The following is a 57,671-nucleotide window of genomic DNA, read 5'->3' on the forward strand; positions in this document are numbered from 1 at the left end:
ATTTCCGACCGTCGAAGATCTGGGAAATCCTGCGCGAGATGCTGACGAGCTGGGACATGATGAAACGGCGCCTGCGCGAAGGCGTCGAATTCTTCCGCTTCCTGCGCGCCCACCAAGCGTGATGGAGAGCGTCTCCGGTGGCCGCGCACAGGCGCATGGGCAACCGCAGCGCCGGCTGATCATCACGGCTGACGACTTCGGTCTGCATCCGCGCGTCAACGAAGCGGTCGAGCTAGCTTGCCGGCACGGCGTGCTGACCGCGGCAAGCCTGATGGTCGGCGCGCCCGCCATCCAGGACGCCGTCCAGCGGGCGCGGAGTCTGCCGGGCCTGCGGGTCGGCCTGCATCTGGTGCTGGCCGACGGCGCGGCAACGCTGCCGCGCGCGATGATCCCGGCACTGGTCGACGCCCAGGGGATGTTCGGCGACAACATGGTGCGCGACGGCTTCCGCTTCTTCTTTCTGCCACACGTGCGCGCGCAACTCGCGATGGAAATTCGAGCCCAATTCGATGCCTTCGCCCGAACGGGTTTGGCGCTCGATCACGTCAATACGCACAAGCACTTTCATATGCACCCGACCGTACTCTCGCTGATCCTCGAGATCGGCAAAGAGTACGGCATGCGCGCGATGCGCCTGCCTTGCGAGTCCGATACGCCGCTGTGGCTCCAACCCTGGGTGTCGCATATGCGCGCACGGCTCGACCAGGCCGGCATTGCGCACAACGACTACGTGGTTGGGATCGCCCGCACGGGACAGATGGATGAGAGCACGCTGCTGGAGGCGATCGCGCGCCTGCCTGCCGGCGTCGGCGAAATCTACTGTCACCCCGCCTCGCCCGGAGACGGTGCGCTCACGGCGGGCATGCGGACCTACCGGCATGCGGACGAACTCGCTGCGCTGCTGTCCACGCGTGTCGCGGCGGCGCTCGATGCGGCGGGCGCCGTGCGCGGCGGTTTCGCCGACCTGTCCGCAGACCGCTTTCAAACCGCATGAAGTGGCTCAAATGGGCGGGGCTTCCGATCGGCATCGGCGTACTGCTCGCCCTCGCCTTGCATCGTGGCGTCGGCGACGTGATGCAGGTGATCGGAGGGGCCGGGTTCACCCTGTTATGGCTCGTGCCGTTGCATGCGATTCCGCTAGCGCTCGACGCCCATGCGTGGCGGCTTCTGCTCGACAAGCGGGCGCCGCTCTGGTTTCTCTGGTGGGTCGCAACCGTACGTGAGGCCGTGAGCCGTTTGATGCCGGTTGCGAGCATCGGCGGCGAGATCGTGGGCATCAGGCTGGCGCGATGGCGCGTGCCCGACACCTGTCGCGTGAGCGCATCGATCATTGTCGAGGTACTCGTGACAATGGCCGTTCAGTACGCGTTTTCCGCGCTGGGTATCGTGCTGATCGTCGTGTCGGCGCAGCAGGCCGATGCGTTGCGCAGCATCGGCGTGGCGTTTCTGCTCTCCATTCCGCTGCCGGTCATCGCAATCGTGGTCGCACGCCGTGGCGGTATTTTTCAGGCGATTGAGCGCTGGGCGGCGGGCTTGCTGGGCGACACGCATCCGCTGCTGCGAAGCATCGACGGCAGGCAGCTCGACGTGGAGATCAATGCGCTGATGTCGCGCGGCGGGTTGTTGCTGCGCAGTTTCCTGTGGCAGTTTGCCGGTTACGCGCTGGGCGCGCTCGAGACTTACTGGGCACTGGCGATGCTTGGGCATCCCGTGTCGCTGAGCGGCGCGCTTGCGATCGAGGCGATCACCCAGGCGGTCCGGCATGCGGCATTTTTCATTCCGGCTGGGCTTGGGGTGCAGGATGCCGCGGTTGTGTTGCTCGCGCAGATGTTCGGTGTCGATCGCGACACGGCGCTTTCGCTAGCGTTGGTCAAGCGGATGCGCGAGGTCGTGTTCGGGTGCATTGCGCTTGCCTCGTGGCAACTGGCCGAGGTTGTCCGTTCGCGAGGCGGTGCGGCGCCGAGCCGGGCACGCGGGGCACGTGGGACGGGTGGATCGACGATTCAGTAATCGTCAGGCCAGCCTTCTTCGCCGATCAGCGGCACAAAAAGCACATCACCCAATATCTCTTCATCGAACTGGGTTTCACCGGTGCGCGTCAGCCTGACGAGCCTCTGGCGGTCCCGTCCGACCGGCATGACGATGCGCCCGCCAGGCGCCAACTGATCGCGCCATGATTGCGGAACTTGCGGACCCCACGCCCCGGCAATGACCGCGTCGAACGGCGCGCGCTCAGGCAAACCCAGCGTGCCGTCGGCATAGTGCACGTCGACGTTGTCATAGCCCAGTTCTGCCAGCACGACGCGTGCGCGCGCGGCGAGCGAGAAATGACGTTCGACGCTATCCACGTGAGCGGCAAGCCGCGCGAGCACGGCGGCGGCATAACCGGAGCCCGTGCCGACGTCGAGCACGCGATCGCCCGCTTCGATCGCCGCCGCCTCGATCATTCTTGCGACCACGGCCGGCTGCGAGATCGTTTGCCCTTCGCCGATCGGCAACGGCGTATCGTTGTACGCGAAGTCAGCAAGCGCTGCCGGGACGAACCGGTGCCTCGGCACTTCCCGCATCGCCGCCAGCACGCGCGTGTCGCGAATGCCGCGGGCTCGCAGTTGACGCTCGACCATCCGGTCACGCGCGTCGTCGAAATTGTCCATGACTTCAGTCAGCAAGGCTCGCCGTTGTCCAGCGGCGGCAAAGGCCGCCGCTCCATCAGATTACCAGCATTGCGTGTACCCGCGCCGGTGCGGCGTCACGTCTAAGCGCCCCGGCGAAGCGCATCGAGTGCGGGTCCCTACCCACGTCTTTCGGCGGACATTCCTACTTCTGGTCGCCGCCTTGCCGGGCAAGAATACAAGTGGGAGGCCCGCGCCCTGCTCCGGTCTCCCCTATTCGGGAGGCCGACATGAGACGCCTGTACTTCTTGCTGCCTCACGCGCAAAGCGCGAAGGCGATCGCCAACGAACTCTTGTTGGAGCGGATCGAATGGCGCCACATTCACGTGATCGCCAGACATGACGTGCCGCTCGAGCATTTGCCGGAAGCCACGCTGACGCAGCGCACCGACCTGCTGCCGGCGCTCGCGCGAGGGACGGCCGCGGGAGGCTGCGTGGGGATGCTGGCGGGCCTGGTCGCAATGGTCTTTCCACCCGCCGGCCTGACGATTGCGGGCGGCGCCCTGGTTGCGATCACGCTCTGCGGCGCGGGATTCGGCGCGTGGGTGGCGCCGATGATCGGCGTCGACGTGCCGAACACGCGGTTGAAGCCTTTCGAAGAAGCCATCGCGCGAGGTGAACTGCTGATGCTGGTCGACGTCCCAACGGATCGCGTCGAGGAAATCGAACAGCTGGTCAAGCTTCACCACGCAGAGGCTGACATCAAGGGAGCCGATCCGACCATCCCCGCGTTTCCCTAACCGTCGCCGCTCGCCTTCCCGGGTGGCCCGGCTTCATTGCCGCCACCCGGAATCCACCTAAGTTCCACGCGTTACCCCCGCGGATACCCCCGATAGTCGACCTACTCGACCATGTGAAGGGCGTGGCCCCAGCTTTCGGGGCACTTGCGCGAGCAGGCCCAGACGCTGCGCACCGCGATGTCGATCCTCCTCGTCGAGCGCAATCAGAATTTTTTTTGCGGTGCGGCATGCATCGTCACACGGCGACCCTGTTTCGAAGCGTTCGCGGTTCAAGGCGACGGCGTCCCGTCAAATGATTGCTTCGATCAGCCTCGGACCGCGCTGCTTCATGGCTGAAGCAAACGCGTCCTCGAAGGTTCTGCGCGACTCGGCGCGCACCGCTTCGACGCCCATCCCCTTAGCCAGAGCGACCCAGTCGAGCGTGGGATTCTGCAGATCGAACATCGACGCCGCGAGTGCGCCTTCGGAGGACGCCCCCACGGCCGCCCAACGGCCACGCGTCGTGTTGACGAATGCGCACGCCCCGCAGCGCAAACCTCCTATTCTTAAGAGGCCCAGTTGGGCGTCAATCAGAAAGGAGGATGACCATGCGCATGCTTCTCAACATACGAATACCCCATGAACCGTTCAACAATTTTGTGCGCGAAGGCACTGTCGGGGAAGTGATGGCGAGGATTCTCGAAGAGACGAAGCCGGAGGCCGTCTACTTTACCGAGCAAAATGGCACGCGCGGCGCCATACTCATTGTCAATCTCAATGATCCGTCGGAGATTCCCTCACTCGCGGAACCCTGGTTTCTGAAATTCAACGCCGACTGCGAGTTCCGCGTCGTGATGGTGCCGGAGGACCTCAAGAAAGCCGGGCTGGAGACTCTCGGATGGAAATGGAAATAGCGCCGGCGATGGGCAGATCCGGCATTCCCGGCTAATTCCGCAAGCGCCTTTGCCCGGCAACGCAAGCAAAGGCGCGCATGCGGCGAACCTCCCCCGCATTCACCCAAGCTCAAACGAAGTGACGCCGAACACGCATTCGATCGCAAGCGTGGGCGGCTCCCGCGTATACATCCGCGCGGTTTCGAAGACGCTAGTCATGCCGCGCCGTTCGGCCAGCGCGATGGCCGCCGGGTTGGTCTCGGGCGCGTCGAAAAAGAAGACCTCGCCCGGCACGCGCGCGGTGAGTCCATCGAACAGCTCGGTCGCAATCCGTTCGTTATCCGCGAAGAGCGGGCCGATCTTCCAGCCCGTCCTGCAACGGCGCAGCACGCCGTATCCCGCGAGGCGGCCATCGCGGACGGCCGCCAGCGCAACGGCGTCGGGTTGTCCAAGCCATGCGGCGAGAAAGTGCGCACGCGCGGCAGGAAAGCACTGGCGGTCGTAGCCGGCAAGCTGCTCGAACGGCAGATCCGATGCGTTCGAAAGGTTCGCGCGAGCCGCGCCTTGCGCGATGCCTTGAAAGCGGATGTTGCGATGCGCAAGCGCAAAACCGGACTTCCTGTAGTTCGCCTGCTGGGCGAGGACGCCGTCGAGACCCACGTTGCGGTTTCGCAGATAGTCCATCCCGTGTTGCCAGACACGCATGCCGAAGCATCTGCCGCGAAAATCCGGTTTCACGATGTACAGACCGATAAAGCCGAAGCGTTCGCCGTAGGCGACCGCGGAGATGCAGGCGACCGGTTCGCCCCGCCACTCGCCGATAAAGAAGCCGTCGGGGTCCGCGGCCCGAAAGCACGACGCATCGTGCAGGCCGGGGTTCCATCCTTCCGCCGCAGCCCACTCGAGCGCCAGGCCGACCTCGCCAGCCGACATCGTCCGCACGATGAAATCGCCAGCATGGGTCATGTTGTTTGCTCACCGCTTCGGGTAGAAGTCGTCAGTGTGACGCTGGCGGGTGGTGTTTTTCAATAGCTGCGGTTGCGCTCGGCTCGCCTGGCTCCTGTTCCGTGTGGCGGCCCAATACAACCAGCCGGCATCGATCCGACATCAATTCGACACCGGCTCCGGATGCGCAGCAGGCGAACCTGCGGTCCTCACCATCCCATCGGTGCCGTGCTGAATCGCATAAATCTCGCGGTTGTGCGCGATCGTGGCGGCCGAAGGCGGATAGTCGCCATCCGACATTGGCAGGTAGCCTTCCGCCTGCGCTTGCGCCAGTTGCGCAACAACCTCCGCGCGGGTCAATGCTGACGAGGTCGATCCTGACGAAGCGGTTTGCGCGAAGGCAGTCGCGCCGAACGAAAGACCAAGGGCGGCAACAGCAACGGCGGTAAGCAGTTTCATGACGTCTCTCCGATTTGACTGGAAATAAAAGTGGCTTGATGCACCCTTCCCATTCTTGTCATTTCAGCTGTCGGAGCACTGACCCTCACATTACCGTTTTGTCATCTACGCATCGAACGCCACATCGACCGCCACATCGCCCCCGTCCTTCGCGGCTCACCGCGCAGATAACGGACTTGTAATGTAGCGGTCCGCGGCCGGTAAGCCCCCTGCATCCACACTCCTGACCTCACGAAGCTCGTGTCATGCGCCGTTCATGACGTCGAAGACGGGCGCCTCCATCTGCCTCTTTTTCAGGAATCCGTCATGTGGATCGTCAGGCTCGCACTACGCCGCCCTTACACGTTCGTGGTTCTCGCGCTGCTGATCTTTATCGTCGGCCCGCTTGCGATACTGCGCACGCCGACCGATATCTTCCCGAACATCGACATTCCGGTGGTCAGCATCGTCTGGTCGTATAACGGCTTTTCCGCGCAGGACATGGCCAATCGCATCACGTCGAATTACGAGCGCGCCCTCACCTCCGACGTCGACGATATCGGACATATCGAGTCGCAATCGCTGAACGGCGTATCGGTCGTGAAAATCTTTTTCCACCCGGGTGCGGACATCAATCGCGCGATCGCGGAGGCGGCCTCCAATTCGGCGTCTATCCTGCGCGTGCTGCCGCCCGGCACGCTGCCGCCGAACATCATCACGTACAACGCGTCGACGGTGCCGATCCTGCAACTGGGACTCTCGAGCAACACCTTGTCGGAACAGCAGCTCTACGACCTCGGCAACAGCCAGATCCGCACGCAGCTGGCGACGGTCCAGGGCGCCTCGGTGCCGCTGCCGTTCGGCGGCAAGGTTCGGCAGATCATGGTCGACATCGATCCGCGCGCGTTGCAGGCAAAGGGCCTCTCCCCGCTCGACGTGGTCAATGCCGTGAACGCACAGAACCTGATTCTGCCGGGCGGCACCGCGAAAATCGGCACGAAGGAATACAACGTGCAGATGAACGGCAGCACGGACACCGTCGCCGCGCTGAACGATCTGCCGATCAAGACCGTGGCGGGCGGCGTGGTGTACGTGCGCGACGTCGCTCACGTGCGCGACGGCTATGCGCCGCAAACCAATATCGTCCGCAGCGACGGCAAGCGCGCGGCGCTCCTGACCGTCGAGAAGTCCGGCAGCACCTCGACGCTGACCATCATCCAGCAGGTCAAGGCGATGCTGCCGCGTATCGCCGCCGGTTTGCCGAGCGCGCTGCACATCACCGCGTTGTCCGATCAGTCGGTGTTCGTGAAGTCGGCGGTGCTGGGCGTGGCGCGCGAGGCGCTGATCGCCGCCGGCCTGACCGCCTTGATGATCCTGCTGTTTCTCGGCAGCTGGCGCGCCACGCTGATCATCGCGGTATCGATTCCGCTCGCGGTGCTGACCTCGTTGATCGCGCTCGCGGCGCTCGGCCAGACCATCAATATCATGACGCTCGGCGGGCTGGCGCTCGCCGTGGGCATTCTCGTCGACGACGCCACCGTCGCGATCGAAAACATCACGCACCATCTGGAAAACGGCGAGCCGCTGCACGATGCGATTCTCAAAGGTTCCGGCGAGATTGCCGTGCCGACGTTCGTGTCGACGCTGTCGATCTGCATCGTGTTCGTGCCGATGTTCCTGCTCTCGGGTGTCGCGCGCTATCTGTTCGTGCCGCTCGCTGAGGCCGTGGTGTTCGCGATGTGCGCGTCGTATTTCTTCTCGCGCACGCTGGTCCCGACACTGGCGATGTACCTGATGCGCGCGCGCAGCAATGCGCCGGTCACGGGCAACGGGCCGATTGCGCGCATGATCCGCTTTCAGGCGGGTTTCGAGCAGCGCTTCGAGCGGCTGCGCGAACGCTATCGCGGCGTGCTGGCCGCGGGCATTGCGAGTCCGCGTCGTTTTATCGCGATCTTCCTGCTGCTGTGTATCGGTTCGCTCGCGCTGGTGCCGTTTGCCGGCCGCGACTTCTTCCCGGCTGTCGATACCGGCGAAATCCGCCTGCATCTGCGCGCGCCGACTGGCACGCGCATCGAAGATACGGCTGCCATCACCGATGAAGTCGAAGCCCGCGTACGCAGCGTGATTCCGAAGCAGGAACTGGCGGCCGTGCTGGACAATATCGGCGTGCCGGTGAGCGGCATCAACCTGACTTACGACTCGTCGGACCCGATCGGCCCCGAAGACGCGGACGTGATGATCACGCTCGCGGCCAACCACAAGCCCACCGCGCAATACGTGGCGACGCTGCGCACGACGCTCGCCAAAGCGTTCCCCGGCGTGACCTTCGCGTTCCTGCCCGCCGATATCGTCAGCCAGATTCTCAACTTCGGCCTGCCCGCGCCGATCGATATCCAGATCGTCGGCAACAAGCTCGACGCCAACCGCGCGGTGGCGAACCGTTTGCTCTCGCAATTGCGCGGCGTGCGCGGCCTCGTGGACGCCCGCATCCAGCAACCGGGCGACGCACCGGCCATCAACGTGAACGTCGACCGCACCCGGGCGATTCAAGCCGGATTGCTGCAACGCGACGTATCGCAAAACCTGCTGATCGCGTTGTCCGGCAGTTCGCAGACCTCGCCGAATTTCTGGCTCGACCCGAAGAACGGCGTCAGCTATCCGCTGATGTCGATGATGCCTCAGTACGATGTGAACTCGCTTCAGGCGCTGGCCAACATTCCGGTCGCGCAGATCGGCGGCACCGGCTCGGGCGCGGCCGGCGGGACGGCAACGGCGACGGCAACGACGGCGGCGGCGGCCAATGCCAACGGCCCTGCTGCGCAAAACCTGCTTGGCGCGCTGAGCTCACTGTCACGCGGCACCCAGCAGGCGGTCGTCTCGCACTACAACGTGCAGCCGGTGCTGGACATCTTCGCGTCGGCTCAGGGGCGCGACCTCGGCGGCGTGGCGGCCGACGTGACCCGGCTCGTCGATCAGATCCGGCCGCAGTTGCCGCCGGGGGCGTCGATCGTCGTGCGCGGCCAGGTGCAGGCGATGCACGACTCGTTCAGCGGCCTCGCCAGCGGCATGGTGTTCGCGATCGCCCTCGTCTACCTGCTGATGGTCGTCAATTTCCAGTCGTGGCTCGATCCGTTCATCATTATCAGCGGCCTGCCGGGCTCGCTCGCGGGCATCGCGTGGATGCTGTTCAGTACCGGCACGCGCCTGAGCGTACCGGCGCTGACCGGCGCCATTCTGTGCATCGGCATCGCCACGGCCAACAGCATTCTCGTGATCAACACCGCGCGCGAACTGCACCACGGCGGCAAGCCGCCGTTGCAGGCGGCGCGCGAAGCCGGCTTCAGCCGCTTCCGCCCCGTGCTGATGACCGCGCTCGCGATGCTGATCGGCATGCTGCCGATGGCGCTCGGCCTCGGCGACGGCGGCGAGCAGAACGCGCCGCTCGGGCGCGCGGTGATCGGCGGCCTCGCGCTCGGCACGGTCGCTACGTTGCTGTTCGTGCCGGTCGTCTACGGGACGGTGCATGCGTGGCTCGACAAACGCCGCGCGGCTCGGCAAGACACCCAGGAATCCGGCGTACCCGCCCGCACACTTTGACTCCGACGAGACCCCGACCATGAACGACTCATCCCTTCCGCCTGTACGGTCCGATCAGTCCGATCAGTCCAGACAACCCCCGAGCGGCGCCTGCGAAACCCCGCACGTCGAACCTGCTGCGCCGGCGCCTGCCGCGGACGCGAGCTCCAAACCGCGCCGTTACCTGTTGCCGCTTGCGTTGAGCGGACTGGCCGCGGTCTTGCTGATCGTCGGCATCGTGCCGCGTCTGCATGCGAGCGCCGCGCTCACGCAACAGACGGCCGCGCAAAGCGTCGTCAACGTGGCGGTGGTCACGCCGCGCGCAGCGCCCACCGCTCAAGAGTTGCTGTTGCCGGGCGCGGTGACGCCGTTCGCCGAAGCATCGATCTACGCGCGCACGAGCGGCTATCTGGCGCACTGGAACACCGATATCGGCGCACAGGTTAAAAGCGGACAAACGCTCGCCACCATCGAAGCCCCCGAGCTCGACGCGCAGCTACGCCAGGCCCGTGCCGACGAAGCGACCGCGCAGGCCAACTTCGACTACGCCAAGGTGACCGCGCAGCGCTGGCAGGAGATGCTGAAAACGCAATCGGTCGCGCAGCAGGACGCGGATACGAAGGTCAGCGACAGGGAAGCCCGGCGCGCGATGCTCGCGTCGGCGCAGGCCAACGTCGCGCATCTGGCCGAACTGGTCTCGTACGAGAAGATCGCCGCGCCGTTCGACGGCGTGATCACCGCCCGCAATGTCGACGTCGGCGCCCTGGTGACGGCGGGCGGCACGCCCGGCACCGCCGGCATGTCGGGCGAGCTGTTTCACATCCAGCAGACCGGCGTGCTGCGGGTGTTCGTCGACGTGCCGCAGAACGACGCCCCCTACGTGACGCCCGCCACCGGCGCGTATCTGACGGCCCAGCAGTATCCGGGCCGGCAGATCGCCGCGAAGGTGGCGCGCAGCACCGGCGCGATCGATCCGGCGAGCCGCACGCTGCGGGTCGAAGTCGACGTCGACAACAAGGACGGCGCGTTGATGCCCGGCGCCTATGCGCAGGTGCATCTGCAGTTGCAGTCGTCGTCGCCCGCGCTCGATCTGCCGGTCAGTGCGCTGCTGTTCCGCCCCGACGGCGTGACGGTCGCCGTGGTCGACCCGAACGGCAAGGCGGCGCTGAAGACGGTTCACATCGGCCGCGATTTCGGCACGCATGTGGAGATCACTAGCGGGCTCGCGGCAACCGAGCGCGTCATCGACAACCCGGGCGATTCGCTGAGCACCGGACAAGCCGTCCAGATCGCGCCGGCAACCCATAGCTGAGCGTTCTTCATCGAAAGGATCTGCCGATGTTTCAGACCAAAATTCCGCGCACCTCGGTGCGCCGTTTGTCGAGTCCGCGGCTGGGCGTGTGCTTGCTGCGGCGATCGAGCTTGCGACTTGGCCTAAGCATGCTGCCGCGATCGAGCTTGCACTTGGGCCTAAGCATGCTGCCGCGTTCAAGCTTCCGCTTGGGCCTGCGCATGCTGCCGCGATTGCACCTGCGTTGGCACCTGCTATCGCGCCGTGCGCTTGCCGTCACGCTGATCGGTGCATTGCTGGGCGCGTGCTCGACGCTGCCGCCTTACCAGCGGCCCAGCGCCGAGATCCCCGCGCAATACGCGGGCGCCGCACCCGGCTGGGCGCAGGCCGTGCCCGCCGACGCGGCGCCGCGCGGCCCCTGGTGGACCCTCTTCAACGACCCGGTGCTCAATCAGCTCGAGGCGCGTATCGACGTGTCGAATCAGACCGCGCGCAAAGCGGTCGCGCAGGTTCAGCAAGCACGTTCGATGGTCGATTACCAGCGCGCCGGATTCTTTCCGGTCATCACCGCCGGCGCCGCCCAGAATCGCTCAAGAACCTCGCAGAACCTCGTGGACCGTGCGCTCGCGGGCAAGACCATCCCCGACTATTCGGCCGGCGTGTCGGCGAGTTGGGAGCCCGATCTGTTCGGCCGCGTGCGCGACAGCGTGACGGGTGCGCAGGCCGACGCCCAGGCAAGTGAAGCGGATCTCGAAGCCGTGCGTCTGTCGATGAGCGCCGATCTGGCCGTCGACTATTTCGCGCTGCGCTCGCTCGATACGCAGAAGAAACTGCTCGACGACAGCGTGAACGCGTACGCCGCCGCGCTGAACCTGCTGCAGCAACAGCTGAAAAGCGGCGCGATCGACGCGTCCGCGGTGGCTCAAGCCACCACGCAACTCGAAGCGACGCGTACTCAGGACACGGACATCGACGTGACGCGCGCGCAAATGCAGCATGCGATCGCCACGCTGATCGGCGAGCCCGCCTCGACCTTCACACTGCCGCCGAACGGCTCGACGCCGACGGCGCCGCCGATTCCCATCGGACTGCCGTCGCAACTGCTCGAACGACGGCCGGACATCGCCGCCGCCGAACGGCGCGTGGCGTCGGCGAATGCGCAGATCGGCGTGGCGCACGCGGCGTTCTTCCCCGACCTGGTGCTGTCCGCGAGCGCGGGGCTGGAAAGCACGTTCTTCGCGCCGTGGCTGAGCGCGCCGAGTCTGTTCTGGTCGCTCGGATCGCAACTGGTCGGCACGCTGTTCGACGGCGGCCGCCGCACGGCCACCCTGCATGGCGCGACGGCCCAATACGACGGCACGGTCGCCGATTACCGGCAAACGGTGCTGGTGGCGTTCCAGCAGGTCGAAGACAATCTGTCCGCCTTGCATTCGCTCGCCGACGAAGCCGCCAGCCAGCAGCGCGCGACGACGGCCGCCGATCTCTCCTTGCGGCTGACGACCAACCGCTTCAACGCCGGCGCGGTCAGCTACCTCGACGTGGTGACCGCGCAGACCATCGCGTTGACGAACCAGCGCACCGCGGATCAGATTGCCGCGCGCCAGCTGGAGTCGAGCGTGTTGTTGCTGAAGGCGCTGGGCGGCACGTGGCAGGATCGGAGCGACAGCGCGGCAAAACCGACGGACGTTGCTGCCGCCGCCGCGGCGCCTGAAACACCTGCGGCACCCGCGGCTAAACCCGCCGGAACGTGAGGATGAAACGCGTGCTCCGCGCGTCGCTTTCGGCATGTACGGAGCCGCCGTGCAGTTCCATGATCGTGCGGACGATCGCGAGGCCGAGCCCGGTCGAACCCGTGGACCCTTGCGACAGGCCGGAAGACGGCAGCGAACTGCGCGACGGATCGATGCGGTAAAAGCGGTCGAAGATCCGTTCGAGATGCTCGCGGGCGATCGGTTGCCCCTGATTCGACACGGTGACGCGCACTTCGCCGCCGGACCCGGCGGCGTCGAGCACGATCTCGCCGCCTTGCGGCGTGTAGCGGATCGCGTTGGCTAGCAGATTGCTGACGGCGCGGCGAAACAGCTCCAGGTCCGCCGTCAGGCGCGCGGCGCCGGTGACGCGCAGGCTGACGTGCGCATCGTCGGCGATGCCTTCGAAGTATTCGGCGATGCGCGTTAGCTCCTGAGCGGCGTCGAATTCGCGCATGTGTTTGACGAACTGCGGATGTTCGGCGCGTGCGAGAAACAGCACGTTTTCGATCATGCGCGACAGACGGTCGCATTCCTCCAGATTCGACGCCAGCAGCGCCTCGTATTCGTCCGTGGAGCGAGGCCGGGCGAGCGCTACTTCGGCGGCGCCGCGCATGTTGGAAAGCGGCGTGCGCATATCGTGTGCGAGGTCGGCGGTGAAACGCGACAGACTTTGGAAGCCGTGGTCCACGCGTTCGAGCATCGCATTCAGCGACGCCACCAGTGCTTCGAGTTCATGCGGCACGCGCGCGACGGCGATCCGCGTATTCAGGCGATTGACCGTGACGTTGCTCGCACTCGCCGCGATCTCGCGCAACGGCCGCATGGCTGTGCGAATCAGCAGATAGCTCAGCAGCATCGCGAGAAGCACGCCGGCGGCGCCCGCTATTTGAAGCTTGTCGCGATAGCGATCCAGCAGCAGCCAGCGGTCGCTCATGTTGCGCGCCACCAGCAGGCTGGCCACTTCGCCGTCGCGCAAGCTCGCGTCCGCCAGAATGCCGCGGATCGGTGCGCCATTGCGGCCGCTCCAGTCCGCGATATCCGCCTCGGTGATCCGCGCTGAAGCGGGAATGCGCGTCAACCGCGGCAAGGCGGCAGTGGTCGCGACGCCGCTGGCTTCGCTTGACTCGCTGGCTTCGCTGGCCTCACTTGCCACGCTCGCTTCGCTGGCTTCATTGGGGTCGCCGGCCACGATTTCGTGTGTCTCGCTGGCCCCGCTAGTTGCGCTGGATGCGTTGGTTTCACTCGCGGCGAGCGGCGTGGCGAAGGTGTTGGCGAGGTTGTGTCCGAGCACCTGATGTCCGCCAGGACCGAAGACTTCCATCGACATGGCTGCATCGCCGAACACGGTGCTGGTCAGACGGTCGCCGTGTTCGAGAATGCCCTTTGACGTTTCGAGTTCCTGAGCAAGCCGTCGCGCGTGGCGGGCCGCGAGCACGATGTCGAGATCGTCCTGCGCCTTGATCTGGCGATCCAGCGCGAGATACAGAAAACTGCCGACCAGAGCGAAGACCGCGAGCGTGGTGGCGCCGAAAGCAAACGCGAGCGTCGCGGCAAGCGAACGGCGGCGCATCAACCGGCGTCCTTCAGTTCGAGCACATAGCCGACGCCGCGCACCGTATGGATCAGCTTGACGGGAAAGTTGTCGTCGATCTTGGTGCGCAGCCGGCGGATGGCGACTTCGACGACATTGGTGTCGCTATCGAAATTCATGTCCCAGACATAGGAAGCGATTTGCGTGCGGCTCAGCACTTCGCCCTGACGGCGCGCGAGCAATTGCAGCAGCGAGAACTCACGCGGCGTGAGATCGATGCGTATGCCACCGCGTTTGACACGCCGCCGGTTGACATCCATTTCCAGGTCGCCGACCTTGATCAGTTCGCTTTCGCGCGGCGGCCCACGGCGCGCGAGGGTGCGCACGCGCGCCAGCAATTCGACGAACGCGAAGGGTTTGACCAGATAGTCGTCCGCACCGAGTTCGAGACCGCGTACGCGGTCGTCGACGTCGTCGCGCGCGGTCAGGAACAGTACGGGGGTGGTGCGCGTGCTGCGCAGGGTTTTGACGATGGTCCAGCCGTCCATGCCGGGCAGCATCACGTCGAGCACGATCACGTCGTACTCTTCTTCCTGCGCGAGGAGGAGGCCTTGCGGGCCGTCGTTCGCTACGTCGACTGCGTAGCCGGATTCTTCCAGACCTTTCTTCAGATAGGCCGCTGTTTTCAGCTCGTCCTCGACGACCAGGATTCGCATGGGGGTGCTCCGGTAGGCATGACTTTTTGGTTTTTAGATCATACCGGGATGCGGTAGCGAGGGTGATTACGATTTGGTAATGTTTGTGGCCTTTGGCGGCGGCGTTTGTTTATCTGAGTGCCTACGGCGTTGGTCCTGGCTTGTTCATGTTTGCGGTGGCGTGATGCGCCCTGGCGCGTCAGACGAGGCGATCCCGGCTGGTACCGCGCCGCGCGTAGTACGCAAAGGCGGCGTCGCGGCCATCCAGATCTGCTCCCCGCCGAGGCGAAGCGACGGCTGGCGCCGCGCAAAACCGAAGCGGGCGATGTGGAATGGACCTTGCCGGCAAAACCGAAGCGGGCGGTGTGGGATGAACCTTACCGGCGAGCGCGCAGCGCGAGAAGGGGTGGATGACTGCCTTGTCACAGGCACTTATGGACCACGGTGTGGTCCGGCAGGTTTCCACTACCCGTGGTTGACCGGGGTGCCCGCTTAAGAATTAGCGGTTCTAGCTGCTTTCTTTTGCCTACTTTTCTTTGCGGCCGGCGCCCCGAAGGAAGTCCCCTTGGGGGACAAAGAAAAGTAGGTGCCCCCCCGCACAGGGGGAACGCTAATAGACCACAAAGAAATCAAGGAAAGACAGCGCCGCCAGCATACAGAAGAAGAAATCCCAACGCCGTAGGCAAAAAAACAACCCTCATTCAACATTATCCGTAACATCAGTCATCCGAACCATATGCGGCTTAACCCCATCATCCTCGTCGTCAGACACGACAACCGGAGGATGAATCAAAGCCTCCAACCGTGCCTTAGTGGCCACAAACTCAGCAGACAACACTTGAGAATAATCCCGCGGCCGGGGCACCGGCACCTCAATCAACTCCTGCACCTCGCCAGGATTCGCCTTCAGCACCAGAATACGATCAGCCAGAAAAATCGCCTCATCCAGATCGTGCGTGATAAACAGCACAGTCACATCGATATTGCGCCAGATATCGAGCAAATGCGTCTGCATCTTCGCCCGCGTCTGCGCATCGAGCGCGCCAAACGGCTCGTCCATCAGCAAGATACGCGGCCGGTTCGCGAGCGCGCGCGCAATCGCCACGCGCTGCTTCATCCCTCCGGACAATTGATGCGGATACGCGTTGGCGAACTTCGTCAATCCCACCAACTCCAGCCATTGCAGCGCCTCACGCTCGGCGTGCATAGTGCTGTGCCCGTTCATCTTCAGGCCGAACATGACGTTTTTCTTGACCGTCAGCCACGGAAACAACGTATAGCCCTGAAACACCATGCCGCGATCGGCGCCCGGTCCCTGCACCGGCTTGCCGTCGAGCAGCACGCTGCCGCTCGTCTGCATCTCGAGCCCCGCGAGAATGCGGATCAAGGTCGACTTGCCGCAGCCCGACGGCCCAATCACGCAGACGAACTCCCGCCGGTGAGTCTTGAAACTGATGCCGTCGAGCGCGGTGCATTCGCCTTGCGGCGTCTCGAAGCGCTTGCCCAGGTCGCGGACCTCGAGGATCACCTCGCGTGCCTTCAGGCGCTCAAAACGCTCGCGCACCGCGTCGGACTGCAGAAGGTATGACGGAACAGGTTGCGGATTTAACATGATCGAATCCTTTGAATACGGTGCAATAAGCCAGCGGGCACAAAGCGGGCACAAGCGTGCGCGCTACGCCTTCAGCGTGCGGTCCCACGGAAACAGCTTGCGGCCGGCAAACGCCAGCATGAGATCGGTGCCGAGCCCGATGATGCCGATCATCATGATGGCCGCGTACACGTTCTCGAAATGCTCATAGCGGGCCTGCTGGGTGATGTACCAGGTGATGCCCGAACTGGTGCCGACCAGTTCGGCCACGATCAGATAAGTCCACGCCCAGCCGAGCAGAATGCGCTGGTCACGGTACAGGTCCGGCAGGATGCCGGGAATCACCACATGCGTGAGCAGCTTGAGTTTCTTCGTGCCGAGCGTCATCGCCGCTTCGAACAGGCCGTATTCGAGCTTGCGCGTCGTGTTCGCGACAATCAGCACCTGCTGGAACAACGTGCCGATCACAATGATGGCGATCTTGGGCGCATCGTAAATGCCGAGTATCGCGACCATCAGCGCGCCGAACGCGGGCGCCGGCAAATAGCGGAAGAACTCGAAAAAAGGCTCCTGCAAGCGCGCAATCGCGCTGTAAGTGCCGCAGACAATGCCGATCGGCACGCCGACCACCGACGACACCACAAAGCCCCAGAAGATGATCTGGATGCTGTGCCACAGGCTCTGGTGCAGCCACACGCCGTCGCGCGAGGCAGGCGCTGTCGTGAACGCCGTATAGAACGCGCGCAACACCTCGTGCGGAGCAGGCAGATACACCGGATTGACCGGCTCGCCCGTCGGCAATGCCGCATGAGCGTCACGTGCATGAGCCAGCTCGTCGGCAAACACGTCCTTGTCGACCCGCATGCCGGGCTGGAAATAGTCAACGCTGCCCGGCCGCTCGATCCGCACCTGGGGGTGCCAGACGAACGGCACGTAGCTGACAATGCACCACACGAACAACGGCAGCAGGAACGAGCCGGCACCCAATAGCCACTTGCCTCGCAGGGACAACTCGCGACGCACCGCGAACCATTCGGTCCTGTTAATCACTGTCATGGGATTCTCCGAGGCATAGTTCGGTTGCGCTGGTTGCGGACGATCGAGCGGCATGCGCCGGCGTCTGATCCCGCGCCGCCTCGCCGAGCCAGGCGCGCGCCAGATCGAGCAGCGCGGCGTCCTGATGCGCGCGGCCAACGAACGTGATGCCGAACGGCAGCCCGGCATGCCGACCTCCCGCGCACACGCCCGCCGGCACGGCAAGCGCGGACAGATCGAGCAGATTGACAAAGTTCGTGTAGTAGCCGAAGCGCGAGTTGACGCGAATCGGGTCCGCCTCCAGTTCGTCGACGGTCGCGGTCGTCGCCGAGGTCGGCGTGACGATCGCATCGATCGTTTTCCAGACTTCACCGGCTTGCATGCGCAAGATGGCCAGCCGGTCGAAGGCGGCGAACGCATCCGCCGCGCTCCAGCGTGCCGCGCCGCCGATGATCTCGCGTATCACAGGATGCAACGCGTCCGGTTGCGCGTCGGCGAACTCGCGAATCGCGGCGAGCCGCTCCGCCACCCACGGTCCCTCGTACAACAGGCGTGCGGTCGCGAGGAACGGCTCGAAGTCGATTTCGATCAGCTCGGCGCCAGCTGAACGCAAGCGTGTCAGCGCGGCGTCGAAGGCCTTGGCGTATGAGGTATCGCCGAAGAATTCGAGCTGGCTCGCGCGTGGCACCCCGAAGCGCACGCCGCGCAGAGACGGCTGGGATTCCCGCGGCGCCGACTCGAGCGGCTGCTGCACAGGCCGCCATTCACGCGCATACGGATCGCCTTGCGCCACGCCGCGTGCTACGTCGAACACACGTTGCGCGTCGCCCGCCGAGCGCGCGAAGATCGACACGCAATCGAGCGACTTGCACGCCGGCACCACACCCAGCGTACTCAGCACGCCCTTGGTCGGCTTCAGTCCGAGCAGGCCGTGAAACGCGGCGGGCACGCGCCCCGAGCCGGCCGTGTCCGTGCCCAGCGAAAACGCCGCGAGACCGAGCGCAACCGTCACAGCCGAGCCGGAACTGGAGCCCCCCGACGCGTAACGCGGATCGAGCGCGTTGCGGCACGCGCCGTGCGGCGAGCGCTGCCCGGACAAACCGGTCGCGAACTGATCGAGGTTGGTCTTGCCGATCGGAATCGCGCCGGCCGCAATCAGCCGCTCGACCACCGCCGCGCTTTGCCTGGGCCGATACGCATACGCCGGGCAAGCGGCCGTGGTCGGCACGCCGGCCAGATCGATGTTGTCCTTGATCGCGAACGGAATGCCATAGAGAGGCAGCGTGTCCCTATCCACACCTTCGCGGCCTTCGAGCGCGTCGGCGTAGCGCATCATTTCGTCGCGGGTCAACGGGCGAATCCACGCATGGTGCGGGTCGTCTCCCGACGTGCGCGCGGCGATCGCTTCGACGAGTTGCGCCGGGGTGAGACTGCAGGCGCGGTAACGCGCCTGCAGCAACGGAATCGACATCGACTCGAATAGATCGTCGTGGTGTTTCATTTGCACGTCACCTCCTCTGTAGCGTCGGCCGCAACGCCTGCACGCATGACCATCAATCGCTGACCCGCGACGACCGCCGCGCCCGGCGCACAATCGATGGTTTCGATCACGCCGCCCTCGGTGGCGGCAACGGACACTTCCATCTTCATCGATTCGACGATCGCGACCACCTGTCCTGCGCTCACGCGCTCACCTTCGCTGACGAGCAGCTTCCACACGCTGCCCGACACATCGGCGACGATGCCGTGCTGGCCGGCCGCAAGCGCGTCTTCCGCTGTGGCGCCTACCGTCGAGCCCGCGTCGCTGCCGGGGTCGCCCGCGTACTCGGCTTGCCCCGCGGCATGCCAGCGCTCGCGCTCTGCGTCGAACGCCGCCTGCTGCGCGGTCTTGAACGCCGCAATCGACTCGGCCTCGTCTCGCAGGAAGCGGTTGTACGCGCCGAGGTCGAACATCGATTCCTCGATCTTCAGGCTCGCGCGGCCCGCGATGAAATCGGCGCGCAGCTCGGCAAGCTCCGCCTCGCTGACTTCGTAGAAGCGGATCTCGTCGAAAAAGCGCAGCAGCCACGGCTTGCCTGCTTCGAACTCACGTGTGGTGCGATAGCGGTTCCACATCTGCACGGTGCGGCCGACAAACTGATAGCCGCCCGGCCCTTCCATGCCGTACACGCACAGATACGCGCCGCCGATTCCCACCGCGTTCTCCGGCGTCCATGTGCGCGCCGGATTGTATTTGGTCGTGACGAGCCGGTGCCGCGGATCGAGCGGCGTTGCCACCGGCGCGCCGAGATAGACGTCGCCGAGGCCCATCACCAGATAGCGCGCATCGAACACGATGCGCTTCACGTCGTCGATGCTGTCGAGCCCGTTGATGCGGCGAATGAACTCGATATTGCTCGGGCACCACGGCGCGTCCGGCCGCACCGATTGCATGTAGCGCTCGATCGCGATACGCGTGGACGGGTCGTCCCACGACAGCGGCAAATGCACGATGCGGTTCGGCACGCGCATCGCGGCGACGGCGGGCAATTCGCGCTCGGCTTGCTGAAGATGCGCGAGCAAGGTGTCGCACGACAGGATGCGGTGATCGAAATGCACTTGCAGCGAGCGGATGCCCGGCGTCAGATCGACAATCCCCGGCAACCGGTGAGTATCGAGCCAGTTCATCAGCGCATGCACGCGAAAGCGCAGGTTCAGATCGAGTACGAGCGGGCCATATTCGACCAGCACGTTCTGGTCGCCCGAGCGGCGGTAGACCACGCCTGTGCCCTCGCCTGCCGCGGAATCGCGGTAGAGGATGCAATCGTGTTCGCCGGGCACGCGCTCCGGCGCGAGTGGCGTCTTCTGCGCACGCACCGGCTCGAAGCGCACCGTATCGCCTGGCCGCAGCTGTCCGAGCTTCCACAACTCGTCGCCCACGACGGTCACCGGACACACGAAACCGCCGAGGCTCGGACCGTCCGGGCCGAGGATCACCGGCATGTCGCCGGTGAAATCGACCGCACCGACCGCATACGCGTTGTCGTGAATATTCGACGGATGCAGCCCTGCTTCGCCTCCGTCCGTGCGGGCCCACTGCGGCTTCGGACCGATCAGGCGCACGCCCGTGCGGCTCGAGTTGTAGTGGACCGTCCAGCGCGTGCCGTACAGCATCGCGATGTCGTCCGGCGTGAAGAAATCCGGTGCACCGTGCGGACCGTCGAGCACGCCTAGCGTCCAGTCGTGCGTCAGCACCGGCACGCGGGCCGGATCGAGCTGCGCGCCCGCTGCGCCGCGGCCTGCATCGGCGGCAAGATGCAGTACGTCGCCCTTGCGTAATGCGCGCCCGGCGTGGCCGCCGAACTGGCCGAGCGTGAAAGTCGCCTTGCTGCCGAGGTAGTCCGGCACCTGCAAGCCGCCTTTGAGCGCGAGGCACGCACGCATGCCCGCGCCGGTCACGCCGCCGAGCTTCAGCACCGAACCGGCTGGCGCCCGCGTGACCCGCCACGGCACGACCGGTTCGCCGTCCAGGGTCGCGGCAAGCGGCGCGCCGCCGAGCACGAACAGCGTCGCCGTGTTCAGGCGCAGCGTCGCGCCGACCATCGCGCATTCGAGCCCCGCCGCCTCGGCCGGATTACCGAGCAGTTCGTTGGCGAGCCGGAACGACAGATCGTCCATCGGCCCCGACGGCGGCACGCCGATGTCCCAGTAGCCGGTGCGTCCCGGTGTCTGCTGCACGGTCGTCTGCACGCCGCCGTCGAGCACGTCGATGGTGTGCGGCGCGAACATGAAGCGCGACAAGAATGCGGTTGTCTGAGCGCCGCGTGCAAACGTGTCGGAGCCGGCGATCGCGCGCAGATAGTCGAGGTTCGTTTCGATCCCGTAGAGCTGCGTCTTGTCCAACGCGCTGCGCAGAGCGGCAAGCGCCGCATCGCGTGTTGCACCCTTGACGACGATCTTCGCGAGCAACGGATCGTAGAACGCGCTGACTTCGGTGCCGGCGTCGACCCACGTGTCGACCCGTGCATGGCCGGCAAACGCTACGTGTGTCAGCACACCGGCGCTGGGTTGGAACTGTTTATGCGGGTCTTCCGCATATAGACGCACCTGAATGCTCGCGCCGCTCTGTGCGGGTGCGAGCGCTTGGAGCGACGCGAGTTCGCCTTCAGCCTGGCGAATCATCCACTCGACCAGATCGATGCCGGTCACTTCTTCAGTCACGCAATGCTCGACCTGCAACCGCGTGTTCACTTCGAGGAAATAAAAGCGGCGCGTATCGGCATCGAATACGAACTCGACCGTTCCAGCGGATTCATATTTCACGGCTTGAGCCAGACGCACAGCGCTTGCGTGCAGCGCCGCGCGTTCCGCATCGGTCAAACCCGGCGCGGGCGTCTCCTCGATCACCTTCTGATTGCGCCGCTGCACCGAGCAATCGCGTTCGCCGAGCGCAAGCACGCCGCCACGGCCGTCGCCGAAGATCTGCACTTCGATGTGCCGCGCGTTCTCGACGAACTTCTCGAGGTAGACACCGGCGTTCGCAAAGTTCGCTTCACCGAGCCGCGCCACCGAGGCGAACACCGCCTGCAGCTGCGCCGCGTCGCGACACAGCGACATGCCGATGCCCCCGCCGCCCGCCGTGCTTTTCAGCATCACCGGATAGCCGATTGCGGCGGCTTCATGCAGCGCGGCGGCCACGTCGGGCAGCAAACCGGTGCCGGGCAGCAGCGCGACATCGTTGGCCTGCGCCAGCGCCCGTGCGGTGTGCTTGAGGCCGAATTCGCGCATCTGTGCGGGGCGCGGGCCGATGAAGCGAATGCCCGCGTCTTCGCAAGCCTGCGCGAAGGCGGCGTTTTCGGACAGGAACCCATAGCCGGGATGCACCGCGCTCGCGCCGGTCGCCCGCGCCGCGTCGAGTATCGCGGCGCTGTTCAGATAACTATCGGCTGCGACGGCCGGGCCGATGCAGACCGCTTCGTCGGCGAGCATCACATGCATCGCATGGCGATCGGCTTCCGAATAGACCGCGACCGATGCGATGCCGAGACGCTTGAGCGTGCGAATCACGCGGCAGGCGATTTCACCGCGATTGGCAATCAGGACTTTTTGGAATCTCATTGGGCATCCCAGATGGTCAGTCGCACAGGCGTCGGGTTGTAGCCGTTGCACGGATTGTTCAGCTGCGGACAGTTCGAGATCAGCACGGTCACGTCCATGTCGGCGCGCATCTCGACGTATTTGCCCGGCGCCGAAATGCCGTCCTCGAAGGTCAGCCTGCCGAGCGGCGTCACCGGCACGTTCATGAAAAAGTTGATGTTGCTGACAATGTCGCGCTTGGTCAGTTGCGTGCCCACGCCGCAGGTGCAATGCGTGATCGCATGCAGGAAACTGTCGCGGCAGCTATGCATGTGGCGCTTGTCGAGCGCATAGCGGACTGTGTTGCTCTCGGCCGCACAAGCGCCGCCGAGCGTGTCGTGCCGCCCGCAGGTGTCCGCCACGATGGTCAGCATCGGCTTGCCGAGGTTCGACATCAGCACGCTGCCGGCCGACAGGTACAGATTGCGTTGCGCGCGAATCGTGTCCTGTGCGCTGTAACGTTCGAGCGGGTCGGCGGTGTTGTAGAACAGCGTGTCGACGGCCTGGTTGCCTTCCAGATCGAGAACGCGGAAAAACTGTCCGCGCCGCACTTCGTGCAGCCACGGTTCGCCCGACGGCAGCGTGAGGTCGTAGACCGCATGACGGAGTTCGAGCTTGCTTTCGACGATAGGCATCGCGGGTCTCCTTAAACGAACAGACGATCGGTGTTGACGAAGCCGCGCTCATTCTCGGGACACGCTGCGCGGCAAGGATCGTCGGCCGGTACGGCGGCGTCGGTTGCATACGCGCGGTACGCGATCAGCTTGACGGGCTTCGGTTCGTATGCGGATGAAGGGTCGAACGGATGCGGTGCGCTCGAAAACGCGGCGAGCGTGTTCATTTCGAAGCGCAGATCGAACGCCGCACCGGCGGGCGAGTGATGCGGCACGAACGTGAGCGCGCCCTCCTCGTCAGAGGCGAGCTTGCTGAAGAAGTTGATGTTGGCCACCAGATCGCGCGTGCCGAGTCCGTGCTTCGCGAGTTCGAGCAGCAGGCTGTCGCGGCCGTTGCGAACCATCGCATTGCGCTCGTCCTGATAGCGTCTGACGCCGTACTGTCTCGCGAACAGCGCGGCGTCGCCCACGCCGCCGAGCGGATCGTGCCAGCCGAGCGTGTCGGCGGTGATCGACGCCATGACGCGGCCCATGTCCGAATAAAGGGCGTGGCCGCGCGTCAGATGCGCGGTGTGCTGCGCCTTGAGCGTATCGGCCATGTTGTAGCGTTCGAGGAGATCGTCGTGCCGGTAGAAGAGCGCGGCCAGATTCGCACCGCCTTCGAGATCGACGATGCGCAAAGCAATGCCACGGCGCAGCACGCCGGACCAGTGGGTGCCGGCAGGGATCACCGTTTCCCACAACACTTGCGGGATCGGTGCGAGATCGACTGGGGATTGGGTCGACATGGAGGCTCCAGGTATCGGTTGGGAAAAAGCATGAGAGGGCGATTGACCGACATCGCGACCTCCCGGGCTTTTATCCCTCCGTGGAGCCTCGCCGGCGCCTTGAAAGAAGGTGAACGGCAAGACCGGATTGCTCTCGGACCAGGCATCGTGCACGCGTTGAAGCGGTACGACCGGAACCCTAGCGATCCTGAAGATGATGCAAATTACTTCGCACCTCTCGCTGCGTGGTTAAGCGAGTTGTGTGCCAGCGTGATGCCGGGAAGGCTCAAACGCATCGCAGTCAAGGGATTGGATGCGCCTGGCGGTTCCGCGCGGCATCTGCCGGCGAGGTGTACGCGCACTCCGGCGCGGCACGTCCGCGCACCAGTTGAATGCTTCGGGCACCACAGTTGGGCTGAATACCTCGTACGTTTCACACTGCGTATGGGATGCGCGCGACGGCATGAAGGTTGCTTGATACGGCACTGCGCCGATCAAACGTGCCCATCCCACCATGTCCATGCTCGCCACTATTCGCCGCACGCTCTACGCACTGCTGTCGGTACGTTTCATCGAACTGCAAAAACAGCGGCGGCGCACGTAACCCGCGACGTGTGCCGCGCCGCTTTGGCAACGCTGCTCAGCAGCTTGCTTGCGTTGATGGCTCGTTGAATGCGGCATCAATCCCTCTCCGCTGTGCTCAAGCGGCCGAATAGCGCGCCTGTTGCCCGAAGCTGGCCAAAGCCTTTGAACCATCGGGCAGCGCCAGCTCGCCGCTTTCGAGCCGCTGTTTCAGATAAGTAAAGCTCTGCGCAGTCTGCGCGAACAGGTGATTGCCCGCGGATACAGGCGGGTATTTCGCCAGCGCCTCAGGCGTCGCGAATGGCGGCAGCGGCGCGACCACCGTATGGTAGTCACAGGCGAAGAAGAGCGGAAACGAGTAGCGCTCCTCCTTCACCTTGCGCACGCGATGTGAAGTCGCGACGTAAGTGCCGCCCGTCCAGACCTCCAGCATGTCGCCGATGTTCACGACAAACGCGTTGTCGATCGGCGGCGCATCGATCCATTCGCCCTTGCCGTTCATCACTTCGAGGCCGGGCGCCGTCGGCAGCAGGATCGTGAAGCACTCGTAATCCGTATGTGCGCCGATGCCGGGCCGGTCTTCCGCGGAAGGGTCGACGGGATAGTGGACGAGCCGCAACTGGCTCGGCGGCTTTTGCAGGTAGGTGTCGAAATGCGCTTCCGGCAGGCCTAGCGCGAGTGCGAAGCCATGCAACAACGTGCGGCCGAGCGCGAAGGCCGCGTCGTAATAGCCGCTGACTGCGTCGCGAAACCCCGGCTGATCCGGCCACAGGTTCGGTCCGAGCATCGGCGTGCCGGCCTTCACGTCGGGATCGTCGGGCGGCAGTTCGCGGCCTGTGTCGAACGCTTCCTTCCTGTCGCGCTTGCCGCCCGCGAACACTTCCTCGCCTTCGGGCACGTAGCCGCGATGCGCGGTCGATTGGCCGATGTAGTAGCGCATTTTCCAATCGTCGGGCGCGGCAAAAAACCGTTTTGCGTGTTCGACGAGCGCGGCCTGCTGCTCGCGCGCAATCTGATGGCCGGTGACGTAGAAGAAGCCCGCATCGCGCGCCGCGCGATCGAGTTCGAGTGCGGTGGCAAGACGCCGGTCTTCGTTATCGCTGAAGAGGCCGCTGACGTCGACGATGGGCAGGCGGTCGAAACCGGTGTGGGTGCGGATTTGGCTCATGAGCGTTGCCTATGCATGTTGCGGTTCGATTTTCGATTCGGTCTGCGGCGCCGCCTGTGAATCGGCGCGCGCCTCGCGCCCAGCGAGAAACACCGCGAAATGGCGCCGCTCTTCGCGTCCCATCCACGTGTTGATCTCCCACAGATCGGCCACCGGCGCGTTCGTGAAAGGCAACGTGTGCAGATAGCCGTCGGGGCCGAACTCGGGCGTCATCGTCGTAGTCGTATAGCCTTTGTCGATCTGCGCGGCCCACAGCGCCTCCCAGATTCGCTGGTGCGAAGCCAGGCAGCCGGCGTATTCGGGCGCGGCAGGGTGCGGAACCTGCGGACCTTGCGGATAGCCGACGCGGCCGTGCACATGGTGCGCATGAGGGGCGAGCGCCAGAATCGTGTCCCATTCGCCGTCGAGCAGGCGCTCGCAGACCGACACCCAATGGCTGAAATCACAGGTCAGCTTGAGCTCCGGCACGGCCCGCACGACATCGCGCGTGATCCAGGGGTTGAAGAACGAACGGCCGCGATGCGTCTCGAAGCTGCAGATCACGTCGTGCTTCGCCGCGATCTCCACCGCGCGTGCAAAGAAGTCGACTTGCGTGGCGGCCGGCCACGCGTCGCAGCCCGCCATCACATTGAAAAAGCGCGGCTCGAGCGGCTTGCCCCAAACGATTTTCTCTTCGAAGTCGCGCAAATGATCGGCGGGCGTAGCAGAACGCTCCGGCACGTAACTGCCGGCCGTCGTGATCTCCGCGATGAACTCGAGCCGTTCTTCGGCAAGGGCATGCGCAAATGCTTCGCGGGCCGCCGCGCCGGCCGGCACCGGCGCCTCGATGCCGTCGAAGCCGGCGGCGCGCACCATCGGTGCGGCCTCCCGTGGCCCGCCGTCGAATCCCCAGAACGTCTTGAACAATTCGAATTTCATCGCCCCTCCAATACATGCAAAATTGCACGCAATAGTACATGCAAATCCGGACAGATCAATAAACTATCCGCTCGGCAGCGTGCATAATTTCGGCGCGCCCGATTTCCGGCTTAATTAGCACTTAAACTGTGCACCCCTCCTCCTCTTGGTGAATCGATGAAGAAAAAAATTGCGCGTAACAAGGGGCAAGCCGTGGCGCGCGCCATTCTCGACATGGACTGGCAGTGGTCAGCGCACTTCGGCGATCTGGGGCTGAACGACCTCAACTACAGCGACCTGTTCTGCCGGATGTGGGTGGACAAGGAGGATGACTTCGCGAAGACGGCGCTGTACGACTTCATGCCCGGCGTGAGCCGCCGCACCGCGGTCCGCTACGTGCAGGAGCTGATCGACGCGGGCTGGCTGCTGGAAACGAATTCCGAACAGGATCGCCGCATCAAGCAGATCAGCCTCGCGGCGTCGATCGAGGACCGGCTCGAGCAGTTCCTGGCTTACGTGCATCAACGTTTCGCCGCGCTGGACTGAGACGCTGCATCGTTCTGCCGAAGCAGACGCGAAACGCAAGCCGCATCGTCATGACTTGATCCCGCTGGCATATTTCTCGCTTGATTGGAAGCCGAGAGGTGCGGCGGCGTCGCATCTTAGGGATGCTAGGGTTCCGGTTCGCAAGAACGTCTGGTCCGAGAGCAGCCCGGTGCACCGATTCGATCGGCTCGAGGTTCGACCTTGAGGCGATCGGCCGGCGGCACTACACGGCGGGACAAAAGCCCGGGAGATTGGCGATAGCGATGTCTATCGTGCCTCTCCGTGGCCGGCGTTTGTCTCCCGCAGTTTCAGCGCAGTTTGCACGCTCGCAGGAACCGGTCATGTTGTTTTATCGCGCAGTCGCCGCGCGGTCCAACTCAACAATCGCGATTGACCGGTCTCCTGGAGAAAACGATGCAACGATTCAAATCCGCCCCCACCTTGCTTACCTCGCTTAACCGTCTGTCTTCGTCAGCGCGCCTGCGTGGCGCCATTGCCGGCGCCGCCGCGGCGCTTGCGTTCGGCCTCGCCGCCGCGCCTGCCTGTGCGGCCGCGCCGCTGGCCATCGGCTATAGCGACTGGCCTGGCTTTGTTGCCTTCCAGATCGCGATCGACAAAGGCTGGTTCAAACAGGCCGGCGTGGACGTCAATTTCCAATGGTTCGATTACTCCGCCTCGCTCGATGCGTTCGCGGCGGGCAAGCTCGACGCGGTGGGCGCCACCAACGGCGATGCTCTCGTCACCGGCGCAAGCGGCGCGAAGAACGTGATGGTGCTGCTGACCGACTACTCGAGCGGCAACGACATGATCGTGGCGAAGCCGCCCGTCCGCTCCGTCGAGGGGCTCAAGGGCAAGAAGGTCGGCGTCGAAGTCGGTCTGGTCGATCACCTGCTGCTCGACACGGCGCTCGAGAAACACGCGCTCAAGGAATCGGACCTCACGCTGGTGAACGCGAAGACCAATGAATTGCCGCAGGTGCTCGCTTCGTCCAACGATGTCGCGGCGGTCGGCGCATGGCAGCCGAACGCCGGCGAAGCACTCAAGCGCGTGCCGGGCTCGCGGCCGATCTTCACCTCGGCCGATGCGCCGGGCCTCATCTACGACGCCATCACGGTCAATCCTGTCAGCCTGTCGTCGCGCAAGGCCGACTGGGAAAAGGTGATCAAGGTCTGGTATCGCTGCGTCGCCTACATCAACGATCCGAAGACGCAACCGGATGCGGTGAAGATCATGTCCGCGCGCGTCGGTCTCACGCCGGCGCAATATCTGCCGTTGCTCAAGGGGACGCACCTGCTCGACGCCGCGGCGGCGAAGAAAGCATTCATCAAGGGCGACGGGCTGGACTCGGTGTACGGCTCGAGCGTGAACGCCGACAAGTTCAACGTGCGTAACGCTGTGTACAAGCAATCGCAGAATGTGAGCGCCTATATCGACCCGACGTTGGCCAACGCGCCGTAAGCAGCCGAGTGAAAAGGAAGCATGCGCACGATTCGCGCATGCTTCCTTGCGGCGCCCGGGTTTACCGCAGCACCCGCGCCATGCGTTGCTGTTATTCTTCCCTCTCCCGACCGTCACCCGGTCGCCTGCCGCCGCCCTCGAGCGGCGTTTCCAAGCGGCGCGCTCACGCGCCCTGGCATCAAGCGAGACAGGAATTTGCATGTTCGGCTTTCTGCGCGGCTATTTTTCCAACGACCTGGCGATCGATCTCGGCACGTCGAATACCCTGATCTACATGCGCGGCAAGGGCATCGTGCTGGACGAACCATCGGTCGTGTCGATTCGTCAGGAAGGCGGTCCCAACGGCAAGAAAATCATTCTGGCAGTCGGCAAGGAAGCCAAGCAGATGCTCGGCAAGGTGCCGGGCAATATCGAGGCGATCCGCCCGATGAAGGACGGCGTGATCGCCGACTTCAACATCACCCAGCAGATGATCAAGCGCTTCATCCAGATGGCGCATGAAACGCGCATGTTCGCGCCGTCGCCGCGCATCATCATCTGCGTGCCGTGCGGGTCCACCCAGGTCGAACGGCGCGCGATCAAGGAAGCCGCGCATAGCGCGGGCGCCTCGCAGGTCTACCTGATCGAAGAGCCCATGGCCGCGGCCACCGGCGCCGGCCTGCCGGTCTCGGAAGCCACCGGCTCGATGGTGGTCGATATCGGCGGCGGCACGACCGAGGTGGGCGTGATTTCGCTCGGCGGTATCGTTTACAAAGGCTCGGTGCGCGTGGGCGGCGACAAGTTCGACGACGCCATCGTCAACTACATTCGCCGCAACTACGGGATGCTGATCGGCGAGCAAACGGCCGAAGCGATCAAGAAGGAAATCGGCTCCGCGTTTCCGGGCTCTGAAATCAAGGAGATGGAAGTCAAAGGCCGCAATATGTCGGAAGGCATTCCGCGCAGCTTCACGGTGTCCAGCAACGAGATTCTCGAAGCGCTCACCGATCCGTTGAATCAGATCGTCTCGGCGGTCAAGATCGCGCTCGAACAGACGCCGCCGGAACTCGGCGCCGACATCGCCGAGCGCGGCATCATGCTGGCGGGCGGCGGCGCATTGCTGCGCGATCTCGACCGGCTGCTGGCCGAAGAGACCGGTCTGCCGGTGTTCGTCGCCGAAGCGCCGCTCACGTGCGTGGTGCGCGGCTCGGGCATGGCGCTCGAACGCATGGATAAATTCGGCGGAGCGTTCTCCTACGAATGACGCTCGTGAAGCGCGGGTCGGCCAGGCTGAGGTTCAGGTCGAGGCTCAGCCTGAAGGCTAACGCTCGTTAGCCTCCAGGCTGTCGAGATAGGCGAGCCAGCCGCCGAACGCGGTAATCTCCGTCGCGCCACTGTCGTCGCTGACCGCGGACGGCTCGCAGATAAAGCCTTTCACGGCGAGGCCGCCGGCGAGTAGCAGCGTGCCGATACCGAGCGGCGCGGGCACATCCATCACGAACTTGCCGAAGGTGCGCAGCGGCACGTCCCAGACTTCGACGGCGATTGGCGCGCCTGGCTGGCTGGTCGTGCGGACCAGTCCGGGCTTCGGCGGCTGCGTGCCGGCCAGCGCGTAAAGCCGATAACAGGGCGCGGTGTGCGTGGCCTCGACAAAGCGCGCGCCGGCCTCCTGCAACTGCCAGTTCAGCGGTTGTCCGCGCAGATGCGCGCCGACCACCGCGAGCGCGACAGTGGGTTCCTGCAACGGCAATGACTCGCTGCTTGCCGACGCGGCTTCGCTTGCGGTGAGTGGCGACTGAGTCCGCGTGCCCGGCTCGGCGGAACCAGCGGCAAATTGATCCATGTTGGTCGGCACGTGTTTTTTCATGAGTTCGATCTTGAAGACAAGTTTGGACGGAAAACAGCACGAGATATGCCAAGTCCGTCCCGCCTGTCATTGAACAGACAGACGATCTCAGCCGAGCGTAAAGCGGTCGCGCGTCGTCACGTAGTCGCTCGCGCCGAAACGGCCCACCGGAAAATAGTGCTGCAGCCGCACGCGCCATGTCTCGGTGTCGATCAGTTCATCGCGCGCATGCAGCCGCAGCACGCGGCCGATGAAAATCTGCCGGCTGGTCGTCTCCAGTTTCTCCCAGAGCGTGCATTCGAACGCCACCGGCGCTTCGGCGATGCGCGGCGGCGCGACCCGCGTGCTCGCCGCCGGCGTCAGGCCGACCTCGGCGAGTTCGCTCACATTGGGCGGCAAGCGCTCGCCGCAGCGATGCATCTTCTCCGCAATCGCCTCGTCAGCGAGATGCACGACGAACTCGCCGGTTCGCACGATGTTCACCGCGGTGTCCTTTAGCGTGCCGTCGGCCACGCGGTTGATGCTGATCATCACGATCGGCGGCTCCTCGCCGAGCATGTTGAACATCGAGAACGGCGCGGCGTTGATCGTGCCGTCCGCGCCGAGCGTGGTGACGAGCGCGATCGGACGCGGCACGATCAGGCTCGCCATCAGCTTGTAGCGCTGGTACTCGGTGATCGCTTCGAAGTCGATTTCCATGATGGACCGCCTAGTTCTGGGTAGCGTATTCAGTGATGCCGAGCAGCTGGCCGAGACTTTTCTCGCCTCGCATCCGCGACGTTTCGATGCGCTCTTCAATGTCGCGCAGATGCGCTTCCATCTGCGCCATCGCGCCGGCTGCATCGCGTGCCTCGATGCAATCGACGATTGCCGCGTGTTCCGCGTGTTCACACGGCGCGTGGCCCGGCGGCTCATACACGCCGACGATCAGCGAGCAGCGCGACACCAGTTCCTTCAGATAGTTTTGCAGGATCGAATTGCCCGCCAGCGCGGCGATACGCATGTGGAACCCGCTGGCGAGCGTGGCCCACGACGGCTGGTCGAAGCGATGCATCGCCTCGTGCTCATCGGCCAGTTGTTGACGCAGCAACTCGATGTCCTCGCGGCTCGCGCGCTGCACGGCCAATTCGACCAGCATGCGTTCGACGGAGCGCCGCGCTTCGAAAATCTCGCGCGTTTCCTCCGGAGTCGGCTCGGCGATCACTGCGCCCTTGTTCGGCCGCAACACGACGATGCCGTCGTAGGCGAGCTTTTCCAGCACCCGCCGCACGACGGCGCGCCCCACGCCGAACAGCTGGCACAGCTCGGGCTCCGGCAGCTTCGTGCCGGGCGTCAGGCGGTGGTTCAGGACGCCGTCGAAGATCGACTGATAGATACGCGCGTCGACGTCCGCGTCGTCCTTGCGCGTTTTTTTTGCGGTGGCCACGCCGGCTTTCGGGCTCATGCGAGTGCCGGGCGCAGCGCGCCATCCCGTTCCAGTTCGTCCATATGACGCGCGATGGCGCCCGGCGTCGTGATCCATACATCGCCCTTCGCTCGCGCCGCGGCGATGTGTTCAAGCGCGCGGCGCAGATGGCGCAGCCGGTACGGCTGCCCCACCAGATACGGATGCAGTGCAATGCCCATCACCAGCGCCTGCGGCTTCGTTCCACGGTTGGCCTGCTCGAGCATCTCGTCGAACTGATCGACGATCATGTCGGCGAACGCGCGTCCGTCCATATGGCGCGCCACCATCATCGGCAAATCATTGAGCTCCTGCGGGTACGGAATCGACCACAACGGCGCGCCGCGCGTGGCCATCCGCACGGGACGGTCGTCGTGGCACCAGTTCAGCGTATAGCGATAGCCAGTCTCGGCCAGCAGATCGGGCGTGAGATGCGACTCCGAGATCCACGGCGAGAGCCAGCCGTCCGGCGGCGTGCCAGCTTGTTCTGCGATGCGCTCGCGGCAATCCCGAAGCAGCCCACGTTCGCCGCTTTCGTCGAGATCGCTCTGCCGGTGCGCATTCGTATGGCCGTGGCCGATTAGTTCATCGCCGCGCGCGACGCAAGCCGCAATCAGTTCCGGGCAATGATCGTAGAGCGCGGTGTTGATGAGCGTGCCGGCCGGCAAGTCGAGCTGATCGAACAGTTCGATGCAGCGCCATGCCCCCACCCGGTTGCCATACTCGCGCCAGCTGTGATTCAGCACGTCCGGTTGCGGCGAGATCGGCCCGAGCGCGGCGCCGAGTCCTTCGCCGAAAGCAAAGTGCTCGATGTTAAAGCCCAGATAGACGGCGAGCCCGGTGTCGCCGGGCCAGCGGAACCCATCGCTGTCCGTGATCGGCCGGTAGGCAAAGCGGCCATGCGTGGCGAGCAATTGGCGAGCGCGGTTCTGCACTGCTGGCATGTTCTCTGTGTCGTTCATTTGAAGAAAGCCATGGGTGACGATAAGCGACGGGGAGCGCGCCGTGTGAACCGGGTTGGCCAGCTCATGCCCCGTGACGGACCGAAGACGCACCGCGATCGCGCAAATCAATCCCATTTGATCGCCGACGATCGATGCATCGGATCGTTTGCAATATGTGAGCCAACTTGTAGACGTTAAGCGCCGCAGCACGTTTGCAATCGGCAAGCGTCACGATGCGGCGGATGGCACATGTCTTGCATTTACATGGCTTCGCGCAGACGGCGCTTGTACCTCGCCTGTATCACGCTAGTGCCGTGCCTGCGCCGTTCACGAGGACAGCCCCTTCATGATTCAGCCTGCTTCAACGGTGCTCGAAACCAAAGCCGCCGATATCGAACTGGTGCACGTGTCGAAGCAATACGGCGACGCGCTCGCCGTCGACGCCATCGATCTGCGTATTGCGGGCGGCCAGTACTGCTGCCTGCTCGGGCCATCCGGATGCGGCAAGACGTCGACCTTGCGCATGATCGCGGGGCATGAATCGGTCACCGAAGGTGACATTCTGATTGCTGGCCGCAACGTCACGCGCGAAGAACCCGCCGCCCGCGGCACCGCGATGGTGTTTCAGAACTATGCGCTGTTCCCGCATCTGAGCGCGCGCGATAACGTCGCGTTCAGCCTGAAGATGCGCGGCGTCGCCAAGGACGTGCGCCGCAAACGCGCGGGCGAACTGCTGGAACTCGTCGCGATGTCGGCGTATGCCGAACGCAAGCCGGCGCAACTCTCCGGCGGCCAGCAGCAGCGCGTGGCGCTCGCGCGTGCGTTGCTGAATCAGCCCGGCTGCCTGTTGCTCGATGAACCGCTGTCGGCGCTCGATCCCTTCCTGCGCGTTCAGATGCGCGCCGAACTCAAGCGCTGGCAGAAGGAGCTCGGCATCACCTTCGTGCACGTCACTCACTCGCAGGAAGAGGCGATGGCGCTTGCCGACCTGGTGGTCGTGATGAGCCATGGCCGCATTGAACAAAGCGGGTCGCCGCACGAAGTCTTCAACCGCCCGCGCACCGAGTTCGTCGCGCGTTTTCTTGGCGGGCACAACGTATTCGACACGAATGGCCGCTTGTTTACCGTGCGTGCCGACCATCTGCGCGTGGTGCCGCACGGCGTGACGCCGGTCCAGGCCGCGGGCGGCGAAAGCGGTCTCGCGCGCATCGGCGGTGTGCCCTGCACGGTGCGCGAGGCCGAATACCAGGGCACCCATTTGCGCATGACGCTCGACCCGCTCGACGGCTCGCCTGAACTGATCTCGCTCGTGAGCGACGGCGAATACGATCCGGCGCGGCTCGGTCCCGAGGCGCGCGTGGTCGTCTGGTGGAACGAACAGGACGCCCACCCGCTGGCGGCCTGAGCGTGTGCGCGGCATTGCGCGGCATTACGTTACGCGGCCGTGAAGAGCGCGACTGACCCGGAACGTCAACCGGGCGCGAACCGAATTTCAACTGAGCGCCAACTGAGGAGAAAGCAATGAGTGAAGCGAACGAGAGCCCGGCAGCGGCCGCATCCGACCTGACGGACAAAGGCCTGTCGCGCCGCACGTTCATCAAGGGCGCGGTGGCGGCGGCCGGTATTGCCGGTTTTCCGTACGTGCACGCGCAGGAGAAGATCACGTTGCGCTATCTCGGCACGGCGGTCAACCAGAGCGCCGACATCGCGAAGAAATTCAAGGAAGACACCGGCATCGAGATTCAATACGTGCCGGTGACCACCGACGACGTCGCCAAGCGCATCATCACGCAGCCGAACTCGTTCGACATTGTCGACACCGAATACTTCGCGCTCAAGAAGCTGATTCCGGCCGGCACGCTCGCGGGCCTCGACGCGAAGCGGATCAAACTCGCGGACAAGATCACCCCGGTGCTCACGCGCGGCGAGGTGAACGGCAAGAAGATCGGCGACCAGGGCACCGCGCCGAAAAAGGTGATGTTTCTGACCGGTCCGCGCTCCACCGAATTTTCGGCCACGCCCACCGAATGGATGACGCTGATTCCCACCACCTATAACGCCGATACGCTCGGCATTCGCCCCGACCTGATCAAGCGCCCGATCAGCAGTTGGGCCGAGCTGCTCAATCCGCAGTTCAAGGGCAAGGCGGCGCTGCTCAACATTCCCGCGATCGGTATCATGGATTCGGCGATGGCGATCGAGGCGATGGGTCACGTCAAGTACGGCGACAAAGGCAATATGACAAAGGCCGAGATCGACCAGACCATCAAGATTCTGATCGAAGCCAAACGCGCCGGCCAGTTCCGCGCGTTCTGGAAGGACTTCAACGAAAGCGTGAACCTGATGGCCTCCGGCGAAGTGGTGATCCAGTCGATGTGGTCGCCGGCAGTAACCAAGGTGCGCACGATGGGTGTCGCCTGCACGTTCCAGCCGCTCAAGGAAGGCTATCGCTCGTGGGCATCGGGTTTCGGCTTTCCGCGCTCGCTGCAGGGCAAGAAGCTCGATGCCGCGTATGAGTTCGTCAACTGGTTCCAGAACGGCTGGGCCGGCGCCTACCTGATGCGCCAGGGCTACTACTCGGGCGTGCTCGAAACCGCGAAAGCCCACATGCAACCTTACGAGTGGGATTACTGGATCGAGGGCAAACCGGCCACCCAGGATATCAAGGCGCCGGACGGCCAGTTGCTCGAAAAGGCCGGCACCGTGCGTGACGGCGGCTCGTACAACCAGCGCATGGGCGCGATTGCCTGCTGGAATGCGGTGATGGACGAGAACATCTATATGGTGCAGAAGTGGAACGAGTTCATCGCGGCTTGATCGACGCAGCTGCTTGATAGGCTGCCTGAGACGCTGCTTGATAGGCTGCCTGAGACGCTGCCGGTGCATCGCGCGCCGGCAGCCGCTGCATTTCGGACGGCGCAGTCATTCCACCGCTGTCTTTCCACCGTAGTCATTCCACCGCAGTCATTCCAGACACACCGCCCATGGCCACGATCGAACTCCCCTCCCGCGCGCAGGACGAACCCGCCCGGCACCGGCGCGCACCGGCATGGCTGCAGGCCACTCCGCTCACGCTGACGTTCGTGCTGTTCTTCATCGTGCCGCTCGTCATCACGCTGATCGTCAGCTTCTGGGATTTCAACGAGTACCAGATCATTCCAGCCTTCACGCTGAAGAACTACGCGGCGATTTTCAACGGCTGCGCGTCGATGACGGATGTCTGCGTGACCTTCAAGACGTATTGGTCCACGCTCAAATTCTGCGCGATCGTGTGGGCCGTCACGTTCGTGCTGGGGTTTTCGATCGCGTACTTCCTGTCGTTTCACGTGCGCACGACGAGCATGCAGACGGTGCTGTTCCTTGTCTGCACGATTCCGTTCTGGACCTCGAACGTGATCCGGATGATCTCGTGGATGCCGCTGCTCGGCCGCAACGGGCTCGTCAATCAGGCGCTGCTGGGCGCGCATCTGATCGACCAGCCGCTCGAATGGCTGCTGTATTCGAATTTTTCGGTGGTACTGGCGTTCGTGCATCTCTACACGTTTTTCATGATCGTGCCGATTTTCAACGCGATGATGCGCATCGACCGCTCCTTGCTCGAAGCGGCGCGCGATGCCGGCGCGAGCGGCTGGCAGGTCATTCGCAACGTGGTGTTGCCGCTCTCGAAGACCGGTATTGTGATCGGCTCGATCTTCGTGATCACGATCGTGATGGGCGACTTTCTGACCGTTGGCGTGATGGGCGGCCAGCAGATTGCCTCGGTCGGCAAGATCATTCAGGTGCAGACCGGCTACCTGCAATTTCCCGCTGCGGCGGCTAACGCGATCATTCTTCTGGCCGTTGTGCTGATGATCGTGTGGGGCTTGACCCGGGTGGTCGATATCCGCAAGGAGCTTTGATATGCAGGCCAATCGCCTCAAGCACCGCGAGCACCGGCCGGCGAGTTTTTACTGGCTCGCGTTGCTGTTCGGCGTGTTCGTGCTGTTTTTGTATGGCCCGGTCATCACGATTTTCATTCTGTCCTTTCAGGGACCGGAGGGCGGGCTGACGTTTCCGATGCGCGGCGTTTCGCTGCACTGGTTTGCCGTGCTGCGCGACGGTGTCGGCGACGTCGATATCTGGGCCGCGTTTGGGCGATCCGTGCGGCTCGCTCTGGTGGTGACGGTTCTGACCGTGCTGTTTTCCGTGGCAGCGGGGCTGGCTTTTCGCAGGCGCTTTCGGGGCGATACGGCGGTGTTTTATGTGTCGGTTGCCAGTCTGATCATGCCTTCCATTATCGTTTCGCTTGGCATCGGGTTGACATTCCGGCTGCTGGACAACGGAATCCGGTATCTCGCTGCCGCATGGGGGTATCAGTCTCTTGCCGATAGCTATACGACTTCGATGGGCTTGTTGACCTCAGCCCTTGGTGCGCACCTGACCTGGACGTTGCCCTTTGGTTTGCTGGTGATGTTCGCTGTCTTTAACCGCTTCAATCCGGCTTACGAGGAAGCTTCGAGGGATTTGGGCGCTACGCCGTGGCAGAGTTTCCGGCACGTCGTCCTGCCGATCATTGGACCTTCGGTGGTTGGCGTGGCCATGTTCGGCTTCACGCTCTCATGGGATGAGATTGCGCGTACCTCGCAGGCGATCGGTGACCAGAATACTTTGCCGCTCGAACTGCAGGGGCTGACCACTTCGGTGACTACGCCGGTGATTTACGCGCTTGGGACGATGACCACGGTGTTGTCATTTGCTGTGATGGGCCTGTGTTTGCTTGCTGTGAGGGGCCTGGCGCGAAAGCGCACGGTGGCCTGAGTTTTTGATTTCACACCGGGCGGCGTTCATCCTGTCGCCCGCATGTGGCACAGTATCGTTGGGCGCAGACGTTACGCTTGCGGAACTGGACAACGATCACAGCCACATGAAAAACCTGATTTCGTACGAACCCCCGGTCGACGAAGACGCGCTTTTGATGAAGTGGATCCGGCGCGCACGCGAATCCCAGATGAGCCATTACGACATGGCCGACCTGTTGTCCGCGCGGGAGCGCCGCGTCGGCTGGCTGGTGACCGCGCTGACCGCCTTTGTAGGAACGGCGGTGTTTGCGTCCTTGAATGAGGCGGCCGTCGCGCCGGCACTCAGGATTATCGTGGGTCTCGTGAGCGTGATGGCCGCGGTCTCCGCCGCATTGCAAACCTTCTTCCGATTTGCGGAGCGCGCGGAAAAGCATCGCGCCGCCGGCGCGAGGTATGGTGCGGTGCGGCGCCGGCTGGAAGCGGTCTTTGCGGGCGACCCCGACGCGCGCGACGGCCACTACCTCAGCGCGATTCGCGACGAACTGGACCGGCTGGCGGAAGATTCGCCGAATGTGCCGCCGGCGGTTTTTTATCGCACGCAACGCACCTTGTCCGGCGACGCGGAAAGAAGCGGCGGTGAATGAACACGCGGCAAATTGAGTGCGGGTCCGACGTCAGCTCGCGTAGAGGGCCCCAGGCGGCGCTTAAGCTTTGCTTAAGGCCGCACTCCGCAGAATCTACGACTCGCCAGATCCGCCCGCCCAATTCGGCATATTTTTCCGCGCAGGATGCGCGGAACGACAGGCTCGCTGCGCAATATTTACCCTGCTTTACCCTACAACGGCCATCGCCCGCGCCCGATTATGGTATTGTCCGCCGGGCACTCTAAAGCTCATTGCCACGCTTTATCGGGAAGCATAATCGCTCCCTAAAAAATCTTATGGAAGTCCAAAACGCCCGCCGTTGGGCACCACGGGGAAAGCAAGCCTGGCTTGCCGTAGCCGCCGCATTGGCGATCGCCAGCGGTGTGCGCCTGCTGCTTCACCCGCTCATCGGCCCATTCATGCCGGGCACCGCGTTCTGCATCGCGGCGTCGCTGGTCGAATATTATTTCGGTCTCGCACCGGCATTGACAGTCATGCTGCTCGGTCTTGGTATCGCCGACTATCTGTTCGTGCCGCCCTACGCCACCATCGACGTCTTCGATCGCGAAGACGTGATCCTGCTCGTCTCCTATCCGCTGGTCACGCTGCTGGTCATCGTGCTGCTCGAACGCCTGCGGCGCGCGCAGTTTCGCGCGGAGCTGATCGCATCGGTCGCGCAATCGCGCTATGAAATGCTGCTGCGTCACGACAACGAACGCATGCTCGCGCGCCGCGCCGTCGACGAAACGCACCGGCTGTTGCGGCATCTGTCGCATCATCACAGGACCTTTATCCTCATCCAGGCACTCGAGCGCAACGCGCTGCACCAGGCGGACGACATCAAACTGCAAGGCACGCTGCCGCGCCTGCCCAACGAGATCGCACCCGGCCCGCGCTTTGCCGAAGTCCACCCCGAGGATATCCAGCGGCTCAGCAATGCATTGTGGCCCGGCGGCCATCGCGTCCGGCTGAGGAACGGCGACGGCCGCTCGAGACTGACCGAGTGCGTGTGCGAACGCTTCACCACGCATGCGGGCGACTTCCTCGTGTTGCGGATCGGAACCTGAGCCATGAGTCGACCGACCAGCCTGTTCTATCCCGGCGACGACCATGCGGTGCTGATGCTGCACGGCCTGTCCAGCTCGCCGCTCGAATTGCGCTTCCTCGCGCGCCATCTGAACGCCGAAGGCTTCACGACCAGCGCGCCGCTCCTCGCCGGCTATAGCGCCGGTTCCGACGAAGCGGCCATGGAAGTCTGGCTCGACGCCGCCGTGCGCGAGTACGACGCGCTGGCCGCGCGCTTTGCCCGCGTGTCGATCTGCGGCCTTTCGATTGGCGCGGCGCTGGCGCTCGCGCTCGCGCATCGCCGCCCGCAAGCTCAAGCCGTGGTGCTGCTGTCGCTGACGCTGTCCTACGACGGCTGGGCGATTCCCTGGTATCGCTTTCTGCTCAACTGGGCGTACTTCACGCCGATGCGCAACCGCTGGCGTTATCGCGAGGCGGCGCCGTTCGGTCTGCGCAACGAAGCGCTCAGAGCGAAGATCGCGCGCGCCATGCAGCGCAGCGACTTCAGCGAAGTCGGCCCGTCGACCATTTCGTTGCCGGCGTTGCATCAGGCGAGCCGGCTGGCCGCGAACGTGCGCACGCTGGTGCGCGACATCAAGACCGATTGCCTGATCGTCCACGCAATCGACGACGAAACGTCGAGCCCGCACAACGCGCGTTTTGTCGCCGGGAATATCGGCGCCGCCTTTTTACGCACCATCTGGCTGGATGACTCGTATCACATGATCACATCGGACAACGAGCGAGAGATCGTCGCGCGCGAAACCGCGCTGTTTCTGCGCGAAAGTGAAGTGGCCCATAGCAGCGTCGACGGCGAGAAGCCGCAGGTCGTCTCGAAGGCGTTGGCGCGGCGCCTGCGCCAACTCGCGGCACTCGGCAAGGAGCGCGCATGACGCTCAAACTCGCCAAACCGGCTCGCGCGCCGCTGCTGCTTGCGGCGGCTTGCCTCCTTACGGCAAGCGCAGCGCGCGCGGACGATCAGAGTCCGGCTGCGGACGCGCAGGCGTCTGCTAACGCGAACGCGAGCGCCGACGCGAATGCGAATAATGCGAATGCGAGCGCCGACAGCAAATGGAAGATCGCGCTCGGGCCCGGCGTGGTGGTCTCACCCAAGTATCCGGGCTCGCGCCAGTTGAGCGTGTTCCCATTCCCTGCGCTCGACATCTCCTACGACGACCGGTTTTTCTCGCAAGGTCCCGACGTGCTCGGCGTCAACGTGTTGCGCGGCCCCGCGTATCACCTGGGCGCTGCGCTCAGTTGGGATTTCGAGAGCCGCAAGGAATCCGACGATCCGCGTCTGCACGGTCTCGGCGACGTGCACAGCGGTCCCAAGCTCAAGCTGTTCGCCGATTACACGGTGTGGGCGTTCACGGGCTCGGTCGCGCTGTATCAGGAGATCGCCGGCCATCATAAGGGCACGACGGTGAGCACGGACGTGGTCGCTTCCGCGCCGGTCGGCGGATGGCTGTTCTCGGTTGGGCCCGGATTGACCTGGGCGAACGGCACCTATACGCGGACGTTCTTTGGCGTGTCGAGTCAGCAGAGCTCCGCTTCGGGGCTGCCGGTCTATAACACCAGCGCCGGTGTGCGGGACATTCATATGAATGCGGTCGTCAGCTACGATATTTCCCGACACTGGGTTGGGTCGGTGTCGGCAACGTTTGGACGTCTGGAGCATAACGCGGCTAATAGCCCGATTACCCAGCGCAGGTTTGAGCTCAATACGCTCGCTTCGGTGAATTATCGGTTTTAGCCCTGCCGGGCGGGGTTTTTGCGGTGCCTGAGGGGTTGGGGTTTTTTGCCTGTGCAGCGCTTTATGCCTCGCTTTATGCCTCCGCAACCACCGCAACCACCGCAACCAGAAGCACCGGCAAACGCAAAAAACCAGACTCGCGATTTACGGCCGCCCCTCGAGATCGCCGAGATCGATTCCGAGTTCAGCGGCCATACGCGCAACCAGCGCGTGAAGCCGGCTTACTTCATCAGCGAGCCTCTTCTGTTCGGCCTTGACAGCCTCGAACGCCGACAACGGCGCACTATCCTCGTCGCCTCCCCCTTGGGCGATTTCGCTCGCGCTGACCTCCCCGCATAACAGATGCATCCAGCGATTCTCACGCTCGCCCGGCGTGCGGGCCAGTTTCACCACGCGCGGTGGTTCGCCGGCGGCGAGTTCGTCGAGAAACGCCTCGACCGACGAGATGTCCGCAAAACCGTGCAGCCGCGCGCAGTTCAGCCGCAACTCGGCCGCGGTCTGCGGGCCGCGCAACAGCAACGTGGTCAGCAATGCAGCCGATTGGCTCGGCAGCCCAAGCACGCGATTCATGTTGTGCTCGAACCGCGGCACACGGCTGCTGCTGCCCTCCATCACCAGGCTCAGACGCTTCAAGCCATCAATGGCGGTCAACACCTCCGCTTCGGTGGCGCTCATCACCGGTGCGCGCCCAGTTTTCTGGTTGCAGCCCAAAGTCAGCGCGTTGAGCGAAAGCGGATAACTGTCCGGCACAGTGTGCTGTTTTTCAACCAGCACGCCGAGCACACGCCCTTCGAGTTGCGTCAGAGCACGGATGGACGGGCGGGAAAGAGCGTCAGGATTGGAGTTCATAAATGATGTCGCGGCTAGCGCCGCCGGGTCGCGTGGACCGGCGTGCATAGCGTCGCACAGCCGGGCGGAGTTTTTAGTTTGTGAGCCCTATGATAAACGGCCCAGGCACCCACGGTGTACGAATCTGCGCCGCAACACGCCGCGCGCGGTGCGGCGCGCCTGCGTTCATGACGGCGCCAGCATCGGTTTCGTGCTGCCTTGCACGAACCTGCGCGAACGTGCGGGTGCGGCGCCGCGGCGCCGCGCACAGGCGGCAAAAGAGCGGCCTTGAACACGGTTTTTCAGGGCGCCGGTTGCGCAGCGCATTGCACGAAACACTTGCGGCGATATTTTTTGCACGGTATCGTCGTGCGGTTCTGCAACGCAGCGCGGGAGAGATCGTCAGACGCAGGTGACGACGCCGACGGAGCAACCGCCCCGGAAACTCTCAGGCAAAAGGACCGCGCAGCCGGAACATCTGGAGAGCGGCGCTGTGCGCGCCCACCGAAGGGGAATCCCGCCCACCGCGTGCAACCTGCACGAGCGCTGACGGGATGAAACTCTCAGGTACATGGACAGATGGGGCATCGACGCCGGTTTCGACACGAAATCGACACCGGTGATGCTCAATCTACTCTGGACCATGTCATGTCACGAATCGCCATCATCGGCGCCGGGATTACCGGTGTCACGACTGCGCACGCCCTCGCGCAATGCGGCCATCAAGTCACGGTGTTCGAACGTCATCGCTATGCGGCGATGGAAACCTCGTTCGCCAACGGCGGCCAGTTGTCGGCCAGCAATGCCGAAGTCTGGAACAGCGCAGCTACCGTACTCAAGGGCTTGCGCTGGATGCTCACCCGCGACGCCCCGCTGCTGCTCAATCCGCTGCCCACGTGGCACAAGTATTCGTGGATGGGCGAATTCCTGCGGCAGATTCCGCACTATCGCGCGAACACCGTCGAGACGGTGCGGCTTGCGATCGCGGCGCGGGAACACCTGTTTTCGATTGCCGAGCGCGAAGGGATCAACTTCGATCTGGAGCGGCGCGGCATTTTGCATATCTACAAGAACCGCAAGGATTTCGCTGCCGCCAGCAAGGTGAACGAACTGCTGCGCGAGGGCGGGCTCGACCGCAATCCGGTGACGGCGAGCGAGTTGCATGCAATCGAGCCGACGCTGCACGGCGAGTTTTACGGCGGTTTTTTCACGCCCTCCGATTCCACCGGCGATATTCACAAGTTCACTCGCGGGCTTGCTCAGGCTTGTGTGCGGCACGGGGTGGAGTTTCACTACGAGGCCGAGATTACCGCGGTCGGGCAGACGGCCGATGAGCGATTTACGCTCGCGGTCAATATAGCCGGCGAGCCGCAGCGGTTTGCTTTTGAGCGTATCGTGGTGTGCGCCGGCGTCAAAAGCCGGGATTTCGCCGCCATGCTTGGAGACCATGTCAACGTATATCCGGTGAAAGGCTATTCGATTACCGTGTGTCTCGATGACGAGGTGAGTCAACAGCGAGCGCCGTGGGTCAGCCTGCTCGACGATAGTGCGAAGATCGTCACCAGCCGGCTCGGCGTAGACAGGTTTCGGGTGGCCGGGACGGCGGAGATCAATGGTTTCAATCGGGACATCCGGTCGGATCGGATAGCGCCGTTGATCGATTGGACCCGACGGTATTTTCCGGAGGTGGCCACCTCGAGGGTGATTCCATGGGCCGGGTTGCGGCCTATGCTGCCGAGCATGTTGCCCAAGGTGGGCCGCGGCAAGCGGCGTGGCGTTTTTTATAACACGGGACACGGACATCTTGGGTGGACGTTGTCCGCGGCGACCGCGCAATCGGTTGCCAGCGTTATCGATTAGTTTTTTGCCCGCGCGGCGCTTCACGGCCGCGCTCGTTCCACACCCGAAAGGGCGTCATCGCCATGCTCAAACGCCTCAAAGTGCCCTTGATTCTGATTCTCTCGCTGGCGGTACTGTGCGCAGGCGTTGCCGTCGCGATCGGCGTGTTCGGGTTACTGGTGATGCTGGCCGGCAATCTGTAGCGCACCGTTCGCGCGGGCGTCAGCGGCGCAAAAGGAAGTCGGTTCCGAAGGTTTTTTGCCTTTCGCGGCGCCAAGGTCTGCGTATGTCTGCTTATGTCGGCTTATGTCTCCTGGCCGCCGCCCAAGGCAAGAAAATCAAACCTGACGGCTTATCAGCCAATCGATATCGACATCGGCGAGTTCGCCAATCCTCTCGACACTGACGTCCGCGGCGGGATTACTGCTCACCGCTTCAGGATCAAAAGCATAGTGCCCCTGGCGAGGAAAAACCGTCGTCAACCTCTCCCGCCAGCTCCGCTTCATGGCAGCGAGAATCCGCAATTTGTCGTCGACCATCACATAGTGTCGAGCCGGATAACACTCCATCACCTGATCGAGCATCAACTCTTTGTGGATATAAATCAAAACCCGGCCTTCAACCTCTTCCCATAACCCCGAACGGGCAATCTTCCGCGGTTGAAACACGACGTCCCCGTCGGACAGGATCACGGTAGGCCCCCGCGTGCCCAAATGCCGGATCGCATCCAGCGCCCCCGGATACAAACGGTTCGCAAACGGATAGTCAATCAGAAACGAGGACATCAACAACAGCCGGGTATCCCGCGGATGCTCCCGCCGATACCTCTGCAACGCCCCCAGATAATCGGCGTAGCCAAGCTCCCCTCGCAACGCCTCAAAAATTTCCCAATAGCGCGCACTGTTCTCCTCGCCGAACTCCCGCATCATGTGCGCGCGCAGATCCGCCAGCACATGATCGTTGTCGAGCAAGGTGTTATCGCAATCGAACAGAAACACGACGTCGTGCGGCGTAGCCTTCGTGGCATCCATGGCGGTTCCCTTGAATCAGCTCTTCGGCCCATTGGCCGGCGCAGCGGCCTTCTCGACGTGGCCGCCAAAGTCATGCCGCATCGCCGGCCATACGCGGTTCGGAAAATGCGCGTCGCCGCGCGATGCGTGACATCGAAAAGACGATACGCCTCTTTTCAACGGCCTGGCGCTACTGCCGCACCTGAAGCTTCCGATATTGCGTCCGCACAAAACGCCGCACCGCTTGCCACATCAACGGATAGCGGTAGCCCGGCACCGCGAACAGCATCAGCGCGCAGAGCGCCAGCAGACCGCAGAACAGGAACGTGCCGCGATAGCTGAACGCCTGCACCAGCAACCCCGACAGCACGCCCGACAGAATCGACCCGAGCCGCGCCGCATTGAAGAACAGCGCGGTGGCGCGGCCCGGCGCATCCGGCATCAGATCCTGCACGTAGGTCATGCCGAGGCACGAGGTCACCGCGACCACGAAGGCGTTGAGCATCTGCATCGGGATCAGCATGTCGACGTTCCCGGCCAGCGACATCGCGATGAAATAGACCGCGTGCACCGCGGCGCACGCGGCCAGCCAGTTCGGTTTGTGCAGCGTCGACGATTTCGCGCCGAGCGCGAGCATCATCGGGATTTCCGTCAATGCGCCAAGGCCGAGCATGATCGACACGTCCAGATGCGTGCCGTTCAGACCATGCACGATGTAGAGCGGCAGCACGATCATGGTGGCGTTGGCGGCGAGGCCGAGCAGCGTCAGCGCGGCCACCGCGCGGCGAATGTCGCTCGGCGAAGCGACACCCGGCAGCGCCTCGTGCGCATCTTCGCCGGGGGCGGTCAACGGCGGCACTGTGATCGACGCCGACGGCTCGGATGCCGTGTCCTCCACCGTGTGATCGCCCAGATGGCCTTGCGGCTCCCGCATCCGCCAGACGATCGTCGCGCAGGCGGCAAAGCTTGCCGCGGCGAACAGAAAGAGCCCGTAGAAGCCGCTCGCGGCGAGCACCAGCGCGCCCACCGACGGACCGAACACCCATGCCGCTGACAGGATGGTCCGCAAGGTCGCGCTGGCGAACGCGCGCTCCGCCGGGTCCGGCACCGGCAGCGCCGCGCGGCTGAACGAGAACACCAGCGAGATGGCCGAACCGCCCGCGCCGATAAAGGCAATGCCGACCACCAGCAACAACCGGTAGTCACGCACCACGCATAGACACAGATAGCCGAGCGCGGCGGCCACCAGCGCCGCCACTCGCGTCGCTCCAGCGGCCGGCCAAGGTGCTGGCGAGCACGCCGCTGGTAGCGATCAGCGTCATGAATACGCCGAGCTTGAACGGCGTCATGGCGGCGCGCTCGACGCCGAACAGCGACAGATAGGGAGCGGTAAACGACATCGCCACCCCGAGCATGAGGGTGGCGGCGGCCAGCGGCTTGAAGCCAGGGATGCGCAGCAGATCGAAAAAACGTGAGGTCTTCAGCACGGGTGGCGGTGGTCAGGGAACGCGAGCCGCTGCCAGGCGCCATGAGCGCCGAGGAATGGGTGGCCGGATCGACGGGGCATTATCGGCTTACCTCGCTTGCTCGTAAACCCGCGCACCCGGCGTCCCAAATTCGCATAGCGTGCCATTGCTGATGAACTCGCAACGAGGAGAACGCCGCTTGCCGTCCGCTGCGCGCATTTCTTCAGCGGGTGTGTTTCAGCTGGTGTGGTTCAACTGGCGTGATTCTTCAGCTAGAGTGTTTCAGCTGACGTGCTTCGTGACGTGCATTAGCGCGGTGGATGACCTGCAAGATTCGCTCCCGCTTTGCGCCCTTGCCTCTCCGTCGTCACAGAACGACGTAACCGCGCTTTTCGAGCGTCCGCAGGTGCCATTGATTGCCGTAGACGCCGCAAGCGATGCCGAACAGGATCGACAGCGCCAGTCCGATCAGATCGCCTGCACTGCCCCACAGGCCACCCAGGAAAAGCATGATGTTGACCGCCAGCATGATGAAAGCGGCAAACCACATTCTCTTTGACAGAGCCCACACGAAGCCGAGCAGGAACGCGCCCCAGCTGAAGCCGGTGGCGACGGCGACCATTTCGTCCTTGCCCGGGTAATGCAGGTAGATTCGTTCTGTCATTTCCTTTCCTGAACGCGATGACACGCCGCTGCGTGGCGGCAATTGATGATGTTGAACACGCTGTTCCGGGGAAGATGTCCTGGCTGAAGCTGTTGCACAATGTACCAGATGATTTTTCTTACCCAATCCACAATCATCAACCCTGTCCCGCCTGAAGAGGCAAGCAACAACGGGAGTCACGATGGCTACGCAAGCAGCTTACTCACAGAAGGCCCCCTCGCGCGCCGAGGTGGACACTCTGCCGGGCGCCACGGTATTGGAATTCGGCACAGACTGGTGCGGCTACTGCCAAGGCGCGCAGGCGTCGATCAGCAAGGCCTTCGAACCACACGCCGGCATCAGGCATCTAAAGATCGAAGACGGACCCGGTCGCCCGCTGGGCCGCTCCTTCAAGGTCAAACTCTGGCCAACGCTGATCTTCATGCGCGACGGCGCCGAAGTCGCACGCGTAGTGCGCCCCGCCAACGCGACCGAGATTGCCGAAGCCTTCACGTCTCTCTGACCCGCGCGAGGATCCGGGCGCGATCGCAGCGTGCCCCGCCGCAACGCGTAAGCGACAACCCATCATGCGACAAGCCATCCACCACTTGAGCGTCAAAGCCCGCACCCGCGGACTCGTCGAATTCACCGCCGAGGCGCGCCGCTTCGTCGCCGAACAGGCGATCGGCACCGGCCTGCTGACGCTGTTCTGCCGTCACACTTCAGCTTCGCTATTGATCCAGGAAAACGCCGATCCTGCGGTGCAACGAGATCTGGAACGCTACTTCGCGAGCCTCGCGCCCGAAGACGCCGAGCGCTACGAACACGATGCTGAAGGACCCGACGATATGCCGGCTCACCTTCGCACGGCCTTGACGCAGGTGCAATTGTCGGTGCCGGTCGAGCACGGCCAGATGGTGCTCGGCACGTGGCAAGGTCTATACCTGTTCGAACATCGTCGTCACACGCCGTCGCGCGATATCGTGCTTCACCTGATCGGCGAATGATCTGCTGCCCGCGCTGTCGAAGCAGACAGCAGACCCGGGCAGATATCTGCCAATGCGTTTGCTGCACGGCTTTATCCGTCAACCGGCTTAAAGGGAGCAACCTCTCATGGGCACCCATAGCGAACTGCAGGCTACCGTTCAAGCGCTGGTCCAACCCGGCAAGGGTCTTCTCGCCGCCGACGAAAGCGGCCCCACCATCGCGAAACGCTTCGGCACGATCGGCCTCGAATCCAGCGAGGAAAACCGCCGTGCGTACCGCAATCTGCTGCTGAGCACGCCCGGTCTCGGCGAGTTCATCAGCGGCGTGATCCTCTACCAGGAAACGCTCGGTCAGAAAGCCGACGACGGTACGCCGTTTGCGCAGCTGGCGGCCAGAAACGGCATCGTGCCGGGCATCAAGGTAGACCTCGGCAAGATCCCGCTCGCGCTCGCCCCCGGCGACGAAATCACCGAAGGCCTCGACGGCCTCGCCAGGCGCTTCGTCGACTACAAGCAGCAAGGCGCGCGCTTTGCCAAATGGCGCGCGCTGTACAACATTACGGCCAGTCTGCCGAGCCGGCCCGCGATCGAAGCGAATGCCGATTCGCTGGCGCGTTACGCGGCGATTTCCCAGCAGGCGGGCATCGTGCCGATCGTGGAGCCGGAAGTGCTGATGGACGGCGATCACACCATCGAGCGTAGCGCCGAAGTGACCGAGGCGGTGTTGCACGAGGTCTTTCACGCGCTGCATCGGCATCGTGTCGTGCTCGAACACATCCTGCTGAAGCCGAGCATGGTGCTGGCCGGCGCGGATCACGCCCAGCAATCGACCACTGCGGAGATCGCGGCACAAACCTTGCGGGTGCTCAAACGTACGGTGCCGTGCGCCGTGCCGGGCATCGTGTTCCTGTCCGGCGGCCAGTCGCCGGAAGACGCCACGGCCAATCTCGACGCGATGAATCGCCTCGGGCCGCCGCCGTGGAATCTGAGCTTTTCCTATGGGCGTGCGTTGCAGGAACCGCCGCTGCAAACATGGAAGGGCGAGGCAAGCAACGTCGACGAAGCGCAAAAGGCGTTGCTCAAGCGCGCGCGCCTGAATGGCGCGGCGGCGCTCGGTCAGTACGATGCGTCGCAGGAAAAGAAGTAAGGTGGGCGGCAACGCTGGTCCGCCATGATGGGCGTTCTCCCTGGTCCGCGGGACCAGGGAGATGACGTGCCGATCGTCGGACGAACTTGGGTATGCGCATTGCCGGCCCGCCGCCGTCACTGGCCTGAGGCGACACTCTCATCGGTGGTGAGCTGCTCCTGCAAACCTTCAAACACCCGTTGCGTCGCCCGGCTCGGCGCTTCAAGCGCGAACAGCAACAACGAGCGCCCTGTCACCTGGTAAGCGTCACCAGCACGGAACTCCGGCAGCTCCGCACGCACGGGCATGTTGGTGTCGAGCAGACAGGTCCACTCTTCGCCCTCCGCAATATCGGGCAGCGTGAAGTTGACCACATCGTGATGCGCGTTGAGCACCAGCAGCAAAGTCGCATCGGACGCAGGCCGGCGAATACCGGACGCCTGTGCGCGCCCGTCGATCACCAGACCAAAGCAGCGCATCAACGGATCGTCCCATTGCTCAGGAGAAAGATCGGTGCCGTCGGGCGACAGCCAGCGCGCGTCGGTCACATCCAGCGCTTCGTTGTACTCGCCAGCGAGAAAGCGGCCGCGCCGCAACACCGGCAAACGATGACGCAGTGTGGTCAGATTCTTGACGAACTCGATCAACGCGCGGCCGTCGTCGTCGATACTCTCCCAATCGACCCAGCTGATCTCGTTGTCCTGGCAATACGCGTTGTTGTTGCCCTTCTGCGTGCGGCCGAATTCGTCACCGGCGAGCATCATCGGCGTGCCCTGCGAGAGAAGCAGTGTGGCCAGCAGGTTGCGTTTCTGGCGCTCGCGTTGCTGGCGGATCCCGGGGTCGTCCGTTGGACCTTCAACGCCGAAGTTCCACGACTTGTTGTCCGAGTGGCCATCGTTGTTGTCTTCGCCGTTGGCCTCGTTGTGCTTGTCGTTGTACGACACCAGATCGTTGAGCGTGAAGCCGTCGTGCGCGGCGATGAAATTGACGCTGGCCCACGGACGGCGGCCGCGACGATTGAACTTGTCGCCCGAACCGGTCAGGCGTTTGGCGAGATCTGCGACCGCGCCTTCGTCGCCCTTCCAGTAGCCGCGCACGGTGTCGCGAAAGCGGTCGTTCCATTCGGCCCAGCCCGGCGGAAAGCCACCCACCTGATAGCCACCGGGGCCGCAGTCCCACGGTTCCGCGACGAGCCGCACACTCGACAGCACGGGGTCTTGCCGGCAGCTGTCGAGAAAGCCTCCGCCTTCGTCGAAACCGTGTGGCTCGCGGCCGAGAATCGTCGCGAGGTCGAAGCGGAAGCCGTCGACTTTCATCTCCGTCACCCAGTAGCGCAAGCTGTCGGTAACCATTTGCAGCACGCGTGGATGCGACAGGTTCAGCGTGTTGCCGGTGCCCGTGTCGTTGATGTAATAACGTGGCTCGTCGGGCATCAGCCGGTAGTACGACGCGTTGTCGATGCCTTTGAAAGAAAGGGTCGGCCCGCGCTCGTTGCCTTCGGCGGTGTGGTTGTAGACCACGTCGAGAATCACTTCGAGGTTGGCGTTATGAAAGCGGTCCACCATTTCCTTGAACTCGCCGACTGATTCGGTCGACGACGCAAAGAAACGCGGATCGGCCGCGAAGAAGCCGATCGTGTTGTAGCCCCAGTAGTTCGTGAGCCCCTTTTCCAGCAGATGGCTGTCGTTGACGAAGGTCTGCACCGGCAGCAATTCGACCGACGTGACACCGAGGCTTTTGATGTGGTCGAGCACGACTTGCTGCCCGAGCCCCGCGAAGGTGCCACGCAGATTTTCCGGCACTTCGGGATGACGCTTCGTCAACCCGCGCACGTGGGCCTCGTAGAAGATCACGCGCTCCCACGGCAAGGCATTGCGTTCCGGATGAGTCCACGAGAAATTCGCATCGACCACCTTGCACTTCGGCACGAAGGGGGCGCTGTCGCGCTCGTCGAATGACAGATCGCCCTGTTCCGAATCGAGCGTATAGCCGAAGATTTCCGGCGCCCACTGGAGATCGCCGATGTGGGCTTTGGCATAGGGGTCCAGCAGCAGCTTGTTCGGATTGAAGCGATGACCGTTTTCGGGTTCGTAGGGACCATGCACGCGATAGCCGTAAACCGCGCCCGGTTTTAGATTGGGCACGAACACATGCCAGACCTCGTCCGTGTACTCCGGCAACTCGATGCGTTCTACTTCCGTAAGCCCCGTTTCATCGAACAAACATAGTTCGACCTTGGTTGCATGCGCAGTGAATAGTGCGAAATTGACACCGCTTCCGTTCCACGTCGCACCAAGCGGAAAGGATGTGCCTTCCGAAATACGCGTCGCATAATTGATCTGGGATGACATAGTGGTTCCTGTGGAGTCCGCCGAGCTCAACCCACGCGTACCTTGCGCGGCGCGGGCTCGCGTTCACGGATGACGCGCGGGACAACACTAGCCCACAGCGTGAAAACAGTGATCAGGGTTTTCGCGTAAGGGTTCCGCGTCGAACAGACGTACGCCCGCAATCACCTCGTCACCATTAGGCATTTTCTTCAAAACCGATAGTCAGCTTTACCGCTGCCCCGCCGTGCGCAACGCAGCAGCCGATTCAAGCACGCGCAACAGGCGCTCCGGCGTCAACGGCTTCGCACAGTGCGCATCGAAACCCACTGCTTTGGCGCGAGCCCGATCCTCACGCGATGCAAACGCGGTGCAGGCCACCAGCCACATATGCGCGGTCAATGGATTGGCCCTGAGGCGGCGTGCCAGTTCGAAGCCGTCGAGGCCCGGCATCTTGATGTCCAGCACGACCGCAAACGGCTGCCATTCGCGGGCCATTTCACAAACGGCCAGAGGATCGTCAAGTGCGCGGCACTCGAAGCCATCCGCGTTCAGCAGCATCTGCAACGCTTCGGCGGCTTCGCGATAATCGTCCACCACAAGGACGCGCCGATGCGAGGCCATTGCATACCGAATCGGCCGCCAGACTACGACGTCGTCGTTCTCGTCCATTCCGTCTTTGGGCGTCAACATCCTCTCCTTGTGTCGCGCGCGGGCAACTTCGGAATACGCGCGCAAGATTCGCTCCCGTCGGGCATTCAAGGTAGACGATTCTTCTGGCGTTTGTTTCAATTCCGGCCGACACGCTGCTAAGCGGTGCTTGTCTTCTCAACCATAGCTTACCGTGCGCAATGCTGCTCGCTGGATTGCCGGCGTTGGTCCATCAACGTATGGACTGGATCTCGCGGCGCGTCACTGAACGCACATGCGTCGTGCACGCCGCCCTTGGGGTGTGCATCGTCGAGGGCTCGCGAATAAACCAATATGAATAGAAAGGCCAGAAAAGTCAGAGCAATGAAACGCAACGCCAAAGGCAAAGGCAAAAACCGGTAACATTCCCGCGAATTGCAGCGCGTGTCGAGCCGGCAGCGCGTTTAACCCTCGGAGATACCGGCCCATGCTTGACGAAGCTCAGGTAGTGAACGTCCTCGCCGCGCGCGGCATCGTGCCCGACGCGAGCCAGCGCGAGGCGATCGCGGCACTCGTCACGCTGCTTGCGTCCAACGGACGGCGCGCCCTGTCCGGCGTGGCGCAGGCTCGTCAAGGCGTCTATTGTCATGGCCTGCCGGGACGCGGCAAGAGCCTCGTCGTCGATACCGTGTTCGAGCTGGCACGCTGCCGGAAACGGCGCCTGCATTTCCACGAATTTCTGCGCGAGATGAACCGGCGCCTCGTGAGCGAGCCACGCGGCGACGATCGGCTGGGGTCGGTCGCGAAGCAATGGCTGGACGGTGTCGAACTGCTGTGCTTCGACGAATTCCATGTGCACGATATCGCCGACGCCTTTCTCATGGGGCGTTTTCTCGATACCGCGATCGCCTTGGGCAAGCGCATCGTGCTGACTTCGAACTACGCACCGGATGCGCTGCTATCCAACCCGGAGTTTCACGAGCGTTTCACGCCGACGATCGAACAGATCAAACGTTGTTTCACGGTGATTCACTTCGACGGCGCACGCGACTACCGGTTCGGCGGCGAAGAGGCACCGCTGCCGCATTTCTTCGCACCGCTCGACGCGGCGACCGGCAACGCATTGCTGCAAATCTTCGTGCGCTACGAAGGCAGCGAGACACTGGAACCGGTCACGCTCTGCGCCGCAGGCCGCCCGCTCGCGGCACGCGCGGCGGGCGCGGCGCTGCTGTGGGTGGACTTCGAGAGTCTGTGCGTGGCGAGCCGCTCGCATCTCGACTACCTGGACCTCGCCGAGCAGTGGCAAGGTTTGATCCTCGACAGCCTGCATACCCGGTGGCTCGCGAAGCCGCATACATTGCAGCGGCTCGTCTGGCTGGTCGATATTTTCTACGATCGCAAGCGCGCGCTGTTCATCGCCTCCGACCATCCGATCGAAGCGGCGCTCAGCGGTCTCGAAGGTGCGCACGATCAGTCGAGAACGCTGAGCCGGCTCGCCGAAATGCAGTCGCGCGGCTATCGCAGCACGCTCGATGGCGCGGCCAGCGTGCCGGCCGTTCTCGCACAGCCGCTCGCTTGAGCGTGACATCGGCACATTGAAAAAAGCCGGCGCAAGCATGCCGCCGGCTCATTCACCGCACTCGCCTCAACTCGACCAGCGGGTTCTATCTCGCCGTTGCCCCTACCCCTGACTGCTCTTCGACTGAACCCGCGCAATCTGCTGTTTCGCCGCTTCATACACACGCTCGGGCGTGAAGCCGAATTTCTTTTTCAGATCGCTCAACGGTGCGGACGCACCGAACGTATGCATCACGACCTGCGCGCCCAGGCGCCCGACATAGCGATCCCAGCCGAGCGCGGCAGCCTGTTCGACGGCCACTCGCGCGTCGATGTCCGGCGGCAGCACCGAGTCCCGATACGCGTCGTCCTGACGCTCGAAGATGTCCCACGACGGCATCGACACCACGCGCGCCGCAATCCCCTCGCTCCTGAGTTTTTCGTAGACGTCGACGCATATCGACACTTCACTGCCGGTGGCCAGCAACAGCACCTGCGGCTTCTGCCCGTCAGGCGCATCGGCCAGCACGTAAGCGCCCTTCTGCACGCCCGTTGCCGACGCATAGCGGCTGCGGTCGAAAGTCGGCAACGCCTGGCGCGTCAGGACGATGCACGACGGCCGCCGCGGATGCGACAGCGCTACGCGCCACGCCTGCGCTACTTCGTTCGCGTCGCCCGGACGCAGCAGCGTCAGGCCCGGCACGCCACGTAGCGATGCCAGTTGCTCGATCGGCTGATGGGTCGGACCGTCTTCGCCGACGCCGATCGAATCATGCGTGAACACGAAGATGGATGGCACCTCCATGATCGCGGAGAGGCGGATCGGCGGCTTCATGTAGTCGCTGAAAATCAGGAAGGTCGAGCCGAACGGCCGCAGATTCGATAACGCGAGGCCGTTCACCACCGCACCCATCGCGTGTTCGCGAATCCCGAAGTGCAGGTTGCGGCCGCCATAGTTGTCATGCTCGAAGCTGCCGGCGCCTTCGAATTTCAGATTGGTCTTGGTGGACGGCGCCAGATCGGCCGCGCCGCCGATCATCCATGGCACGCGTGCGGCAATCGCATTGAGCACCTTGCCCGACGAATCGCGCGAGGCGATGCCCTTCGGGTCGGCATCGAAAGCCGGAATGTCGCTGTCCCAACCCGCCGGCAATTCGTGCGCTTCCATCTGCGCGAATTCGCGCGACAGCTCCGGGTACTTCTGCGTGTACGCGTCGTACTTCGCTTGCCACGCCTCGCGCGTCGCCTTGCCGCGCGCGCCGATGCCTTGCTCGAAGCGTTCGTGCACGCCGTCCGGCACGTAGAAGAACTTGTCCTCCGGCCAGCCATACGCGCGCTTGGCGAGCACCACTTCTTCCACCCCGAGCGGCTCGCCATGCGCGGACGCCGTGTCCTGCTTATGCGGCGCGCCCCAGCCGATGATGCTGTTGACCACGATCAGCGTCGGCTTGCCGGTCACGCGCTTTGCTTCGACGAGTGCGGCTTCGAGCGCCGCGGTGTCGTTCGCATCCCGCACGTGCAGCGTGTGCCAGTTGTAGCCGCGAAAGCGGCTTTCCACCTCGTCGCTGTACGCGAGGTCCGTGTGGCCTTCGATCGTCACGCGGTTGCTGTCGTAAATCCAGATCAGGTTCGAGAGCTGCAGATGGCCGGCAAGCGACGCCGCCTCGTGCGAAATGCCTTCCATCATGTCGCCGTCGCCGCATAGCGCGTACACACGGTGATCGAACAGCGGCGCATCGGGCCGGTTGAAATGGTTCTCGTACCAGCGCGCCGCCATGGCCATGCCGACGCTGTTGCCGAGCCCCTGGCCGAGCGGGCCAGTGGTGGTTTCTACGCCGCTCGTCAGGCGGTACTCGGGGTGGCCCGGCGTGTTGCTGCCGATCTGGCGAAAATGCTGGATATCGTCGAGTGAGACGGCGGGCTGACCGGTCGGCTTGCCCTCGTCGTCCACCGCCTTCACGTTGGCCAGATGCAGAAGCGAATACAGCAGCATCGACGCATGCCCGACCGACAGCACGAAGCGGTCGCGGTCCGGCCACAACGGTTCGTCCGGGTCGTAACGCAGATGGTGTTGCCATAAATGATAGGCAACCGGCGCCAGTGCCATCGGCGTGCCTGGGTGACCGGAATTCGCCTTTTGCACGGCGTCCATCGATAGCGTGCGAATCGTGTTGATGCACAACTGATCGAGGGCGGGATCGTTTTGCATGGGGACACTCCTTGTTCGGCGGTAGAGAACATCGCCGGGACGCACTGCATCGGCATGCCCGGCGAACCGTGCTCGTAGGGAACAACTCATCAGGAACCGCTGCCAGCCTTGGCGATGATGCGCCGATGCGCGCAAATCTGCACGGCGCGTTACATACCGGCGCGTGCAAGCGAGGCACGGGCAAGCGCCATGCCGGGCCGCCAGTCAGAACGAAAAAGGCGCGCCGGGATGCCCCGGCGCGCCTTTGTTGGTCCTGCACGTCCTGCTTTGCGTCGTCAGGAACGACGTGCCGCTAATTACACGCTTAGCGCAATTTCGCGATGTCCTTGTCGCTCACACGCGTCGCCGCCGGATTGCCGAACTGCGTCGTCACGTAGTTCGTGAGCGCGGCGATCTGCGCGTCGCTCAGCTGCGCGGCGAACGCCGGCATGCCGACGTCATTGCCCGGCGTTTTGCGCTGCACGCCGCGCAGGATCACTTGCACCAGATTATCCGGATTGGACGCACCCACTGTCGAGTTATGCAGCAGCGACGGATAGTAGCCGTCGGGCGTGCCCTTGCCGTGCGCCTGGTGGCACGTCGCACAGTTGCCGAGATACAGCCGCGCCGGATCGAGCGTGCCGTCGGTCATCGCCACGCCGCGCAAACGCGCGACGTCCGTCGAAGGACTACCCCACGCGCTGCGCGGCTGCGAGCTGCCGTCGCTCACCGCGGGCACCGTGCGAACGTAGGTGGCGATCGCATCGATATCCGCGCCGGTCATCTTCGAGAAGCTATGCTCGACTGCTTCGCCCATCGGACCGGCCGCTTGCGCGAGGCCCGGCACGCTGCCGGTTTGCAGGTACTGCACCAGTTGAGCATGGGTCCAGCCACCGATCCCGCTACGAGTCGCCGACGTGATGTTGTAGCCGTCCCAACCCGCCAGCACCGAACCGCCGAGGAAGCCGCTGCCGGTTTCGTCGAGCGCCTTCTCCTGCATCGCGAAGCCGCGCGGCGTGTGGCAGGTGCTGCAATGCGCGAGGCCTTGCACGAGATACGCGCCGCGGTTCCATGCGGCACTCTGGTTCGGCCTGGCTTCGTACGGGCCGGTCTTCAGGAACACCCAGTTCCATACCGTCAGCGGCCAGCGCATGTTGAGCGGCCACGGAATGTCGCTTTCGCGCGTGGCCTGCTTCATCGGCGCGACGCCATACCGGAAGTAAGCGTAGAGCGCCTTCACGTCGTCATCGCTGACTTTCGCGTAGGAGACGTACGGCATCGCCGGATACAGGTTATGGCCGTCCTTCGACACGCCCCTGCGCACCGCGCGATCGAAATCCGCGAGGGTCCAGTTGCCAATGCCGGTTTGCGGATCGGGCGTGATGTTGCTCGAATAGATCGTGCCGAGCATCGGCACTTTCAGCGGCAGGCCGCCGGCGTACGGCTTGCCCTTGGCGGTGCTATGGCAGGCCATGCAATCGCCGGCCGTCGCGAGGTATTCACCGCGCTTGATCAACGCGGTGTCGTTGCTGCTGACACCCGCATCGGCTTGCGCGAGAGCAGGCACCGTCAGCGCGCTGGCCAGCAGCCAGAAAAAAGTCTTTTTCAGCACGTTCAAACTTCCTTCTTCAACTGGTCTGCCATGCGAAGTGCAAGTGCGGCAATGGTCAGCGTGACGTTGACAGTGCCGACGGTCGGCATCGTCGCGCTGCTGGAAATGAACAGGTTCGGGTGATCGAAGGTGCGGCAATGCTTGTCGACCACCGAATCGCGCGGGTCCCTGCCCATGATGGTCGCGCCCGTGATGTGGTTGTTCGGCGCGAATTCGTCCTGATACTGGATGTCCGTGCCGCCCAGCACCTTCGCCGCGTTCGCGTAGACCTCTTTCGTATGGACGGCGCCGCGCTTCACGTAATCGTCGATGCGATAGGTGATCTCCGGGCGCGCAATGCCGATCGCATCCGTCTCGGTCCTGCTCGGCACGATGCGGTTTTCCGGCTGCGGCAGGATTTCGTGGAAGCAGTCGAACTCGACGAAGCGCGCCGAGCGGTCGCGAATCTGCGCATCCAGCTCGGCGGGCTTGATCAGCTTGCCTTGCGCGAAAATCTTCTGGGTTTCCTGATCGACGCGCGACAGGTTCGACAGGTGGATCTTCTTGGCCGCTTCGGTCGAACGGAACGCACCGTCGCGAAAGCCGATCAGCGAGGTCATTTCCTGCGGGCCGCGGCCCGGCCACAGCTTTTCGTCCGCGTAGAACGTGACGCCGGTGCCCGGATGATCCATCAGGTTGCGGCCCACCATGTCGGAGCTGTTGCCCACGCCGTTCGGGAAATC

At 63.8% G+C, this 57,671-nt stretch carries 48 protein-coding genes, 2 pseudogenes and 3 riboswitches (1 of these 53 running past the window's edge); of the genes and pseudogenes, 23 read left to right on the forward strand and 27 right to left on the reverse strand.

Annotation, left to right across the window (positions count from 1 at the left end):
- The first annotated feature begins 121 nt into the window (after positions 1-121).
- Positions 122-994, forward strand: coding sequence for a hopanoid biosynthesis-associated protein HpnK (gene hpnK, locus DLM46_RS06785; protein WP_115100012.1), 873 nt, complete (start codon positions 122-124; stop codon positions 992-994).
- Positions 991-2,010 (forward strand): lysylphosphatidylglycerol synthase domain-containing protein, encoded by a 1,020-nt coding sequence (locus DLM46_RS06790; protein ID WP_115100013.1) that lies wholly within the window; start codon positions 991-993, stop codon positions 2,008-2,010. The genes hpnK and DLM46_RS06790 overlap by 4 nt, the downstream gene beginning before the upstream one ends.
- Here DLM46_RS06790 and DLM46_RS06795 read toward each other — a convergent pair.
- Complete coding sequence (locus tag DLM46_RS06795) at positions 2,004-2,654, reverse strand: protein-L-isoaspartate(D-aspartate) O-methyltransferase (RefSeq protein ID WP_115100014.1); 651 nt, start codon at positions 2,652-2,654, stop codon at positions 2,004-2,006. The two genes, DLM46_RS06790 and DLM46_RS06795, sit on opposite strands and share 7 nt — an antisense overlap.
- Before the next feature lie 248 nt (positions 2,655-2,902).
- Between DLM46_RS06795 and DLM46_RS06800 the strand changes: the two genes are divergently transcribed.
- Entirely contained in the window at positions 2,903-3,412 is a 510-nt protein-coding gene (locus tag DLM46_RS06800; RefSeq protein WP_115100015.1) for a DUF1269 domain-containing protein, read from the forward strand.
- Between the two features lie 288 nt (positions 3,413-3,700).
- On the opposite strand, the gene DLM46_RS06805 is transcribed toward DLM46_RS06800, so the two are convergent.
- Positions 3,701-3,892, reverse strand: a complete 192-nt coding sequence (locus DLM46_RS06805) for a thiamine pyrophosphate-dependent enzyme (RefSeq protein ID WP_244305891.1) — start codon at positions 3,890-3,892, stop codon at positions 3,701-3,703.
- 107 nt (positions 3,893-3,999) lie between these two features.
- Here DLM46_RS06805 and DLM46_RS06810 point away from each other — a divergent pair, with 107 nt between their 5' ends.
- Entirely contained in the window at positions 4,000-4,305 is a 306-nt protein-coding gene (locus DLM46_RS06810; protein WP_115100303.1) for a panthothenate synthetase, read from the forward strand.
- Positions 4,306-4,404: 99 nt separating this feature from the next.
- On the opposite strand, the gene DLM46_RS06815 is transcribed toward DLM46_RS06810, so the two are convergent.
- Both DLM46_RS06815 and DLM46_RS06820 read right to left on the reverse strand, forming a co-directional pair.
- Positions 4,405-5,250 (reverse strand): GNAT family N-acetyltransferase, encoded by an 846-nt coding sequence (locus tag DLM46_RS06815; RefSeq protein ID WP_115100016.1) that lies wholly within the window; start codon positions 5,248-5,250, stop codon positions 4,405-4,407.
- 141 nt (positions 5,251-5,391) lie between these two features.
- Positions 5,392-5,688 (reverse strand): DUF4148 domain-containing protein, encoded by a 297-nt coding sequence (locus DLM46_RS06820; RefSeq protein WP_115100017.1) that lies wholly within the window; start codon positions 5,686-5,688, stop codon positions 5,392-5,394.
- A gap of 306 nt (positions 5,689-5,994) precedes the next feature.
- On the opposite strand from DLM46_RS06820, the gene DLM46_RS06825 reads away from it, so the two are divergent.
- The 3 genes from DLM46_RS06825 (at position 5,995) to DLM46_RS06835 (ending at position 12,285) form a co-directional block, all read left to right on the forward strand.
- Positions 5,995-9,264, forward strand: a complete 3,270-nt coding sequence (locus DLM46_RS06825; RefSeq protein WP_115100018.1) for an efflux RND transporter permease subunit — start codon at positions 5,995-5,997, stop codon at positions 9,262-9,264.
- Positions 9,265-9,283: 19 nt separating this feature from the next.
- Entirely contained in the window at positions 9,284-10,555 is a 1,272-nt protein-coding gene (locus DLM46_RS06830) for an efflux RND transporter periplasmic adaptor subunit (protein ID WP_115100019.1), read from the forward strand.
- Between the two features lie 200 nt (positions 10,556-10,755).
- Complete coding sequence (locus DLM46_RS06835; RefSeq protein WP_115100304.1) at positions 10,756-12,285, forward strand: efflux transporter outer membrane subunit; 1,530 nt, start codon at positions 10,756-10,758, stop codon at positions 12,283-12,285.
- On the opposite strand, the gene DLM46_RS06840 is transcribed toward DLM46_RS06835, so the two are convergent.
- From DLM46_RS06840 to DLM46_RS06885, 10 genes are all read right to left on the reverse strand, one after another.
- Positions 12,266-13,855, reverse strand: a complete 1,590-nt coding sequence (locus DLM46_RS06840; protein WP_115100020.1) for a heavy metal sensor histidine kinase — start codon at positions 13,853-13,855, stop codon at positions 12,266-12,268. The two genes, DLM46_RS06835 and DLM46_RS06840, sit on opposite strands and share 20 nt — an antisense overlap.
- Positions 13,855-14,532 (reverse strand): heavy metal response regulator transcription factor, encoded by a 678-nt coding sequence (locus DLM46_RS06845; protein WP_115100021.1) that lies wholly within the window; start codon positions 14,530-14,532, stop codon positions 13,855-13,857. Before DLM46_RS06845 ends, DLM46_RS06840 begins: the two co-directional genes overlap by 1 nt.
- Positions 14,533-15,208: 676 nt before the next feature.
- The gene (locus DLM46_RS06850; protein WP_115100022.1) at positions 15,209-16,123 is read right to left on the reverse strand and encodes an ABC transporter ATP-binding protein; all 915 of its coding nucleotides are present in this window, start codon (positions 16,121-16,123) and stop codon (positions 15,209-15,211) included.
- A gap of 63 nt (positions 16,124-16,186) precedes the next feature.
- Entirely contained in the window at positions 16,187-17,158 is a 972-nt protein-coding gene (locus DLM46_RS06855) for an ABC transporter permease (RefSeq protein WP_115100023.1), read from the reverse strand.
- Positions 17,145-18,638, reverse strand: a complete 1,494-nt coding sequence (atzF, locus tag DLM46_RS06860; protein WP_115100024.1) for an allophanate hydrolase — start codon at positions 18,636-18,638, stop codon at positions 17,145-17,147. The genes DLM46_RS06855 and atzF overlap by 14 nt, the downstream gene beginning before the upstream one ends.
- Positions 18,635-22,234: an urea carboxylase gene (uca, locus tag DLM46_RS06865; RefSeq protein WP_115100025.1), complete on the reverse strand. Its 3,600-nt coding sequence runs from the start codon at positions 22,232-22,234 to the stop codon at positions 18,635-18,637. Before uca ends, atzF begins: the two co-directional genes overlap by 4 nt.
- Positions 22,231-22,887: an urea amidolyase associated protein UAAP2 gene (locus DLM46_RS06870; RefSeq protein WP_115100026.1), complete on the reverse strand. Its 657-nt coding sequence runs from the start codon at positions 22,885-22,887 to the stop codon at positions 22,231-22,233. The genes uca and DLM46_RS06870 overlap by 4 nt, the downstream gene beginning before the upstream one ends.
- An 11-nt stretch (positions 22,888-22,898) precedes the next feature.
- Positions 22,899-23,654, reverse strand: a complete 756-nt coding sequence (locus DLM46_RS06875; RefSeq protein ID WP_115100027.1) for an urea amidolyase associated protein UAAP1 — start codon at positions 23,652-23,654, stop codon at positions 22,899-22,901.
- A gap of 57 nt (positions 23,655-23,711) precedes the next feature.
- Positions 23,712-23,847: riboswitch (guanidine-I (ykkC/yxkD leader) on the reverse strand.
- Between the two features lie 486 nt (positions 23,848-24,333).
- A complete protein-coding gene (locus tag DLM46_RS06880; RefSeq protein WP_115100028.1) occupies positions 24,334-25,383 on the reverse strand; it encodes an isopenicillin N synthase family dioxygenase in 1,050 nt (349 codons plus the stop codon).
- Between the two features lie 9 nt (positions 25,384-25,392).
- Positions 25,393-26,301: a sugar phosphate isomerase/epimerase family protein gene (locus DLM46_RS06885; RefSeq protein WP_115100029.1), complete on the reverse strand. Its 909-nt coding sequence runs from the start codon at positions 26,299-26,301 to the stop codon at positions 25,393-25,395.
- A 156-nt stretch (positions 26,302-26,457) separates the two neighbouring features.
- On the opposite strand from DLM46_RS06885, the gene DLM46_RS06890 reads away from it, so the two are divergent.
- From DLM46_RS06890 to DLM46_RS06900, 3 genes are all read left to right on the forward strand, one after another.
- Entirely contained in the window at positions 26,458-26,826 is a 369-nt protein-coding gene (locus tag DLM46_RS06890; protein WP_115100030.1) for a helix-turn-helix domain-containing protein, read from the forward strand.
- Between the two features lie 114 nt (positions 26,827-26,940).
- Positions 26,941-27,078: riboswitch (guanidine-I (ykkC/yxkD leader) on the forward strand.
- A gap of 162 nt (positions 27,079-27,240) precedes the next feature.
- Positions 27,241-28,284, forward strand: coding sequence for an ABC transporter substrate-binding protein (locus DLM46_RS06895; RefSeq protein WP_115100031.1), 1,044 nt, complete (start codon positions 27,241-27,243; stop codon positions 28,282-28,284).
- A 199-nt stretch (positions 28,285-28,483) separates the two neighbouring features.
- Positions 28,484-29,527, forward strand: coding sequence for a rod shape-determining protein (locus tag DLM46_RS06900; protein WP_115100032.1), 1,044 nt, complete (start codon positions 28,484-28,486; stop codon positions 29,525-29,527).
- Positions 29,528-29,584: 57 nt separating this feature from the next.
- Here DLM46_RS06900 and DLM46_RS06905 read toward each other — a convergent pair.
- The 4 genes and pseudogenes from DLM46_RS06905 to DLM46_RS06920 all read right to left on the reverse strand — a co-directional run.
- Positions 29,585-30,013, reverse strand: a pseudogene (locus DLM46_RS06905) (allophanate hydrolase-related protein); the annotation flags it as partial.
- 204 nt (positions 30,014-30,217) lie between these two features.
- Positions 30,218-30,808, reverse strand: a complete 591-nt coding sequence (locus DLM46_RS06910; RefSeq protein ID WP_115100033.1) for a flavin reductase family protein — start codon at positions 30,806-30,808, stop codon at positions 30,218-30,220.
- Between the two features lie 10 nt (positions 30,809-30,818).
- Positions 30,819-31,553, reverse strand: coding sequence for a GntR family transcriptional regulator (locus DLM46_RS06915; protein ID WP_115100034.1), 735 nt, complete (start codon positions 31,551-31,553; stop codon positions 30,819-30,821).
- Positions 31,550-32,515 carry a polysaccharide deacetylase family protein gene (locus tag DLM46_RS06920; RefSeq protein ID WP_115100305.1) on the reverse strand — a complete coding sequence of 322 codons (966 nt, stop codon included), beginning with the start codon at positions 32,513-32,515 and terminating at the stop codon, positions 31,550-31,552. The genes DLM46_RS06915 and DLM46_RS06920 overlap by 4 nt, the downstream gene beginning before the upstream one ends.
- Before the next feature lie 328 nt (positions 32,516-32,843).
- Here DLM46_RS06920 and DLM46_RS06925 point away from each other — a divergent pair, with 328 nt between their 5' ends.
- The 8 genes from DLM46_RS06925 (at position 32,844) to DLM46_RS06960 (ending at position 40,737) form a co-directional block, all read left to right on the forward strand.
- Entirely contained in the window at positions 32,844-33,902 is a 1,059-nt protein-coding gene (locus DLM46_RS06925; RefSeq protein WP_115100035.1) for an ABC transporter ATP-binding protein, read from the forward strand.
- Positions 33,903-34,018: 116 nt separating this feature from the next.
- Positions 34,019-35,314, forward strand: coding sequence for an ABC transporter substrate-binding protein (locus tag DLM46_RS06930; protein ID WP_115100036.1), 1,296 nt, complete (start codon positions 34,019-34,021; stop codon positions 35,312-35,314).
- Between the two features lie 167 nt (positions 35,315-35,481).
- Positions 35,482-36,396 (forward strand): ABC transporter permease, encoded by a 915-nt coding sequence (locus tag DLM46_RS06935; RefSeq protein ID WP_115100037.1) that lies wholly within the window; start codon positions 35,482-35,484, stop codon positions 36,394-36,396.
- Between the two features lies 1 nt (position 36,397).
- Positions 36,398-37,294 carry an ABC transporter permease gene (locus DLM46_RS06940; protein WP_115100038.1) on the forward strand — a complete coding sequence of 299 codons (897 nt, stop codon included), beginning with the start codon at positions 36,398-36,400 and terminating at the stop codon, positions 37,292-37,294.
- Positions 37,295-37,400: 106 nt separating this feature from the next.
- Complete coding sequence (locus DLM46_RS06945; RefSeq protein WP_115100306.1) at positions 37,401-37,919, forward strand: SLATT domain-containing protein; 519 nt, start codon at positions 37,401-37,403, stop codon at positions 37,917-37,919.
- 296 nt (positions 37,920-38,215) lie between these two features.
- Positions 38,216-38,986: a DUF4118 domain-containing protein gene (locus tag DLM46_RS06950; protein ID WP_115100039.1), complete on the forward strand. Its 771-nt coding sequence runs from the start codon at positions 38,216-38,218 to the stop codon at positions 38,984-38,986.
- Between the two features lie 3 nt (positions 38,987-38,989).
- Positions 38,990-39,877, forward strand: coding sequence for an alpha/beta hydrolase (locus DLM46_RS06955; protein WP_115100040.1), 888 nt, complete (start codon positions 38,990-38,992; stop codon positions 39,875-39,877).
- A complete protein-coding gene (locus DLM46_RS06960; protein ID WP_115100041.1) occupies positions 39,874-40,737 on the forward strand; it encodes a MipA/OmpV family protein in 864 nt (287 codons plus the stop codon). The genes DLM46_RS06955 and DLM46_RS06960 overlap by 4 nt, the downstream gene beginning before the upstream one ends.
- Positions 40,738-40,881: 144 nt before the next feature.
- Here DLM46_RS06960 and DLM46_RS06965 read toward each other — a convergent pair whose 3' ends face one another.
- The gene (locus DLM46_RS06965; RefSeq protein WP_115100042.1) at positions 40,882-41,586 is read right to left on the reverse strand and encodes a YceH family protein; all 705 of its coding nucleotides are present in this window, start codon (positions 41,584-41,586) and stop codon (positions 40,882-40,884) included.
- 359 nt (positions 41,587-41,945) lie between these two features.
- Positions 41,946-42,039, forward strand: a riboswitch (glycine riboswitch).
- Positions 42,040-42,213: 174 nt separating this feature from the next.
- On the opposite strand from DLM46_RS06965, the gene DLM46_RS06970 reads away from it, so the two are divergent.
- Positions 42,214-43,425, forward strand: coding sequence for a D-amino acid dehydrogenase (locus tag DLM46_RS06970; protein ID WP_115100043.1), 1,212 nt, complete (start codon positions 42,214-42,216; stop codon positions 43,423-43,425).
- Positions 43,426-43,742: 317 nt separating this feature from the next.
- Here DLM46_RS06970 and DLM46_RS06975 read toward each other — a convergent pair whose 3' ends face one another.
- The 3 genes and pseudogenes from DLM46_RS06975 to DLM46_RS06990 all read right to left on the reverse strand — a co-directional run bounded on the left by DLM46_RS06975 (position 43,743) and on the right by DLM46_RS06990 (position 46,544).
- Positions 43,743-44,435 carry an HAD family hydrolase gene (locus tag DLM46_RS06975; protein ID WP_115100044.1) on the reverse strand — a complete coding sequence of 231 codons (693 nt, stop codon included), beginning with the start codon at positions 44,433-44,435 and terminating at the stop codon, positions 43,743-43,745.
- A gap of 169 nt (positions 44,436-44,604) precedes the next feature.
- Positions 44,605-45,901 (reverse strand): annotated as a pseudogene (locus DLM46_RS06985) (sugar efflux transporter).
- Between the two features lie 346 nt (positions 45,902-46,247).
- Positions 46,248-46,544, reverse strand: a complete 297-nt coding sequence (locus DLM46_RS06990; protein ID WP_115100045.1) for a DUF2628 domain-containing protein — start codon at positions 46,542-46,544, stop codon at positions 46,248-46,250.
- 181 nt (positions 46,545-46,725) lie between these two features.
- Between DLM46_RS06990 and DLM46_RS06995 the strand changes: the two genes are divergently transcribed.
- The 3 genes from DLM46_RS06995 to DLM46_RS07005 all read left to right on the forward strand — a co-directional run bounded on the left by DLM46_RS06995 (position 46,726) and on the right by DLM46_RS07005 (position 48,656).
- Positions 46,726-47,046: a thioredoxin family protein gene (locus DLM46_RS06995; RefSeq protein WP_115100046.1), complete on the forward strand. Its 321-nt coding sequence runs from the start codon at positions 46,726-46,728 to the stop codon at positions 47,044-47,046.
- Between the two features lie 64 nt (positions 47,047-47,110).
- Positions 47,111-47,530: a secondary thiamine-phosphate synthase enzyme YjbQ gene (locus DLM46_RS07000; protein WP_115100047.1), complete on the forward strand. Its 420-nt coding sequence runs from the start codon at positions 47,111-47,113 to the stop codon at positions 47,528-47,530.
- Between the two features lie 106 nt (positions 47,531-47,636).
- Entirely contained in the window at positions 47,637-48,656 is a 1,020-nt protein-coding gene (locus DLM46_RS07005) for a class I fructose-bisphosphate aldolase (RefSeq protein ID WP_115100048.1), read from the forward strand.
- Positions 48,657-48,772: 116 nt separating this feature from the next.
- On the opposite strand, the gene glgX is transcribed toward DLM46_RS07005, so the two are convergent.
- A complete protein-coding gene (gene glgX, locus DLM46_RS07010) occupies positions 48,773-50,986 on the reverse strand; it encodes a glycogen debranching protein GlgX (protein ID WP_115100049.1) in 2,214 nt (737 codons plus the stop codon).
- A gap of 207 nt (positions 50,987-51,193) precedes the next feature.
- Positions 51,194-51,655: a response regulator gene (locus DLM46_RS07015; protein ID WP_115100050.1), complete on the reverse strand. Its 462-nt coding sequence runs from the start codon at positions 51,653-51,655 to the stop codon at positions 51,194-51,196.
- Positions 51,656-52,079: 424 nt separating this feature from the next.
- On the opposite strand from DLM46_RS07015, the gene zapE reads away from it, so the two are divergent.
- Positions 52,080-53,171 carry a cell division protein ZapE gene (gene zapE / locus DLM46_RS07020; RefSeq protein WP_115100051.1) on the forward strand — a complete coding sequence of 364 codons (1,092 nt, stop codon included), beginning with the start codon at positions 52,080-52,082 and terminating at the stop codon, positions 53,169-53,171.
- 102 nt (positions 53,172-53,273) lie between these two features.
- On the opposite strand, the gene tkt is transcribed toward zapE, so the two are convergent.
- The 3 genes from tkt to DLM46_RS07035 form a co-directional block, all read right to left on the reverse strand.
- Positions 53,274-55,358, reverse strand: coding sequence for a transketolase (tkt, locus tag DLM46_RS07025; RefSeq protein ID WP_115100052.1), 2,085 nt, complete (start codon positions 55,356-55,358; stop codon positions 53,274-53,276).
- Positions 55,359-55,662: 304 nt separating this feature from the next.
- A complete protein-coding gene (locus DLM46_RS07030) occupies positions 55,663-56,949 on the reverse strand; it encodes a cytochrome c (protein WP_115100307.1) in 1,287 nt (428 codons plus the stop codon).
- 2 nt (positions 56,950-56,951) lie between these two features.
- Positions 56,952-57,671, reverse strand: partial view of a GMC family oxidoreductase gene (locus DLM46_RS07035; RefSeq protein ID WP_115100053.1) — the 3' end only. The gene runs 891 nt beyond the window's last position; only the last 720 of its 1,611 coding nucleotides appear in the window; the start codon falls outside the window, past its right edge — the gene reads right to left on this strand; its stop codon occupies positions 56,952-56,954.

This window comes from Paraburkholderia lacunae, from assembly GCF_003353175.1.
Classification (GTDB): Bacteria; Pseudomonadota; Gammaproteobacteria; order Burkholderiales; family Burkholderiaceae; genus Paraburkholderia; species Paraburkholderia lacunae.

Bases quoted from the DNA above. Each gene is read 5' to 3' on its own strand.
- hpnK (WP_115100012.1), top strand. From the start codon at position 122: ATGGAGAGCGTCTCCGGTGGCCGCGCACAGGCGCATGGGCAACCGCAG.
- DLM46_RS06790 (WP_115100013.1), top strand. From the start codon at position 991: ATGAAGTGGCTCAAATGGGCGGGGCTTCCGATCGGCATCGGCGTACTG.
- DLM46_RS06795 (WP_115100014.1), bottom strand. From the start codon at position 2,654: ATGGACAATTTCGACGACGCGCGTGACCGGATGGTCGAGCGTCAACTG.
- DLM46_RS06800 (WP_115100015.1), top strand. From the start codon at position 2,903: ATGAGACGCCTGTACTTCTTGCTGCCTCACGCGCAAAGCGCGAAGGCG.
- DLM46_RS06810 (WP_115100303.1), top strand. From the start codon at position 4,000: ATGCGCATGCTTCTCAACATACGAATACCCCATGAACCGTTCAACAAT.
- DLM46_RS06815 (WP_115100016.1), bottom strand. From the start codon at position 5,250: ATGACCCATGCTGGCGATTTCATCGTGCGGACGATGTCGGCTGGCGAG.
- DLM46_RS06820 (WP_115100017.1), bottom strand. From the start codon at position 5,688: ATGAAACTGCTTACCGCCGTTGCTGTTGCCGCCCTTGGTCTTTCGTTC.
- DLM46_RS06825 (WP_115100018.1), top strand. From the start codon at position 5,995: ATGTGGATCGTCAGGCTCGCACTACGCCGCCCTTACACGTTCGTGGTT.
- DLM46_RS06830 (WP_115100019.1), top strand. From the start codon at position 9,284: ATGAACGACTCATCCCTTCCGCCTGTACGGTCCGATCAGTCCGATCAG.
- DLM46_RS06835 (WP_115100304.1), top strand. From the start codon at position 10,756: ATGCTGCCGCGATTGCACCTGCGTTGGCACCTGCTATCGCGCCGTGCG.
- DLM46_RS06840 (WP_115100020.1), bottom strand. From the start codon at position 13,855: ATGCGCCGCCGTTCGCTTGCCGCGACGCTCGCGTTTGCTTTCGGCGCC.
- DLM46_RS06845 (WP_115100021.1), bottom strand. From the start codon at position 14,532: ATGCGAATCCTGGTCGTCGAGGACGAGCTGAAAACAGCGGCCTATCTG.
- DLM46_RS06850 (WP_115100022.1), bottom strand. From the start codon at position 16,123: ATGTTAAATCCGCAACCTGTTCCGTCATACCTTCTGCAGTCCGACGCG.
- DLM46_RS06855 (WP_115100023.1), bottom strand. From the start codon at position 17,158: ATGACAGTGATTAACAGGACCGAATGGTTCGCGGTGCGTCGCGAGTTG.
- atzF (WP_115100024.1), bottom strand. From the start codon at position 18,638: ATGAAACACCACGACGATCTATTCGAGTCGATGTCGATTCCGTTGCTG.
- uca (WP_115100025.1), bottom strand. From the start codon at position 22,234: ATGAGATTCCAAAAAGTCCTGATTGCCAATCGCGGTGAAATCGCCTGC.
- DLM46_RS06870 (WP_115100026.1), bottom strand. From the start codon at position 22,887: ATGCCTATCGTCGAAAGCAAGCTCGAACTCCGTCATGCGGTCTACGAC.
- DLM46_RS06875 (WP_115100027.1), bottom strand. From the start codon at position 23,654: ATGTCGACCCAATCCCCAGTCGATCTCGCACCGATCCCGCAAGTGTTG.
- DLM46_RS06880 (WP_115100028.1), bottom strand. From the start codon at position 25,383: ATGAGCCAAATCCGCACCCACACCGGTTTCGACCGCCTGCCCATCGTC.
- DLM46_RS06885 (WP_115100029.1), bottom strand. From the start codon at position 26,301: ATGAAATTCGAATTGTTCAAGACGTTCTGGGGATTCGACGGCGGGCCA.
- DLM46_RS06890 (WP_115100030.1), top strand. From the start codon at position 26,458: ATGAAGAAAAAAATTGCGCGTAACAAGGGGCAAGCCGTGGCGCGCGCC.
- DLM46_RS06895 (WP_115100031.1), top strand. From the start codon at position 27,241: ATGCAACGATTCAAATCCGCCCCCACCTTGCTTACCTCGCTTAACCGT.
- DLM46_RS06900 (WP_115100032.1), top strand. From the start codon at position 28,484: ATGTTCGGCTTTCTGCGCGGCTATTTTTCCAACGACCTGGCGATCGAT.
- DLM46_RS06910 (WP_115100033.1), bottom strand. From the start codon at position 30,808: ATGGAAATCGACTTCGAAGCGATCACCGAGTACCAGCGCTACAAGCTG.
- DLM46_RS06915 (WP_115100034.1), bottom strand. From the start codon at position 31,553: ATGAGCCCGAAAGCCGGCGTGGCCACCGCAAAAAAAACGCGCAAGGAC.
- DLM46_RS06920 (WP_115100305.1), bottom strand. From the start codon at position 32,515: ATGAACGACACAGAGAACATGCCAGCAGTGCAGAACCGCGCTCGCCAA.
- DLM46_RS06925 (WP_115100035.1), top strand. From the start codon at position 32,844: ATGATTCAGCCTGCTTCAACGGTGCTCGAAACCAAAGCCGCCGATATC.
- DLM46_RS06930 (WP_115100036.1), top strand. From the start codon at position 34,019: ATGAGTGAAGCGAACGAGAGCCCGGCAGCGGCCGCATCCGACCTGACG.
- DLM46_RS06935 (WP_115100037.1), top strand. From the start codon at position 35,482: ATGGCCACGATCGAACTCCCCTCCCGCGCGCAGGACGAACCCGCCCGG.
- DLM46_RS06940 (WP_115100038.1), top strand. From the start codon at position 36,398: ATGCAGGCCAATCGCCTCAAGCACCGCGAGCACCGGCCGGCGAGTTTT.
- DLM46_RS06945 (WP_115100306.1), top strand. From the start codon at position 37,401: ATGAAAAACCTGATTTCGTACGAACCCCCGGTCGACGAAGACGCGCTT.
- DLM46_RS06950 (WP_115100039.1), top strand. From the start codon at position 38,216: ATGGAAGTCCAAAACGCCCGCCGTTGGGCACCACGGGGAAAGCAAGCC.
- DLM46_RS06955 (WP_115100040.1), top strand. From the start codon at position 38,990: ATGAGTCGACCGACCAGCCTGTTCTATCCCGGCGACGACCATGCGGTG.
- DLM46_RS06960 (WP_115100041.1), top strand. From the start codon at position 39,874: ATGACGCTCAAACTCGCCAAACCGGCTCGCGCGCCGCTGCTGCTTGCG.
- DLM46_RS06965 (WP_115100042.1), bottom strand. From the start codon at position 41,586: ATGAACTCCAATCCTGACGCTCTTTCCCGCCCGTCCATCCGTGCTCTG.
- DLM46_RS06970 (WP_115100043.1), top strand. From the start codon at position 42,214: ATGTCACGAATCGCCATCATCGGCGCCGGGATTACCGGTGTCACGACT.
- DLM46_RS06975 (WP_115100044.1), bottom strand. From the start codon at position 44,435: ATGGATGCCACGAAGGCTACGCCGCACGACGTCGTGTTTCTGTTCGAT.
- DLM46_RS06990 (WP_115100045.1), bottom strand. From the start codon at position 46,544: ATGACAGAACGAATCTACCTGCATTACCCGGGCAAGGACGAAATGGTC.
- DLM46_RS06995 (WP_115100046.1), top strand. From the start codon at position 46,726: ATGGCTACGCAAGCAGCTTACTCACAGAAGGCCCCCTCGCGCGCCGAG.
- DLM46_RS07000 (WP_115100047.1), top strand. From the start codon at position 47,111: ATGCGACAAGCCATCCACCACTTGAGCGTCAAAGCCCGCACCCGCGGA.
- DLM46_RS07005 (WP_115100048.1), top strand. From the start codon at position 47,637: ATGGGCACCCATAGCGAACTGCAGGCTACCGTTCAAGCGCTGGTCCAA.
- glgX (WP_115100049.1), bottom strand. From the start codon at position 50,986: ATGTCATCCCAGATCAATTATGCGACGCGTATTTCGGAAGGCACATCC.
- DLM46_RS07015 (WP_115100050.1), bottom strand. From the start codon at position 51,655: ATGTTGACGCCCAAAGACGGAATGGACGAGAACGACGACGTCGTAGTC.
- zapE (WP_115100051.1), top strand. From the start codon at position 52,080: ATGCTTGACGAAGCTCAGGTAGTGAACGTCCTCGCCGCGCGCGGCATC.
- tkt (WP_115100052.1), bottom strand. From the start codon at position 55,358: ATGCAAAACGATCCCGCCCTCGATCAGTTGTGCATCAACACGATTCGC.